Raw genomic sequence first — 57033 nt, 5'->3', positions numbered from 1 at the left:
CGCCTCCACCTTCCTGATCGAGGAGGGCCTCGACTCCGGTCCGGTGTACGGCACGGTCACCGAGACCGTCCGCCCCACCGACACCAGCGGCGACCTGCTCACCCGGCTCGCCTTCGCCGGGGCGGGGCTGCTGGCCGCGACCATGGACGGTATCGAGGACGGCACGCTGACCGCCGTACCGCAGCCCGGGGACGGGGTCTCGCTCGCGCCGAAGATCGCCGTCGAGGACGCGCACGTCGACTGGGCGGCGCCCGCGCTGCGGGTGGACCGTGTGGTACGCGGCTGCACGCCCGCGCCCGGCGCCTGGACGGTGTTCCGGGGCGAGCGGCTGAAGCTGATCCAGGTCGCCCTGGAGCCGGAGCGCGGGGACCTCGCGCCGGGGCGGCTCTCGGTCGGGAAGAACCATGTGCACGTCGGTACGGGTTCGCACGCTGTCGAGCTGCTGTGGGTGCAGGCCCAGGGCAAGAAGCCGATGCGGGCGGCGGACTGGGCGCGCGGGGTGCGGGACGCGGACGGGCAACTGCTCGGGGTGTAGCGGGGGCGGTGGCCAGATCCTGTCGGGGCCGCCGGGGAGCGTCAGGGGCCGCCGGGGACCGCCGGGGAACGCCGGGCGCGCCCGCGACGTACGCTGAGTGCACACCGTATGCACCGGTCAGGCACTGATCGACGGACACTTCCGGAGCACCTTTTCGTGAGCGACACCGCACGTCGGCCCCACAAGCCCGGCAAACCGGGCAAGCCCTACCGCCGTCCCCAGAAGGACCCGGTCCGCATCCTCGCGTTCGACGCCCTGCGGGCGGTGGACGAACGGGACGCGTACGCCAACCTCGTCCTGCCGCCGCTGCTGCGCAAGGCGCGCGAGAAGGGCGGCTTCGACGGACGGGACGCGGCACTGGCGACGGAGCTGGTCTACGGCACACTCCGCCGCCAGGGGACGTACGACGCGGTCATCGCCGCCTGTGTGGACCGGCCGCTGCGCGAGGTGGACCCGCCCGTGCTGGACGTGCTGAGCCTCGGCGCGCACCAGCTCCTCGGCACCCGCATCCCCACCCACGCGGCGGTCTCCGCGACCGTCGAGCTGGCCCGGGTGGTGCTCGGCGACGGCCGGGCCAAGTTTGTGAACGCCGTGCTGCGGAAGATCGCCCAGCACGATCTGGACGGCTGGCTGGAACAGATCGCCCCGCCCTACGACGACGACCCCGAGGACCATCTCGCCGTCGTCCACTCCCATCCGCGCTGGGTGGTCTCCGCGCTGTGGGACTCCCTCGGCGGGGGCCGCGCCGGGATCGAGGAACTCCTCGCCGCCGACAACGAGCGGCCCGAGGTGACCCTGGTCGCCCGTCCGGGCCGGGCCACCACCGGCGAGCTGCTGCGCGAGGACGCCGCCGTACCGGGCCGCTGGTCGCCGTACGCCGTGCGGCTCGCCGAGGGCGGTGAGCCCGGGGCGGTCGACGCCGTGCGGGAGGGGCGGGCCGGGGTGCAGGACGAGGGCAGCCAGTTGGTCGCCCTCGCCCTCGCCAACGCGCCGCTGGACGGACCCGACCGGACCTGGCTGGACGGCTGCGCCGGGCCCGGCGGCAAGGCCGCGCTGCTCGCCGCGGTGGCCGCGGAGCGGGGGGCGGTGCTGCTGGCCGGGGAGCGGCAGCCGCACCGGGCCGGTCTGGTGGCGCGGGCGCTGGCCGGGAACCCCGGGCCGTACCAGGTGATCACGGCCGACGGGACCCGTCCGCCGTGGCGGCCCGGCAGCTTCGACCGGGTGCTGATGGACGTCCCGTGCACCGGGCTGGGCGCGCTGCGGCGGCGGCCGGAGGCGCGGTGGCGGCGGCGGCCGGAGGATCTCGACGGGTTCGCTCCGCTTCAGCGGGGGTTGTTGCGGACGGCGCTGGAGTCCGTGCGGGTGGGGGGTGTCGTGGGGTACGCGACGTGCTCGCCGCATCTTGCCGAGACGCGCGCGGTGGTCTCCGACGTGCTGAAGCAGTTTCCCGGGGCTGAGTTGATCGATGCGCGGCCTCTGTTTGTCGGGGTGCCGGAGTTGGGGGAGGGGCCGGACGTTCAGCTGTGGCCTCATCTGCATGGGACGGATGCGATGTATCTGGCGTTGGTGCGGAGGACTGGGTGAGTGGTTCGCTGACGGTCGTGGGTGGCTGATCGCGCAGTTCCTCCCCCAGAGGGGGTACCCCCAGCGCCCCTGAGAAGGGCTGGCCCCCGCCTGCATGGTGGACGCGCGATACATGGGACGCTTGGGCCATGTCCGTTCAGATCAGTCCCAGCATTCTGTCCGCCGACTTCGCTCGGCTCGCCGATGAGGCCAAGGCCGTGGACGGGGCCGACTGGCTCCATGTCGACGTCATGGACAACCACTTCGTGCCCAACCTGACCCTCGGCGTCCCGGTCGTCGAGTCGCTCGCGAAGGCCACGGACACCCCGCTGGACCTGCATCTGATGATCGAGGACCCGGACCGCTGGGCCCCCGGGTACGTGGAGGCCGGGGCCTCCTCCGTCACCTTCCATGTCGAGGCCGCCGCCGCGCCGGTGCGGCTCGCCCGGGAGATCCGGGCCAAGGGCGCCCGCGCCGCCATGGCGCTCAAGCCCGCGACGCCCATCGAGCCGTACGAGGATCTGCTGCCCGAGCTGGACATGCTGCTCGTCATGACGGTCGAGCCGGGGTTCGGGGGGCAGGCGTTCCTGGACATCATGCTGCCGAAGATCCGTCGGACCCGGGAGCTGATCGCCAAGCACGGACTGGAACTCTGGCTCCAGGTCGACGGCGGGGTCTCGGCGGCCACCATCGAGCGGTGCGCCGAGGCGGGCGCGGACGTGTTCGTCGCCGGTTCGGCGGTCTACGGGGCGTCCGACCCGGCCGAGGCGGTCCGTGCGCTGCGTGCCCAGGCGGAGTCCGCCACCGCTGGGGCATCCTGGGCATGCACGCATCACCACGGGGCGTGACGGAACCTCCGCCGCGCCACGCCCCGGTGCCGGTGAACCACCGGCACCGGGAAAGCCGTCCACCTGGGCAGCAGCGGGTGGACCACCCGTCTGCCCGCTACCTTCAGGCCCGGTCCGGGCGCTGCCCCAGCGGGCAGACACCTGGCCAAGGGAACGTGAACGCCTCCCATCAGGGCTGATCAACTCCGCCGGATCTGCGAGGATGAACGGCGAATCCAGAATGTGAACAGCAGTGAGGAGATCGCCGTGTCGGGTATCTCGGCGGGCCGGTCAGCCACGCGGATGGGACCCGCTGAGCTGGTCCAGGCGGCGGCCATGGCCCGCCGCTTCTATCTAGAGGGAAAATCCAAGATCCAGATCGCGGAGGAGTTCGGCGTCAGCCGCTTCAAGGTGGCCCGGGTGCTGGAGACCGCTCTCGAACGGGATCTCGTGCGCATCGAGATCCGAGTCCCCGCCGAACTGGACGCCGAGCGCTCCGACGCGCTGCGCGCTCGCTACGGACTGCGGCACGCCGTGGTCGTGGAGTCACCGGCCGAGGCCGAGGAGACCCCCGACCCGGAGAACCTCGGTGAGGTCGCCGCGGATCTGCTCGCCGAACTGGTCAACGAGGGCGATGTGCTCGGGCTGGCCTGGGGCCGGTCCACGATCCACATGGCCGCGGCCCTCGACAAGCTGCCGCCGTGCACGGTGGTCCAGCTGACCGGCGTGTACGACGCCGGGACGTCCGAGCGCGGCTCGGTGGAGGCGGTGCGCCGGGCCGCCCAGGTCTCCGGGGGCGACGCCCACCCGATCTACGCGCCGATGCTGCTGCCGGACGCGGCCACCGCGGAGGCGCTGCGCCACCAGACCGGAATCGCTCGCGCGTTCGAGTACTTCGACAAGGTCACCGTGGCCTGTGTGTCCATCGGCTCCTGGGAGCCGGGCATCTCCACCGTGCACGACATGCTCACCGACGAGGAGCGCTCGCACTACGCCTCGCTCGGCGTCGCCGCCGAGATGGCCGCGCATCTCTTCGACTCCGAGGGCAAGCGGGTCGGGCGGGACCTCGGCGAGCGGTGCATCACCGTCAAGGCGGACCAGTTGCGCCGGGTGCCCGAGGTGGTCGCCATCGCGGGCGGTCAGCGCAAGGCGGCGGCGATCGACGCGGTCCTGCGTTCGGGCCTGGTCACCAGCCTGGTCACGGACACGTCCGCGGCGGACTATCTGATGACGGCCGGTCCGCCGCCGGGGTCGGCGCTGAACCGGGCCGACCCGGACGGACCCTGAGCGCGGGTCGGCACGGGGCGGCCGTGGCAGCGTGGAGCACGTGCCGGTGATCACTACGACGTGTGCAGGGCGGTGCTGAGGTGACGGAGACGGTGGTCTCGCTCGATCTCGACGGGGTCGGGGACAAGGCGGGGCTGATGGACCGCTGCGCGCGGGCCCTCGCCCTGCCCGACTGGTTCGGACGGAACTGGGACGCGCTCGCCGACAGCCTCGCCGACCACGATCTGTGGCCGGAGGAGGCCGTGGAGCGGGGCCGGGTGATCGTCGTACGGAACTGGCGGCCGTACGCCGCCGCGCGGCCCGCCGAGTGGGAGACCGCGCGGGAGGTGTTCGCGGACGCCGTGCGCGCGACGACCGGGCTGACGGTGGCGCTGGCGCTCGGCGGCAGCGTCTAGCGCTCCGCGCGGCGGCGTCCGGCGGGCTCGGCGTTCCATGCCGTCACCCGGCCCTTGGAGGAAGCTCCAAAAGGCGGGCTGACCAGCATGGATGAAACGACCGGAGCAGGTGTTCGGGGCGGCATGGGACACTGAAGTACGTGCTCATCCCCCTGGCTGTCCTGTCGGGGGGCCGCCTCTGAACGACTGGGATGTGCAGCACGTGCGTTTCCTCAATGACATCCGGCCCTCGTACGACCTGACGTACGACGATGTGTTCATGGTGCCGAGCCGCTCCTCCGTGGGCTCCCGGCAGGCCGTGGACCTCAGCTCCCCGGACGGCACGGGCACCACGATCCCGCTGGTCGTCGCCAACATGACCGCGATCGCCGGGCGGCGGATGGCCGAGACGGTGGCGCGCCGGGGCGGGCTCGTGGTGCTGCCGCAGGACATCCCGATCGACGTGGTCGCGGAGGTCGTCGGCTGGGTCAAGGGCCGCCATCATGTGCTGGACACGCCGATCGTGCTCGCCCCCCACCAGACCGTCGCAGACGCGCTCGCCCTGCTGCCCAAGCGGGCGCACAACGCCGGGGTCGTGGTCGACGACGAGCGGCGGCCCCTCGGGGTCGTCACCGACCGGGATCTGACCGGGGTCGACCGGTTCACCCAGCTCGAAGTGGTCATGTCCAAGGACCTGCTGCTGCTCGACGCGGACATCGACCCGCGCGAGGCGTTCAACCGGCTGGACGCGGCCAACCGCCGCTACGCGCCCGCCGTGGACGCCGAGGGACGGCTGGCCGGCATCCTCACCCGGACCGGCGCCCTGCGCGCCACGCTCTACACCCCGGCCGTCGACGCGGACGGCAAGCTGCGGATCGCCGCCGCCGTCGGGATCAACGGCGATGTGGCGGGCAAGGCCCAGCAGCTGCTGGACGCGGGCGTGGACACCCTCGTCATCGACACCGCGCACGGCCATCAGGAGTCGATGATCAGCGCGATCAAGCTCGTCCGGGACCTGGAGCCGCGGGTGCCGATCGTCGCCGGGAACATCGTGTCGGCGGAGGGCGTCAAGGATCTGGTCGACGCCGGGGCCGACATCATCAAGGTCGGGGTCGGGCCGGGCGCGATGTGCACCACCCGGATGATGACCGGCGTGGGGCGGCCCCAGTTCTCCGCCGTGCTGGAGTGTGCCGCCGAGGCCCGCAAGTACGGCAAGCACGTCTGGGCCGACGGCGGGGTGCGGCATCCGCGCGATGTCGCCATGGCGCTGGCCGCGGGCGCGTCCAATGTGATGATCGGCTCCTGGTTCGCCGGGACGTACGAGTCGCCGGGCGACCTCCAGCAGGACGCCGGGGGGCAGTTCTACAAGGAGTCCTTCGGGATGGCGTCCGCGCGGGCCGTCGCCAACCGCACGTCGGAGGAGTCGGCGTACGACCGGGCCCGCAAGGCGCTGTTCGAGGAGGGCATCTCCACCTCCCGGATGTTCCTGGACCCGGACCGTCCCGGCGTCGAGGACCTGATCGACTCGATCATCGCGGGCGTCCGCTCCTCCTGCACCTACGCCGGTGCGGGCTCGCTGGAGGAGTTCGCCGCGAAGGCGATCGTCGGTGTGCAGAGCGCGGCGGGCTACGCGGAGGGCAAGCCGCTGCACGCGAGCTGGAGCTGACCCGTCCCGGGGGGGCGGGAGGATCGGGGCCTTGCCGGTCCGGTACGGCGATCACCGGCCCCCCGGTCCGGTACGACGACTGTCCGCCCGGCTCCCGGTCCGGTGCGCCGGTCACCGTCCGCCCGGCTCCCGGTCCGGTGCGCCGGTCACTGTCCGCCCGGCATCCAGATCCGGCACGACGACCACCGTCCGCCCGGCCCCGGGCGCCGGTCAGCGGGTGCCCGGTGTGGGGCGCACCGACCACCGTCCGCCCGGCCGCGCACAGAGGTCACCGGGACACCGGCCACCGTCCGCCCGGCCCCGTGCAGTGGGTCGCCGGGCGTCCGGTCACCGGCGTCCGTGACCCTCTGACCAGGGCACAGGTGGGCCCGGGGCCCGGCGTGCCGTGTTCTACTTCCTCCGTGCTCAACGATCTCGACGAACGCATCCTGCACGCCCTGGCCGAGGACGCCCGGCGGTCCTTCGCGGACATCGGGCAGCTGGTCGGGCTCTCCGCGCCCGCCGTCAAACGGCGGGTGGACCGGCTGCGGGCGACCGGGGCCATCACCGGGTTCACCGTACGGGTCGACCCGTCGGCGCTCGGCTGGGAGACCGAGGGGTTCGTGGAGATCTACTGCCGGAGCAACACCTCGCCGGAGACCATCCAGCGGGGGCTTGAGCGGTACCAGGAGGTCGTGGCCGCCTCCACCGTCACCGGGGACGCCGATGCCGTCGCCCAGGTCTTCGCCTCCGACATGCGGCACTTCGAACGGGTGCTGGAGCGGATCGCGGGGGAGCCGTTCGTGGAGCGGACCAAGTCGGTGCTGGTGCTGTCGCCGCTGCTGCGGAGGTTCTCCTCGGGGGCGCCCGGGTGACGCCCCCGCCCGCCCGGTCTACTCCGCCGGTTTGCGGGCCAGGGCGTTGTTCCCTATGGAGTTGTGGACGCTGAAGCTCACCACGTCCGAGCGGTAGCGGTCGTCGGACCACTCGACCGGGCGGCCCTCGTGGGTCGTGGTGACCCGGCGGACCCGCAGCAACGGGCTGGTCCGGCGCACGCCCAGCAGCTCGGCGTCCCGGCCGCCGGCCGAGACCGCGTCGATGACATGCTCGCCGTAGGCGAAGACCAGGCCGCGCCGCTCGTGGAGGCGCTGGGTGACCGAGGGGCAGTCCGGCTCGATGGGCTCGACCGCCGGGGCGATCCAGTCGGCGTACACCGTGCGCTCCAGCAGGACCGGCTCGCCGTCCAGGGCGCGGACCCGCAGGACGTGCAGGACCGGGGTGCCCGCCGGGAGGTGGAGGCGGATCGAGTCCTCCGGGGTGGCCGGGCGGTAGCCCTGCTCCCTCACCAGGCCGGTCGCCTCGCGGCCCATCGCCCGCGCCCACTGGGCGAAGCTGCGCAGCTCGGCGAAGCTCTGGCTGCGGCGGCTGGCGAGCACCACCCGGCGCGCCCCCTGCCGCGACCCGATCAGTCCCTCGGCGGTGAGGCGCGCCACGGCCTGGCGGACCGTGCCGCGCGAGACGGCGTACTGGGCGGCGAGTTCCGTCTCGGCGGGCAGCCGGCTGCCGACGGTGTACTCCTCGCGGTCGATCGCCGCCCGCAGCGCCTCGGCGATCTCCTCGTGTCGCGCCGTCATGCCATCCCTCCGCATCGCTGGGTGTGCACAGCGTGAGCAGCCTAATCCATGGTCAGGGCGGGCCGTGGCGGGGCGGATTGTGCAGGAGACAGGGGGCTGTGGTTCGGGACGCGTTCATGTTCGCGTCATGCGGGGCGGGCGTACTGAGGCCGACTTGTTCAGACAAGTTGCCCGGTTGCGGTGCTCGGTCATGGAGGTCGTCCACGGCAGCGACCGCGACCGTGCGTACCCGTGCCACCACCCTCGCCTGGAGAGAACGTGTCCGTGTCCCCGCCGCGCTCCGCCGTCCTCGGCGGCTCCCTCGCCGTCCTCGCCGCGCTCGCCCTGAGCGCCTGCGGCGCCGCCCCCGACGACGCCTCCACCACCGCCGACGGCACATCCGCCGCGACCGCCACCTCCGCCGCCGACTTCGGCGGCCTCGACAAGCTCGTCGAAGCCGCCAAGAAGGAGGGCACCCTCAACGCCATCGCGCTGCCCCGCGACTGGGCCAACTACGGCGCCCTGATCGACGGCTTCGAGAAGAAGTACGGCATCACGATCGAGGTGGAGAACCCCGACGGCTCCAGCCAGGACGAGATCAACGCCGTCACCACCCGCCAGGGCCAGGACCGCGCTCCCGACGTCCTCGACCTCGGCTCGTCCTTCGCCATCAGCGCCGCCCAGCAGGATCTGCTCGCCCCCTACAAGGTCGAGGCGTACGACGACATCCCGGAGAGCCAGAAGGACGCCCAGGCCCGCTGGTACAACGACTACGGCGGCTATGTCTCCATCGGCTGCGACGCGCACCGCGTCAAGGTCTGCCCGACCACCTTCAAGGACCTGCTCAAGCCCGCGTACAAGGGCCAGGTCGCGCTGAACGGCAACCCCACCAAGTCCGGCTCCGCGTTCGGCGGGGTCTACGCGGCGGCCCTCGCCAACGGCGGCTCCTTCGACGACATCCAGCCCGGCCTGGACTTCTTCGCCGAGCTGAAGAAGAACGGCAACTACACCCCCGTCGAGTCCACCCCGGCCACCGTCGAGAAGGGCGAGACGCCGATCAGCATCGACTGGGACTACCTCAACGCCGGGTACGCCGACGAGTTCACGTCCAAGGGCGTCGACTGGCAGGTGGCCGTGCCCGCCGACGGCCAGTTCTCCCAGTACTACTCCCAGGCCATCAACAAGGACGCCCCGCATCCCGCCGCCGCCCGGCTGTGGCAGGAGTACCTCTACAGCGCCGAGGGCCAGAACCTGTGGCTCGCCGGATACGCCCGGCCCGCCCTGATGCCCGCCATGGAGCAGGCCGGCACCCTCGACGCCGGGGCCGCCGCCAAGCTGCCGGAGGTCTCCGGCACGCCGACCTTCCCCACCGAGGAGCAGCAGAACACGGCCAAGACCGTGCTCGCCGAGGGCTGGGCGAAGGCCGTCTCCGGATGACCGCCACGCTCACGCGGGCGGACGTGGTGCCCGCCGCTTCCCCGAAGCGGCGGCGCCGCGCCCCCGGCCGGCTCGCCGTCCTCCCGCTCCTCGTCTTCACCGCCCTCGCCTTCGGGCTGCCCGCCGTGGCGATGCTGAACGGCGCCTTCACCGTCGAGGACCCGGCGACCGGCGCCACCGCCTACAGCACCGACAACCTCACCCGGTCCCTCCAGGGCGCCTACCTCACCGCCCTGCTCGGCAGCGTCGAGCTGTCCGCGATCTCCGCCGGGCTCGGCGCGCTGATCGGGCTGCCGCTCGCCCAGGCCGTGGTGACCTCCCGCTTCCCGGCGCTGCGACAGGCCGTGCTCACCGCCTCCGGCGTGCTCGCCAACTTCGGCGGGGTCCCGCTGGCCTTCGCCTTCGTCGCCACCCTCGGCAACGCCGGTGTCCTCACCCGGCACCTCGGCCTCGGCGACCGGGGCTGGGACCTCTACAGCTTCTGGGGACTGGTCCTCGTCTATCTGTACTTCCTGATCCCGCTGATGGTCCTCACCATCACCCCGGCCCTGGACGGACTGCGTGTCCAGTGGCGCGAGGCCGCGCAGAACAACGGGGCCACCGCCGTCCAGTACTGGCGCCATGTGGCCCTGCCCGTGCTGCTGCCGTCGCTGCTCGGCGGGCTGGTCCTGCTGTTCGGCAGCGCCTTCGCCGCGTACGCCACCGCCGCCGCCATGGTGGGCAGTTCGGTGCCGCTGGTCACGCTCCAGATCGCCGACGCCATCTCCGGGAACGTGCTGGTCGGCCAGGAGAACGTGGCCCTCGCGCTGAGCCTGGACATGGTGCTGGTCGCCGGGCTCGTCATGGCCGTGTATCTGCCCCTGCAACGCCGGAGCGCCCGATGGCTGGCCTGAACCCCGTCCTGCGCCGCCACGGCTGGCGCTGGGCCGTGCTCGGTGTCGCCGGGCTCTACTTCGCCGTACCGCTCGCCGCCTCCGTGGTGTTCACCCTGGACGTGCCCGGACAGGGGCTGACGTTCGACGCGTACACCCGGATCCTGTCCACCGCCGGGTTCACCGGCAGTCTGCTGCTGTCGTTGGAGCTGGCCGCGGCGACCATCGCGATCGTGCTGCTGCTGATGGTGCCCGCCATGGTCGCCCTGCGGCTGGGCGCGCCCCGGCTGCGGCCGGTCGTCGAGATCGTCTGCTCGCTGCCGCTGGTCGTCCCGCCGATCGCCTTCGTCGCCGGGATCGGCACGGTCCTGAAGTGGGGCCCCGAGCACCTGGCCCGGACGCCCCTGTTCCAGACCTTCGTGGCCCTCCAGAACCCGGACTTCCCGTTCGTCCTGGTCCTCGCGTACGTCGTGATGGCCCTGCCGTTCGTGTACCGGGCCCTGGACGCCGGGCTGCGGGCCGTCGACGTGCCCACCCTGGTCGAGGCCGCCCGCTCCTGCGGGGCCGGCTGGCCGCAGGCGCTGCTCCACGCGGTGCTCCCCAATCTGCGCGGCGCGCTGCTGAGCGCCTCCTTCCTCACCCTCGCGCTGGTGCTCGGTGAGTTCACCGTCGCCCAGCTGCTGGGCTTCCGCCCGTTCGCGGTGTGGATCGTGAACGTCAGCGGCTCCCAGGCCCAGCTGTCCGTCGCCGTGTCCGTGCTCAGTCTGCTCGTGACCTGGCTCCTTCTGCTCGCGCTCGCCGGTGCCGGCGGACGTACCCGTACCGCATCCCGGGGATGAACCATGACCGCCACCGCCCTTGAGAAGACCGCCACCGACGCCGGCACCGTCGAATTCCGGGAGCTGCGCCGGGCGTTCGGGCCCACGCTCGCCCTCGACGGGCTCGATCTCGGTGTCCGCGCGGGGGAGTTCCTCGCGCTGCTCGGGCCGTCGGGCTGCGGCAAGACCACCGCGCTGCGGATGCTCGCCGGGTTCGAGCAGCCCGACTCCGGGGCGGTGCTGGTCGACGGCCAGGACGTCACCCGGGTCCCCGCCCATCGCCGGGACGCCGGGATGGTCTTCCAGTCGTACAGCCTCTTCCCGCATCTGAACGCGCTCGACAATGTGGCCTTCGGGCTGCGGATGCGCAAGGTGCGCGGTGCCGCGCGGCGCGAGCGGGCGGCCGAACTGCTGGAGCTGGTCGGGCTCGCCGACAAGGGCGCGCGGTTCCCGCACCAGCTCTCCGGCGGCCAGCAGCAGCGCATCGCGCTGGCCCGCGCCCTCGCCCTGCGCCCGCGTGTCCTGCTGCTGGACGAGCCGCTGTCCGCGCTGGACGCCAAGGTGCGGCTCGCGCTCCGCGAGGAGATCCGCCGGCTCCAGCAGGAGCTGGGCATCACCACCCTGTTCGTCACCCACGACCAGGAGGAGGCGCTGTCCGTCGCCGACCGGGTCGCGGTGATGCGCGCCGGGCGGCTTGAGCAGTGCGCCGCGCCCGCCGAGCTGTACGGGCGGCCCGCCACCGCGTTCGTCGCCGAGTTCGTGGGCACCATGAGCCGGGTCCCGGGGGCGCTGGTCGGGGGCGGCGGCGGGGCCTGCGTCGAGGTTCTCGGGCAGAGGCTGCCGGTCGCCGGGCCGGTGCCGGGCGGGGGAGCGGGCGGGGAGGTGGATGTGCTGGTGCGGCCGGAGGCCGTGCGGGTGACCGCCGAGCCGGACGGCACCGCGCGGGTCGTCGCCACGGCGTTCCTCGGCGCGGTCGTGCGGGCCACCGTGCGGCTGGCCGACGGCGGCGAGGTGAAGGCCGACCTGCCCGCGCACGAGGCGGCGGGACTCGGCACGGGGGCCGCGGTGACCGTCACCCTGCCGGAGCGGGAGGTGTTGGTGGCGGAACGCGTCCAGGTGTGACGTCCGGCTGTCCCCGCGCCTGGTGGCGTACGGCGAGCTGTCGCGTCCGGGTGTGACGTCCGCCTGTCCCTGCGCCTGGCGGCGTACGGCGAACTGTCGCATCAAGGTGTGACGTCCGCCTGTGCCCGTCGCCGCCCCCGGCGGCGCACCTCGTGCCGTCGACCCGATCCCCCCGTACAGGAACCCGTACAGGAAAGAGAACCCCACGTGACCCCCGCCCCCCGCCTCCCCCTCCAAGCCGTCCTGTTCGACATGGACGGCACGCTCGTCGACACCGAGCGGCTGTGGTGGGAGGTGGTGGAACAGGTCGCCGGACGCCCGCTCGCCGACCCGGACCGCGCCGAGGTGCTGGGCCGCCCCGTCGAGCACACCGCGGGCTGGCTGGCCGCCGCCTCCGGACGCTCCGAGGCCGAACTCGGCGCCGCGCTGCACCGGGGGTTCGCCGACCGCGTCCGCACCGGAGTCGTCCCCCGCCCCGGCGCCCTCGCCCTGCTCGACGCCCTCGCCCGCGACGGCGTCCCCACCGCCCTGGTCACCGCGTCCTCCCGGGAGGTCGCCGCGACCGTGCTGGCCGCGCTCGGCGCCGACCGGTTCGCCGTCGCCGTCACCGCCGACGACACCGACCGCGGCAAACCCGCCCCGGACCCCTATCTCGCCGCCTGTCACGCGCTCGGCGCGGAACCGGCCGCCTGTGTCGCCGTCGAGGACTCCCCGACCGGCGTCCGCTCCGCCGAGGCGGCCGGGTGCGCGGTCCTCGCCGTGCCCTCGCTCGCCCCGATCGCGGCGGCCCCGGGACGGACCGTCCGGGCCAGCCTGGTCGGGGTCACCACACGGGAGCTGACCGCGATGGTGGACCCACCGGCGCCGCACCCGGCGCCGCTCCGCGTGATGACCTGGAACCTCTGGCTCGGCGGCACCGAGGTGGACGACCACCGGGCCAAGCAGCTCACCGCGATCCTGGACTCCGGCGCCGATGTCGTCGGCCTCCAGGAGACCGCCGGTACGGCCACCGCCGAACTCGCGGCGGCCCTCGGCTGGCACCACCACACCGCCGGGGAGAACCTCGGCGTCCTCAGCCGCCACCCCATCACCGCCCGCCACGGCGACCCCGCCGTCGGCTTCTACGGCGCCGCCGGGGTCCGGATCGCCGTCGCCCCCGGCCACGAGGTCGACCTCTGGACCGCCCACCTCCACTCCACCCCGTACGGGCCCTACGAGGCCGCCTTCGACGGGCTGGACACCGACACGCTGATCGCCCACGAGGACGTGCGGCTCGGCCAGCTACGGCGGGCGCTGGAGCAGATCGACGAGGCCGCGACCGACGGGGTGCCCGTGGTGCTGGTCGGCGACTTCAACTGCCCCTCCCACCTGGACCGGCCCGATGTGGCCTGGCCGGTGACCCGGGCGGCGGAGGCGGCCGGGCTGCGCGACTCGTACCGGGAGGCCCACCCCGACCCGCCGGCCGCCCCCGGGCACACCTGGTCCCCGGTCCACACCTGGCACGAGGACGGCAGCGGACGCCCCGAGCCGCAGGACCGGATCGACTACGTCCTGCACCGGGGCGGTCTGCGGACCCTCGACTCCCGTACGTATGTGACCGGCGCGCCGGGGCCGTGGCCGGACGTCCGGGCGAACGCCTGGCCGTCGGACCACGCGGCGGTGGTGACGACCTTCGCCCTCACGGACAGTGGAGCAACAAGTCACATGGGGTGACCGGTCGTGGTGGGTGCGCGGGGCGCGCAATGAATCGCCGCCCCGTCCCGTCCGGACGCAATGAACCGCGCACCGGAGCGCAACGGCTTCTCCTTGTCCGGCCCGCGCGCCCCGCCTACCGTTTTATGTGGCCCGCACCTCCACCTGCCCACCCGGTGGTCCGGCGGGCCACACCCCTGTTCCCTCCCGCAAGGGCCAGGGCCGTGCCCCGAGGCCCCCCGCGCCTCCCGGGTCCCGCCGCACGACCCCCGCAAGGAGTCCCGTACGCCATGACGTCCACCGTGCCCAACGCCGTCGAGCACACCGACGCCCAGCAGCCGCCGATCACCATGTTCGGCCCGGACTTCCCCTACGCCTACGACGACTTCCTCGCCCACCCGGCGGGCCTCGGGCAGATCCCCGCGACCGAGCACGGCAGCGAGGTCGCCGTCATCGGCGGCGGACTGTCCGGCATCGTCGCCGCGTACGAGCTGATGAAGATGGGTCTCAAGCCGGTCGTGTACGAGGCCGACAAGATCGGCGGACGGCTGCGGACCGTCGGCTTCGAGGGCACCGGCACCGAGGACCTCACGGCCGAGATGGGCGCGATGCGCTTCCCGCCCTCCTCCACCGCGCTCCAGCACTACATCGACCTGGTGGGCCTCACCACCCGGCCGTTCCCCAACCCGCTCGCCGAGGCGACCCCGTCCACGGTCGTCGACCTCAAGGGCACCGCCCACTACGCCGAGACCGCCGCCGACCTCCCGCAGGTCTACCGCGATGTCGCCGACGCCTGGAACCGCTGCCTGGAGGAGGGCGCCGACTTCTCCGCCATGAACCGCGCCCTGCGCGAGCGGGACGTCCCGCGCATCCGCGAGATCTGGTCCCGGCTGGTCGAACAGCTCGACAACCAGACCTTCTACGGCTTCCTCTGCGCCTCCGACGCCTTCCGCTCCTTCCGGCACCGGGAGATCTTCGGCCAGGTCGGCTTCGGCACCGGCGGCTGGGACACCGACTTCCCCAACTCCATCCTGGAGATCCTCCGGGTCGTCTACACCGAGGCCGACGACCACCACCGGGGCATCGTCGGCGGCTCCCAGCAGCTGCCGCTGCGGCTGTGGGAACGCGCCCCGGGGAAGATCGTGCACTGGGCCCAGGGCACCTCCCTGGCCGGCCTGCACCCGGGCGGCGACCCCCGGCCCGCCGTCACCCGGCTGCACCGCACCGCCGGGAACCGGATCACCGTCACCGACGCCGACGGCGACATCCGCACCTACCGGGCCGCCGTCTTCACCGCCCAGTCCTGGATGCTGCTCTCCCAGATCGACTGCGACGACACGCTGTTCCCGATCGACCACTGGACCGCCATCGAGCGCACCCACTACATGGAGTCCAGCAAGCTGTTCGTCCCCGTCGACCGGCCGTTCTGGCTCGACAAGGACGAGGAGACCGGCCGGGACGTCATGTCGATGACCCTCACCGACCGGATGACCCGGGGCACCTACCTCCTGGACGACGGCCCCGACAAGCCGGCCGTGATCTGTCTGTCGTACACCTGGTGCGACGACAGTCTGAAGTGGCTGCCGCTGTCCGCGCACGAGCGGATGGAGGTCATGCTGAAGTCGCTCGGCGAGATCTATCCCAAGGTCGACATCCGCAAGCACATCATCGGCAACCCGGTGACCGTGTCCTGGGAGAACGAGCCCTACTTCATGGGCGCGTTCAAGGCCAATCTGCCCGGCCACTACCGCTACCAGCGGCGGCTGTTCACCCACTTCATGCAGGACCGGCTGCCCGCCGACCGGCGCGGGCTGTTCCTCGCGGGCGACGACATCTCCTGGACGGCGGGCTGGGCCGAGGGCGCCGTGCAGACCGCGCTGAACGCGGTCTGGGGCGTCATGCACCAGTTCGGCGGGGCCACCGACCCCACCAACCCCGGCCCCGGCGACCGCTACGACACGATCGAGCCGGTCGAACTCCCGGAGGACTGAGGCGAGTTCAGCGCGGCAGCGGGGTCAGCATCATCCGGCCCGCGAAGCCGACCGCCGCGTCCAGGCGGTCGGTGAACTCGGCCGCCACGTCCGGCAGTCCGCGCAGCGCCCACAGCGCCCGCGCCGCCGACCAGGTGGCGTCCCGGGCCCGCTCCAGGCTCCAGGCGCTCAGCAGATGGGTCAGCGGATCGGCCAGCTGGAGCAGATCGGGACCCGGCATCAGATCCTCACGGACCCGCTCCTCCAGCGTGGTGAGGAGATCGCCCACGCGGTCGAACTCGTCCTCCAGGTCGCCCGGGGCGCAGCCGAGCGTACGGCAGGCGTCCACGACGGCGAGCGCCAGATCGTGCCCGATGTGCGCGTTGATCCCGGCGAGCGCGAACTGCAACGGCCGTACGCCGGGATGGCGGCGGAGCTGGAACAGCGGACGCCAGCAGGCGGGCGGGCGGCGGCCCTGCTCGGCCGCGTCGACCGCCGCGAGATACCGCTCGGCGAACCGCGCGTCCAGCGTGATCGCCGCCCGGGGGTCGGGGAACCGCCCGGCGTCGATGCCCTGGTCGACCGCCTCCGTGACGGTCAGATAGACCCGGTTGAAGACGGCCACGCCGTCGCCCGGGGGCAGGGTCTTGTCCAGCAGGCGCATCCGCGCGATCACCCGGTCGACCGGGGTGTCGACAGAGGTGCCGACACGGGTGTCGACGGCCGTGCGGACGGGGCTGCCGAGGGGTGGGGGGAAGTGTTCCGAGGGCGCCATGGGGGCAGGGTCCCAGTCTTGGGCGGGCCCGGGTGCCGGGCGGACCGCCGCTTCCCCAGAACGGGGGACGCCGACGGTGCGGGGACGAGGGGGACGAGGGGGGAGCGTACGGTGGCAGGCTCACGCGCGCGGCGGCTGGCCGCCCGCCGGGCGGCACGCAGGCGGGCCGCCGCGCGGAGCGCGATGGTGGTCGCGGCGTCCGTGGTGGTGACCGTCGGCACGGTGGCCGGACTGCTCGCGGCCACCGAACAGCGGCACGGCCGGGACAAGGAGGCCCGCCCCGCCGAGGTCACCGGTACCCCGCGGGTCGCCCGGCCGACCCCGCCGCCCGTACCGTCCCGCTCCCCGGAGCCGCCCTCCACCTCCCCGGCCGCGTCCCCGTCACCGCGCCCGAGTGCCACCCGGCGGACCTCGCCGCCCCCGTCCGCGCCCGCCCCGAGCAGCCCGCCCGCCACCGGGAACCGCAGCGCACCGGCCACGCCCCGGCTCTACCGCCACCCCGACTCACAGGTCCTGGACTGGGTACGGGCCCACCCCGGCGACCCCCGGACCGCGCTCATCGAGTCCGCCATCGCCGCCCGCCCGGCAGCCGTCTGGTTCACCGACCCCGCGCCCGCCACGCTCACCGCCCGGGTCCGCGAGGTCACCTCCGGCGCCGCCGCCGAGGGCCGGGTCCCGGTGCTGGTGCCGTACGCCATCCCCGACCGGGACTGCGGCGGGCACTCCGAGGGCGGCGCGCCCGACCTCGCCGCCTACGACGCCTGGATCGACGCCTTCGCCGCCGGGCTGGGCGCGGCCGAGGTGATCGTGATCCTGGAGCCGGACTCCGTGGCGCTCTCCGACTGCCTCACGGCGGACGACCGCGCCGACCGGTTCGCCTCGCTGGCCCGCGCCGGGCGGGTCCTGAAGGCCGCCGACCCGAAGGCGCGGGTGTACTACGACGCCGGGCACTCCGGCTGGCACGACCCCGCCGCCCAGGCCGCGCTGCTGCGGCAGGCGGGCGCCGCGTCGGCCGCGTCCTCCGACGGGATCTTCAGCAATGTGTCCAACTTCCAGCGCACCGCCGACGAGATCGCCCACGACCGGCGCGTCCTGGACGCCCTCGACGGCCCCGCCGGGCTTGGCGCGGTGATCGACACCAGCCGCAACGGCAACGGGGCGCCGCCCGACGGCGCGTGGTGCGACCCGGCCGGACGCAAGCTGGGCACCGCCCCGACGCTGCGCACCGGACAGGCCCGCGTCGACGCCTACCTCTGGGTCAAGCTGCCCGGCGAGTCCGACGGCTGCCAGGGCACGCCGGGCACCTTCACCCCGTCCTACGCCTACGACTTGGCGCGCGGCGCCTGACCGTCGCCGTCGCCGTCCCCGCTGTCGTACGAGCTGGTGCCCTCGTCCAGCAGGGGTTCCTGGGTCTTGAGGTGGGCGGGGGCGAAGGCGCGCAGGGCGTGGTAGCCGGTGATGACGACCAGCGTGCCCAGCGCGATACCGCTGAGCGAGAAGGTGTCGCTGATCTTCAGGGAGACATTGCCGACGCCGATGATGATGCCCGCCGCGGCCGGGACCAGGTTCAGCGGATTGCGCAGATCGACCTTGGCGTTGATCCAGATCTGTGCGCCGAGCAGCCCGATCATGCCGTAGAGGATGACGGTGATCCCGCCGAGGACCCCGCCCGGGATCGCGGCGACGACCGCGCCGAACTTGGGGCACAGCCCGAACAGCAGGGCGAAACCGGCGGCGGCCCAGTAGGCGGCCGTGGAGTAGACCCGGGTCGCCGCCATCACCCCGATGTTCTCGGAGTACGTGGTGTTGGGCGGGCCGCCGAGCGCGGTGGACAGCATCGAGCCGACGCCGTCGGCGGAGATCGCCGTACCGAGCTTGCCGTCCAGGTTGTCGCCGGTCATCTCGCCGACCGCCTTCACATGTCCGGCGTTCTCCGCGACCAGCGCGATCACCACGGGCAGCGCGACCAGGATCGCCGACCACTCGAACGACGGGCCGTGGAACGACGGCAGCCCGATCCAGTCGGCCCGGCCCACCGCGGAGAAGTCCAGCCGCCAGTGGTCGGTGATCTGCCCGCTGCCGTCGGCGGAGTGGATCTGCCCGAAGACCCGGTCGAACAGCCAGGAGACGGCGTATCCGAAGACCAGGCCCAGGAAGATCGCGATCCGGGACCAGAAGCCGCGCAGACACACCACCGCGAGCCCGGTGAACAGCATCACCAGCAGCGCCGTCCACTGGTCCTGCGGCCAGTAGGTGCTGGCGGTGACCGGCGCCAGGTTGAAGCCGATCAGCATGACGACCGCGCCGGTCACGATCGGCGGCATCGCCGCGTGGATGATCCGCGCCCCGAACCGCTGCACGGCCAGCCCCACCAGGAACAGCGCGGCGCCGACCACGAAGACCGCGCCGGTCACCGTGGCACTGCTGCCGCCCTGCGCCCGGATCACGGCGGCGACCCCGACGAACGACAGCGAACAGCCGAGGTAGCTGGGCACCTTGCCGCGCGTGGCCAGCAGGAACACCACGGTCGCGACGCCCGACATCATGATGGCGAGATTGGGGTCGAGGCCCATCAGGACGGGCGCCACGAACGACGCCCCGAACATCGCCACCACGTGCTGGGCGCCGAGCCCGGCGGTGCGCGGCCACGAGAGCCGTTCGTCGGGCCGGACCACGGCGCCGGGGGCCGGGGTGCGTCCGTCGCCGTGCAGTTTCCAGCGGACGCCGAGATCCATGGGGTTGTCGCTTTCGTAGGGCGTGCAGGTCAGGACCATTGTCGGGGGTGGGGGGGAGTGGTTTCGGCCAGGGGCGCGAAAACTCTGTCCGGGTTGCCGGGTTGCCGGGCTCGCGGGCCCTCAAGGGCTCCCGGGCTCCCTGACGGCCGTTCAGCCCGTCGAGGTCGTCGCGCCCGCGTGCCGGGCCCACGCCGGACGCCAGGTGCCCGGCTCCCGGGCCGCCCGCCGTGGCTGGATTCCGGCCAGATGGGCGCGGAGCGGGGCGAGGGCCGGGTGCGGGTTGCCGGTGTGCCAGAGGAGGGAGTGCGGATACACCGGCATGGGGTCCACGACCCGGATCAGCCGCAGGTCGCGGCCCCCCGGGCGGAACAGCGGGGTGCGCGCGCCGAGGAAGGCGACCAGGGTGGTGGACGCCGTGACGGTGTCGATCAGCGCCTCCACACCGAAGTCGGGACCGCCGGTGTCGAGGGTCAGCCCGAAGGCGTCCGCCAGCGCCTCGTAGTAGGCCGCCCACTCGGTGCCGGGCGCGTTGCCCGGCATCCAGACGCGGTGCCCGGCGAGCTGGGCCAAGGTCACCGCGTCCGCGCCCGCGAGGACGTGCCCCGGCCCGGTGAACAGCCGCAGCGGCTCGTCCAGCACCGGCATCGCCGCGATGTCGTCCGGCAGCCGCTGCCCCGGCATGGTCACCGCGCGGAAGGTGGCGTCCAGTGTGCCGTCGCCGAGCGCGGCCACCGCTGCCTCCGCGCTGGGCAGCGTCACCACGTCCAGCGGGACGTCCGGGTGGCGGCGGTGGAAGTCGCGCAGCGCCCCGGCCAGCGACAGCCGCCGCCCGATCACATCGACCCGCAGCGCCCGTCTCCCGGGCCGGACGGCCGCCGCGGCCCGCTCCTCGGCGCTCACCAGCCCACGGGCGTGCGGCAGGAACGCCTGCCCGTCCACGGTGAGTTCGGCGCCCCGCGCGGTCCGGGCCAGCAGCCGCACCCCGAGCCCCCGCTCCAGCGCGGCGATCCGCTTGGACACGGCCTGCTGGGTGACCCCCAGGTCCACGGCGGCCAACTGGAACTGCCCGCTGTCGGCGACGGCGACGAAGGTGCGTACGGCGTTGAGATCCACGACGACAGCGTAGGAAGCGGGGGAGGGCCGAGGGGACAGCCGGGGGCGGGGACCGGGTGCGAGGACCGGGGGTGAGCGCCGGGCGCGTCCGCTACCCCTGCCGCTCGCTCACCGCCGGACTCGCCCCCGTCGCCTTCACCTCCCGCCGGTCGCCCGAGCGCAGCACCTTGGCGAACACCGCGAGACCGCTCGCGAGCACCGTCACCAGCGCGAACGACACCACCAGACTGGTCAGCTGGGCCAGCCCGCCGATCGCGCTGGGCGCGACCAGACCCGAGGTGTACGTGATGGTGGCGACACCCGCGATGGCCTGGCTGGGGTTGGGACCGCTGCGCCCGGCGGCGGCGAAGCACAGCGGTACGACCACCGCGATACCGAGCCCCATCAGGGCGAAGCCGGTCATGGCGATCGCCGGGTGACCGCCGAACACGATCAGCAGTCCGCCGAACGCGGCGAGGAACCCGCCGTTGCGGACCGTGCGGACCGCGCCGAAGCGGTCGACCACCTTGTCCCCGGCGATCCGGGCGATGGCCATGGTCAGTGTGAAGCCGGTGGTGCAGGCCGCGGCGAGCCCGGCCGAGGAACCGAGCTGGTCCTGGAGGTACACCGCCGACCAGTCCAGGCTGGCGCCCTCGGCGAACACCGCGCAGAACCCGACCGCGCCGATCAGCACCGCCGACTTCGGCGGCAGCGCGAACCGCGGCGGCGGCTCCTCGTCCTCGGCGGGCTGGAGATCCAGTACCCAGGTGCAGGCGATCAGCCCGAGCACGGTCAGCACCCCGGCCGCGATCACATGGTGCAGCCGGGCGTCCGTGCCCAGGTGCGCGGCCAGCGTGCCGCCCGCCGAACCCAGCAGCGCGCCCGCGCTCCACATGCCGTGCAGCCCGGACATGATCGAGCGGTTCATCCGGTTCTCGACCTCGACACCGAGCGCGTTCATCGCCACGTCCGACATGCCGGAGGTGGCGCCGTACACGAACAGGGCCAGGCACAGCGTGGCCAGGTTCGGGGCCAGCGACGGCAGGACCAGGGACAGCGTCCACAGCGCCAGCAGTCCGCGCAGCGCGGTCCGCGCGCCGAACCGGTGGCTGATCCGTCCCGCCAGCGGCATCGCCAGCGAGGCGCCCAGCGCCGGGAACGCCAGCGCCAGCCCCAGCTGGCCCGCGCTCACCCCGGCGTGGTCCTGGATCCACGGCACCCGGGTGGCGAACGACCCCGTCACCGACCCGTGCACCAGGAACACGGCCGCCACCGCGTACCGGGCGTGCCGTACCGCCCCCGGCCCGTAGGACGTCCCCGTCCCCGTCCCCTCGGCCATCCCACTCATCCGCGAAGCCCTCCCCGTCGTCTCTCGTCCCCGATGTCCCGGGGACGGCGTACGGCCCCCCGCCATGGCGGCTCCGAACGCCCGGCGTAAACTATCAGGGTCCCTGCCTGATAGATAGCCCATATCTCGCTGGCCGTGATCGGCACGGCCCCGCCCGTCTGGGAGGATTCCCGGCATGCCCGCATCCCCGAGCACCGCCCGGGTCATCAATGACCGGCTCGCCCTGCGTCTGCTCCAGGACGAGGGCCCGTTGACGGCGGGTCAGCTCAAACAGCTGACCGGACTGTCCCGGCCCACGGTGGCCGACCTTGTGGACCGGCTCACCGCCGCCGGACTGATCGAGGTGGTCGGCGAGGCGGGCGAACAGCGGCGCGGCCCCAACGCCCGGCTGTACGGGATCGTCGCGAGCCTCGCCCAGCTCGCCGCGCTCGATGTCCGCACCGAGGGCGTCTCCGTGGTCGTCTCCGATCTGCTGGGGGAGGTGCTCGCCGAGGCGGCGCTGCCGATCGGCGGTGAGCTGGGCACCGGACCGGCCGTGGAGCAGGCGGTGGCGCTGGTCGAGCGGACCGCCAAGGAGGCGGGCGCGGACCGGCTGCACACCGTGGGGATCGGCGCCCCCGGACTGATCGACCCGGCGACCGGGGACCTGCGGAACTCCAAGGGCCTGCCGGAATGGCACCGGCGGCTGGTGGCCGCCCTCCAGGAGCGGATGCCCGAGGCCCGGGTCACCATCGAGAACGAGACCAACCTCGCCGCGGTCGCCGAACAGCGCGAGGGCGCCGCCCGCGGCCGGGACACGTTCGTCCTGCTCTGGCTCGGCCATGGCGCCGGGGCCGCCGTCGTCCTGGACGGCACCCTGCGCCGGGGCGCCTCCGGCGGCACCGGCGAGATCGGCTTCCTGCCCGTCCCGGGCACCCCGGGGCTCCCGTCGGCGACGGACTGCGAGGGCGGTTTCCACTCCCTGGCGGGCTCGACGGCCATCGAACGCCTCGCGGCGGCGCACTCCCTCCCGGTGCCGGACCCGCTGCCGGGGGAGCTCGCGGCGGCGTCCCTGGTCCGGGCGGCGACCGGCCGGGCGGCCTCGCATCTCCCGTCCGCCGCGTTCCTCGACACTCTCGCCGACCGGCTCACCATCGGCGCGGCCTCGGTGGTGGCGGTCCTGGACCCGGGCTGTGTGGTGCTGGGCGGCGAGATCGGCGCGGCGGGCGGCCCGGACCTGGCCGCCCGCGTCGAGTCCCGGCTCCGCGGGATGTCCCCGCTGCCCACGGAGGTCCGTCCCACGGAACTCGGCGGTGAGGCGGTCCTCAGAGGCGCCCTGCTGACCGCCAGGGACCGAGCACAGGACGAGGTCTTCTCCCCGTAGGGCTTGTGGGCCCCGTAGCCCCGGACCGCGTGGCTCCATGGAGCCCGGCTGCGTGGACCCGGACCTCGTGAATCCCGTGGACTTCGGCTCCGTGGCCCTGGGCCCCGTAGCCCCGCACCCCGTGGACCCTGTGGAGCCCGGGTCCGTGGACCCGGACCTCGCGAACCTCGTGGACCTCGGCTCAGTGGACCCGGTGGGCCCCGTAGGCCCGCGCTGCGTGGACCCGGAGCCCCGTGGACCCGGAGCCCATAGACCCAGGCTCCGTAGACCCCGTAGCCCCCTGGCCCCCATAGTCCCGCAGCCGCAGCCGCAGCCGCAGCCGCAGCCGCAGCCGCAGCCGCAGCCGGTACCCCCAGCCCCGTCGCCCCCCGAGGAATACCCGGGCCGGGGCCCGCCCCCCCCGTGGACCCCGGTCTCAGCTCCCGGCCAGTTGCCTCCCCACGTACTCCAGCTTGTCCGGGTTGACGACCGCCCGTACCCCGTGGATCAGGCCGTCGTGGATCTCGAACTCGGCGACCGCGGTGATCTGGTCCCCGTCCCAGGCGACCAGGGCGGGCCCGCCGTTGACCTCGGCCATCGTGTAGCGCAGATGGGCCATGAGCTTCCGGCCGCCGCCGAGCAGGAACCGGACCACCCGGACGCGGCCCTCGACGGGCGTGCGGGCCGCGGTGACCTTGCCGCCGCCGTCGCCGTACCAGGTCACGTCCTCGGCGAGGACCTTCTCCAGCGCCGTCAGATCGCCGTCCCGGGCGGCGGTGAGGAAGGAGGCGACGAGTTCCGCGCGCCGCTCGGGCGCGGGGGCGAAGCGGGACTCCTCGTCGGCGAGATGCCCGACCGCCCGCCGGTACAGCTGACGGCAGTTCGCCTCGGTCAGGTCCAGCACCCCGGCGATCTCCCGGTGCCCGTAGCCGAACGCCTCGCGCAGCACGTACACCGCGCGCTCGGTCGGGGTGAGCCGCTCCAGCAGGACCAGCATCGCCAGGGAGACGGCGTCGCGCTGCTCGGCGGATTCGAGGGGGCCGAGGGTGCCGTCGGAGGTGACCACCGGCTCGGGCAGCCAGGTGCCGACATAGCGTTCGCGGCGGGCGCGGGCGGAGGTCAGCCGGGTCAGACAGAGGTTGGTGACGACCTTGGCCAGCCAGGCGGCCGGATGCTCGATCCGGTCCCGGTCGGCGCCGTCGTACCGCAGATAGGCGTCCTGGACGATGTCCTCGGCCTCCTCGGCGGAGCCGAGCATCCGATAGGCCAGGGAGAACATCCGGGGCCGGTGGCTCTCGAAGACTTCGACACGGGTCGCCATCCGTCCACCATGACAGAACGGCCCCCGGCGGGGTGGGCCGGGGGCCGTCGTTCGGGGGAGGGCAGGGGCCGGATTGGGGGGACCCGGCGGCGGGCAAGGGCCGTCGTCACCGCCGCCGGGCCCGATCAAGGGGGCGGGGCCCCAGGACCCCGCCGCACCCCGGAGGGGATCAGCAGGCTCCCTGGTCCTGCCAGACGCCCCACTCGCCGGTGGTCCCGGGCTCCTCGCCCTTCGTCCACCACTTCGCCTTCCAGCTCCGCCCCTTGTGGGACACCACCGTGCCGGTGCCGTACTCCGCGGTCGCGCTCCAGGCGGCCGGGGTGCAGGGGCCGGTCGGGGTCGGTGACGGAGTGCCGGTGCCGCCGCCCGGCTCGACCACGGTGGTGCCGCGGGCCAGGTCACCGGCGAGCGCGTAGGTCTTGCCGCCGAAGGTCACGGTCCAGTTGGACGGTGTGGAGACCGGCATGTAGTAGACGAAGTCCAACTGCACCGAGGCGCCGGGGGCCAGGCTCTGCCAGGCCGGGAGCTTCAGCGAGACCCGGTGGAAGTCGCCCTTCAGCCCGCCCACGTTGGAGGCGGCGGTGTGGTCGCTGCGCACCACCGTGGTGCCCCAGCCGGACTGGTCCTTGGCGTTGCCCGGCGCGGAGGTCGCGTAGTCGAACTGGAACTCCGTACCGCCCGGCAGGGTCGCCGTCGTGTTGTTGGTGATCTTCAGCTTGGGGCTGATCGGGTAGTTGGTGTCGCCCAGCGGGAACTGCCCGAACTCCACGTCCACCTTGACCGCCTCGGCGGGCAGCGCGATGTTCGACTTCTTCGCCCCGTACGGGGTGGCCGCCTTGTACTTGTCGTACATCAGCGTGATCAGCGAGTCGCCCTGCTCGTACTGGCCCTTGGCGGCGTTCCAGTCGTAGTCGCCGGCCAGCTCCCAGATCATCGTGCCGCCGAGGCCCTTGTCGAGCACGTAGTCGGCCTTGGCGCCGATGGACTGCTCGTCCTCGGTGGAGATGAACACCTTCTTCTCGGCGTTCCACAGCCAGGGCGAGACCAGCGTCGGGTCGTACTTGCGGACGTAGCTGCCGGTCAGCCTGGTGTTCGCGGGCAGCCCGAACTTCGGCAGGTAGTCGGGGACGATCCCCTTCTCCAGGTTCTTGGCGTGCCACATCGGGTTGAACCCGGCCGGGGACTCCGCCCCGTTGGTGTCCTTGTCGTGCCAGACGTTGTCGATGCCGACGGCCCCGTCACCGCACTTGGTCAGGCCGGAACCGGGCGGGCAGCTGGTCGCGGACGCCTTGCCCCACAGTCCGTCGGTCCCGCCCTGGACGTTCTTCCAGCCACGGGTGTAGGTCGGCACCCCGATGTTGATCCGCCCGGCCGGCATCGACCCGCGGAAGTAGTGGTACGCCCAGTCGGTGTTGAGATAGCCGATCCCGCCGTACTGGGACGTGGTGTAGATGCCCGAGCCCGCCAGCTCGGTGTCCTTGCCGTCGTCGTAGAGCGCCGCGTTGGGCCCGACATGCTCGTTCCAGGTCCCGTGCAGGTCGTACGACATGATGTTGACGTAGTCCAGGTACTTCTGGACCTGGAAGGTCTCCATGCCGCGCAGCAGATAGCCGGAGGAGGGCGCGGCGACGGTCAGCAGATAGTGCTTGCCGTCGGCGGCCGAGGCGCGGTCCAGCTTCTCGCGCAGGGTCTTCATCAGCGCCGCGTAGCTCTTGCCCAGCCCGGCGCGGCGGGCGTTCGCCACGGTCCAGTCGGCCGGGTTGCCCGCGTCCTTCATGGAGGTCGGGTACTCGTAGTCGATGTCGAGCCCGTTGAAGCCGTAGGTGCGCAGGAACTCCACGGCGGAGTCGGCGAAGGTGTCGATCCCGGCCTGGTTGACCGAGCCGTCGGCGTTCGTGGTCGTCTTGTAGAAGCCGCCGCTGTCGGTCCAGCCGCCCACCGAGATCAGCGTCTTGACGTCCGGGTGCTGCTTCTTGAACTTCGTCAGCAGGTTGAAGTGGCCCTTGTAGGGCAGCGCCGGGTCCAGTTCGGCGCCGGGGACCCCGGGGAAGCTCATCCCGGTGTTGGGGTTGTCCGCCCCGGCCGCGCCGATGCTGATCTTGTTCGCGGCGTCGACGCCCGCGAACGCGTAGTTGATGTGGGTGATCTTGTCCCACGGGATGTCGCTGGCGAGGTAGGCGGGCCTGCCGTCCTTGCCGGTGCGCCAGTTGGCGAAGTAGCCGATGATCCGGCGCTGGTGGTCCGCGCCGAGCTTCTCGCGGCCCTCGGTGTCGTAGACCGAGCAGTAGGGGACCTCGACGCCGGGGGTGCGGTACAGCCCGTCGGGGCGACAGGACTCCTGGTCGGCGGCGTGCGAGACGGTGGCCGGGAGTCCGGCGAGCAGCAGTCCCGCGATCGCCCCGGCGGCGGCGAGCAGGGCCGGTCTCGCACGGCGGGGGGACGGGATGCGTGAGGGGGAAGGCACAGTCGGTTCCTCTCCACGGAAGTTGCGAGGACAGTAAAGAGGACTAGACCAGTGCGTCAATAGGTATGGACCAATTGCAACGACCGCTGGTCGCGGGGGAGTTCGGCCGCCCCGCTGTGCGCCCGATGGGCGGGAAGCCGGAGAAACCTGTGCGGGGGCGGGCACCGCGCGTGGACGCAGGGTCCCCCGGGCGCCGCCCCCGGACCACCCCGCCGCGCCCCCTTGAGCCGGCCTTGAGCCCCGCTTCAGGCTCCCTTCAGGTACCTCTCGGTCACCGCCCCGCCACTGTGTGTGAGCCGACCTGTGCGGCAGTCCTCGCGTCGGCCTGTGAGTCAGCCCACAAACGCCCACCCGTATGCATGTCCCGGCGGCGTGGCACACTGGCTGCGTAACAACAGCAGCGCACTCCGGGGTCGGTGAAAGTCCGAACCGGCGGTTACAGTCCGCGACCCGGTCGCCTCCAGCGACCGGTTGACCAGGTGAAACTCCTGGACCGACGGTTAAAGTCCGGATGGGAGGCAGTGCGCGGCGGGCGAGCTTTCCCAGTGCGCCGCCGTCATGGTCCGTCCGTGGTTCCCACGGGCCGTCCCAGGCGTCGCCACCGGTGTTCTCGCGCGCAGAGTCTGTCGTCCGCGACAGCCCCCGGAGTCCGTGCCCGAAGAGGCAGGAGGACCCGGGAAGTGTTCACCGGAATCGTCGAAGAGCTGGGCGAGGTCACCGCCGTCGAGAACCTCGGCGACGCCTGTCGCTTCCGGCTCCGCGGCCCCGTCGTCACCGAGGGCGCGCGCCACGGTGACTCCATCGCCGTCAACGGCGTCTGCCTCACCGTCGTCGAGCACGAGGGCGACGAGTTCACCGCCGACGTCATGGCCGAGACCCTCAAGCGCTCCAGCCTCGGCGCCCTCGCCGTCGGCTCCCGGGTCAACCTCGAACGGCCCACCGCCGTCGGCGCCCGCCTCGGCGGCCATATCGTCCAGGGCCATGTCGACGGCACCGGCACGGTCCTCGACCGCGCCCCCTCCGAGCACTGGGAGATCGTGACGATCTCGCTCCCCGCCGAGCTGTCCCGGTACGTGGTCGAGAAGGGCTCCATCACCGTCGACGGCATCAGCCTCACCGTGGTGGACGCGGGCGCCGAGCACTTCACCGTCAGCCTCATCCCCACCACCCTCGCGCTCACCACCCTCGGCGTGAAGCGCCCCGGCGACCCCGTCAACCTGGAGGTCGACGTGATCGCCAAGTACGTCGAGCGACTGCTCGGCGCGGGCCCCACCGGCACCGCGGGCCCCACCGGCACCGCGGGCGCCACCGGCACCGCGGGCGCCACCGGCACCGCGGGCGCCACCGGCACCGCGGGCGCCACCGGCACCGCGGGCGCCACCGGCACCGCGGGCGCCACCGGCACCGCGGGCCCCACAGGCACCGCGGGCGCCACCGGCACCGCAGGCATCACTGGCACCACCAGCACCACCACCAGCACCACCGACCTCACCGGCGCCCCCGCCGCCCCGGACCCGGGGGAGCCCCGGTGACCGCCCTGGACTCGCTGAACTCCGAGGCGTTCGAGCTGTTCGGCCAGCACATCATCTGGTCGGACATGATCGGCAACCTCCTGGGCCTGGCCGCCCTCGCCCTCGGCTGGCGGCGCTCGGTGTGGACCTGGCCGGTCCAGTTCCTGGCCGGTCTGATCCTCTTCGGCGCCTTCTACGGCCATCTCACCGGCAGCGCGGGCAAACAGGTCGTCGTCATGGCCGTCGCCCTCTTCGGCTGGTGGCAGTGGCGGCGCAGACGCCGCGACGGTCTCGCCGGGGACGGCCGGATCACGGTCCGGTTCGCCACCTGGCGCGAACGCGCCGCCATGCTCGCCGCCGCCGCCCTCGGCACGGTCGGCACCGCCCTCCTCTTCACCGCCCACCCCAGCCTCTCCTGGGACCCCTGGCCGGATGCCTACATCTTCATCGGCACGATCGTCGCCATGTACGCCCAGGCGCGCGGCATGGTCGAGTTCTGGTTCGCCTGGCTCCTGGTCGACCTGGTCGGCGTCCCCCTCAACTTCGCCAACGGCTACGCCTTCTCCGGCTTCGTCTACGTCATCTACGGCGCACTCGTCCTGTGGGGCATGCGCGACTGGTGGCTGCGCACCCGCAACGACGCGCGGTCCCTCCTGGAAGGAGCGCACGCATGACCCTGGCACCCGTCCTGCACCCGACCGACGGCTTCGAGCACCTCGCCCTCGACCCGGTGGAACAGGCCGTCGCCGACATCGCGGCCGGCCGCCCCGTCGTGGTCGTCGACGACGAGGACCGCGAGAACGAGGGCGATCTGGTGATCGCCGCCGAGAAGGCCACCCCCGAGATCGTCGCCTTCATGATGAGCGAGTGCCGGGGGCTGATCTGCGCCCCCATGGAGGCCGACGAACTGGACCGGCTGCGGCTGCCGCAGATGGTCGAGGACAACACCGAGTCGATGCGGACCGCGTTCACCGTCAGCGTCGACGCCTCCGCGGCCCACGGCGTGACCACCGGCATCTCCGCCGCCGACCGCGCCACCACGCTCCGCCTCCTGGCGAGCGGCACCGCCGCACCCGGCGACCTGGTCCGCCCCGGCCACATCTTCCCGCTGCGCGCCCGCCCCGGCGGCGTCCTGGCCCGCGACGGGCACACCGAGGCCGCCGTCGACCTCGCCCGGCTCGCCGGACTGCGCCCGGCCGGTGCCATCGTGGAGATCGCCGGGGAGGACGGCCGGATGCTCCGGCTGCCCGAGCTGATCCCGTTCGCCCGCAAGCACGGGCTGACGATCATCTCCATCGAGGACCTGATCGCCTACCGCCGGGCCACCGAGCCCACCGTCCGCCGCGAGGCCGAGACCCTGCTGCCCACCGCCCACGGCACCTTCACCGCGTACGGATACCGCTCGCTCACCGACGGCGTGGAGCATGTGGCCCTGGTCCACGGCGACCTCGGCGACGGCGAGGACGTCCTCGTCCGGGTGCACAGCGAATGCCTCACCGGGGACGTCTTCCACTCCCTGCGCTGCGACTGCGGCCCCCAACTGCGCACGGCCATGGAACGCATCCAGTCCGAGGGCCGGGGCGTGGTCGTCTACCTCCGGGGCCACGAGGGCCGCGGCATCGGCCTGCTGTCCAAGCTGCGCGCCTACGAACTCCAGGAGCACGGCCGCGACACCCTCGACGCCAACCTGGAGCTGGGCCTGCCCGCCGACGCCCGGGACTACGCGGCGGGCGCCCGCATCCTCACCGACCTGGGCGTGCGCAGCCTGCGGCTGATGACCAACAACCCCGACAAGACCGACGCCCTCGTCCGGCACGGACTGTCCGTCCACGGCCGGGAGCCGATGCCCGTCACCGCGGGCGAGTACAACCTCACCTATCTGCGGACCAAACGGGACCGCATGGGCCACGACCTGCCCTGGCTGGACACCTCCGCCGACCCGGCGGCCACCTGCGGCAACCAGTAGCGACGACCGAGACACACCCCCCCCGAGGAGAGAAGCGAACGTGAGCGGCAAGGGCGCACCGGAACTGTCCGTACGCGATGTGGGCGACCTGCGGGTCGGCGTGATCGCCGCGCAGTGGCACGAGAAAGTGATGGACGGACTGGTCGACGGCGCCCTGCGCGCCCTGCACGACCTGGGCATCAGCGAGCCCACCGTGCTCCGGGTCCCCGGCAGCTGGGAACTCCCGGTGGTCGCCAGGGCCCTCGCGGGCCGCGGCTACGACGCGGTCGTCGCCCTCGGTGTCGTCATCCGCGGCGGCACCCCGCACTTCGAGTACGTCTGCCAGGGCGTCACCGCCGGACTCACCCAGGTCGGCGTGGACACCGGTGTCCCCATCGGCTTCGGCGTCCTCACCTGCGACACCGAGGACCAGGCCCTGGACCGCGCCGGGCTGCCCGGCTCCCGCGAGGACAAGGGCCACGAGGCGGTGACCGCCGCCGTCGCCACCGCGGCCACCCTGCGCTCACTATCCGAACCATGGCGTTAGCCCGGTGGGCGGGACGCGTACAGTGGGCGCCACCATGTCCAAGAAGACGTTCGAGGAGCTGTTCACCGAGCTCCAGCACAAGGCAGCCCACGGCGACCCCGCCACCTCCCGTACCGCCGAACTCGTCGGCAAGGGCGTCCATACCATCGGCAAGAAGGTCGTCGAGGAGGCCGCCGAGGTCTGGATGGCCGCCGAGTACGAGAGCACCGAGGCGACGGCCGAGGAGATCTCCCAGCTGCTGTACCACGTCCAGGTGATGATGGTCGCCCGGGGCATCTCCCTCGACGACGTGTACGCCCACCTGTAAGCCCGCAGTCCCTTTCCCTCCCTCTTCCCTCCCTCACGCAAAGGAAGCCGACCTCATGCTGCGCATCGCCGTCCCCAACAAGGGTTCCCTTTCCGGCCCTGCGGCGGACATGCTGCATGAGGCCGGCTACCGCCAGCGCCGTGAGTCCAAGGAACTGCGGATCGTCGACCCGGTCAACGAGGTCGAGTTCTTCTACCTCCGCCCCCGCGACATCGCGATCTACGTCTCCTCCGGCCGCCTCGACATCGGCGTCACCGGCCGTGATCTGCTGGTCGACTCCGGCGCGGGCGCCGAGGAGATCCTCCCGCTGGGCTTCGCCCGCTCCACCTTCCGCTACGCCGGGAAGCCCGGTGTGGCCGGTGGCGTGGCCGACCTGGACGGCAAGACGGTCGCCACCTCCTACGAGGGCATCGTCGCCAAGCACCTCGCCGACAGCGGCGTCGACGCCTCCGTCGTCCACCTCGACGGAGCCGTCGAGACCGCCATCGAACTCGGCGTCGCCGAGGTCATCGCGGACGTCGTGGAGACCGGCACCTCGCTGCGCAACGCCGGTCTTGAGGTGTTCGGCGAGCCCATCATGCAGTCCGAGGCCATCGTCATCCGCCGCACCGGCGCCGACGCCGCGGAACCCAAGGTCCAGCAGTTCCTGCGCCGCCTCCAGGGCGTCCTGGTCGCCCGGACCTACGTGATGATGGACTACGACATCCGCGCCGAGCACCTCGAAGAGGCCGTCGCCATCACCCCCGGTCTTGAGGGCCCCACCATCTCCCCGCTGCACAACGAGGGCTGGGTCGCGGTCCGCGCGATGGTCCCCTCCAGCGACGCCCAGCGGCTGATGGACGACCTCTACGACATCGGCGCCCGCGCCATCCTGACCACCGCCATCCACGCCTGCCGCCTCTGAGGCCCGAGAGGTACCGAACCGATGCCGGACCACCCGCCCGCGCTGCCCGTCACCTTCCGCCCCACCCGCACCCGTGCCGTCCTGCTGACCGCCGCCACCGCGATCTTCGCCGTGGTGACGGTGATGGCGCTGCTGCTGGACCGGCTCAGCACCGCCGAGCGGATCAGCTTCGTCTTCACCGCGCTGCTGCTCTCCACGGTGGTGCTGGTCCTGGCCCGGCCGAAGGTGGTCGCCGACGAGAGCGGGGTCACGGTCGTCAACTTCGCGAGCAGCCGCCGTCTGGAATGGGCCGAAATCATAAGGGTCAACCTCCGGGTCGGTGACCCCTGGGTCTTCCTCGACCTCAGCGACGGCACCAGCCTCGCCGTGATCGGAATCCAGCCCGGCATCGCGAAGCAGCAGGCCATCGCCCACGCCCGCGCCCTGCGCGCGCTGGTCGAGGCCCGCTCCGGCCACCCGGCCGACCAGAAGCACGGCTGACGGGGGCGCGTCCACCCTGCCGCGGGCGCGGGTGTCGTGATTAATCTGGTGCCGGAGGCGTTTCGCTGCGCCTCCGCCCCCGCGCCCGCCCCCCCCCGGCGCACGGGGGCTCCAGCTACCCGAGGAGTGACTCCCTCCAGCGATGGACGGATCGTCCTGTAGTACCTGCGCCGCCCCCTGCCGACATCGTGTCGACTCCGAGGCGGCGGCCTCATGACCCTCCCCCTTCTGCTGCTCGCGGCGGCGTTCGTGCTGATCCTCGCCAACGGGTTCTTCGTCGCCGCCGAGTTCGGCCTCGTCACCGTCGAGCGCCCCGACGCCGAACAGGCCGCCGCCGCGGGCGACCGCCGCGCCGCCACCGTCGTCGCCTCCCTCAAGGAGCTGTCCTTCCAGCTCTCCGGCACCCAACTCGGCATCACCCTCACCTCCCTGGTCGTCGGCATGCTCGCCGAACCGGCCCTCGCCCAGCTCCTGGACGGCCCCCTGCTCGCCACCGGACTGCCCGGCGGCGCGGTCCCCGGAGTGGCGGTCGTCGTCGGCATGTTGCTCGCCTCCGCCGTGCAGATGGTGGTCGGCGAACTGGTGCCGAAGAACTGGGCGGTGTCCCGTCCGCTGGAGGTCGCCCGGTTCGTGGCCGGTCCCCAGCATCTGTTCGCCCGGGTCTTCCGGCCGGTGATCGCCGCCCTCAACGCGGTCGCCAACCGGCTGGTCCGCGCCCTCGGCTTCGAACCCGCCGAGGAGCTGGCGTCCGCCCGCACCCCCGGCGAGCTGGTCTCCCTCGCCCGGCACTCCGCACGCGCGGGCGCCCTGGAACAGGACACCGCGGACCTGTTCGTACGGACCCTGTCGCTCGGCGAGCTGACCGCGCAGCACGTCATGACGCCCCGGGTGAAGGTCGCCGCGCTCCAGGAGTCGGCGACCGCCGAGGACGTCGTCAACCTGGTCCGCGCCACCGGGCTGTCCCGGTTCCCGGTCTACCGGGAGCGGATCGACGAAGTCGTCGGCATGGCCCACCTCAAGGACGCCCTCGCGGTCCCGGTCCAGGAGCGGCTGCGCACCCCGGTCGAGCGGATCGCCCGGCCCGCGCTGCTGGTCCCCGAGACCCTGCCCGTGCAGCCGCTGCTGGCCCGGCTCCGCACGGAGCAGCCGATCGCGGTGGTCGTCGACGAGTACGGCGGCACCGCCGGGGTGGTCACCCTGGAGGACATCGTCGAGGAACTCGTCGGCGAGGTCCGGGACGAGCACGACGGGCAGGATCTGCCCGAGCTGTGCCCGGCCCCGCCCGAGGACGGCCGCCCCGCCTGGGACGCCGACGGCAGCTGCCGGGTCGACACCCTGCGCCGGATCGGCCTGGACGCCCCGGACGGGCCCTACGAGACGGTCGCGGGCCTGGTCGCCGATCTGCTGGGGCGGATCCCGGCCGTCGGCGACCGTGCCGAGCTGCCCGGCTGGAAGCTCGCCGTCCGCCGGGTCGGGCACTACCGGGCCGAACGGGTCCGCCTGGTCAAGGCCGCGCCGGTGCTGGAGGGCGCCCGATGAGCGTGCTGCAACTCCTCTTCGCCGCGCTGCTGGTGCTGGCCAACGGCTTCTTCGTCGGCGCCGAGTTCGCCCTGGTCTCGGTCCGCCGCAGCCAGATCGAACCCCTCGGCACCGCCCGCGCCCGCCAGGTGCTGTACGGGCTGGAACATCTGCCGCGGATGATGGCGGCGGCCCAGTTCGGCATCACCGTCTGCTCGCTGACGCTGGGCGCGGTCGCCGAACCCACGGTGGCCCATCTCCTGGAGCCGCTCTTCGCCTGGATGCGGCTGCCCCACGCGATGATCCACCCCCTGGGCTATGTCATCGCGCTCGCGGTGGTGGTCTTCTTCCATCTGGTGATCGGCGAGATGGTCCCGAAGAACCTGGCGATGGCCGCCCCCGAGACGGCCGCGCTGTGGCTGAGCCCGGGACTGGTCGCCTTCGCCCGGCTGTGCGGGCCGGTCACCGCCGGGCTCGGAGCCTGCGCCGAGGCGGTGCTGCGGCTGTTCCGGGTCGAGCCGAAGGACGAGGTCGAGGCCGTCTTCACCAGCGAACAGCTCAACCGCCTGGTGGAGGACTCCGGACAGGCCGGACTGCTCGGCCCCGAGGAGCAGGAGCGTCTTGAGGACGCCCTGGAGCTGGGCTCGCGCCCGGTGACGGACGTCCTGCTCGCCCGTGACTCGCTGGTCACCGTCGACCCGTCGGTCACCCCGGCCCGGGTCGTCGCCCTCACCGCGCGCACCGGCTACTCCCGGTTCCCGGTGGCGGCGGAGTCCGGCGCCTTCATGGGCTACCTCCATGTCAAGGACGTCCTCGACCTGGAGGACGTCTCCCGCGCGGTCCCGCAGCAGATCTGGCGCCCCATGACGACCCTGCGCCCGGACCTCCCGCTGGACGACGCCCTCACCGTGATGCGCCGGGCGGCCAGCCATCTCGCCCAGGTCGCGGACGCCTCCGGCCGGGTCCTCGGTGTGGTGACCCTGGAGGATGTGCTGGAACTCCTGGTGGGGGAGGTGACGGACCCGGCCCACCGGGCGCCCCGGCTCCCCGAGCAGGTGCTCGCGACGTAGGAGCGTGTGCCCGCGGGACCGTCACATCGCCGACGGGTCCTGCGGGCCCCTGCCCGACAGCACCTCGCCGTACGCCTGCATCAGATCGGGCAGTCGCAGGGTCGCCAGGTCGTCCCGGGAGAGCGCGCCCGGATAGCCGGAGAGCCGCAGATCGCGGTACGCGCAGCTCTTCTCGTACAGCGTGCGCAGGAACCGGCCGTTGCCCAGCTCGTCGATCCAGCCCTGGTCCACCACGTGCCCGGCGATCGAGCGCAGCTCGTCCAGCGCCTCCTCGTCCCAGACGTCCCCGTTCTCCGCGGCGAGGACCTCGCCGATGGAGGTGAGTTCGAGGGGGCGGTAGGAGGGGAAGTCGACGCGGGTGGTGAAGCGGGAGGAGAGGCCGGGGTTGGCGGCGAGCAGCCGGTCCATGCCCTCCGGGTATCCGGCGAGGATCACCACCAGATGGTCCCGGTTGTCCTCGGCCCGCTTCAGCAGCACCTGGAGCGCCTCGTCGCCGTAGGCGTCCCCCTTGCCGTAGCCCGAGTTGGACAGTGAGTACGCCTCGTCCACGAAGAGGACCCCGCCGAGCGCGGAGTCGATCAGCTCATTGGCCTTGACGGCGGTCTGGCCGAGGTACTCGCCGACCAGGTCGGCGCGCTGGGCCTCCACCAGATGGTCACCGCCGAGCAGCCCGAGGGCGTAGAAGACCCGGCCGAGGATACGGGCGACGGTGGTCTTGCCGGTGCCGGAGGGGCCGGAGAAGACGAAGTGACGTTTGGGCGGCTGCACCGGCAGCCCCTGCCCGGCCCGCAACCGGGCCATGTTCAGCTGTGCTGACAGGGCTTTGACCTGCCGTTTCACCGGTTCGAGACCGACCATGCGCTCCAGTTCGGCGAGCGCCTCCTCCAGTAACGCGGCATCGGTCGGCCCGGCGGGCAGCGACTGCTCGGGCCCGGTCGTCTTGGCCCGGACGGCCGGGTCGGGGCCGGTGGGCAGCGGTCCGGTGGGCAGGGGGCCGGTCGGCAGCGGTCCGGTGGGCAGGGGCCCGGTGGGCGACGGGCCGACCGGACCTCCGGGGAGGCCGGGGCCGCCGAGTCCCGGCTCGGTCAGCTTCAGACCGCGGTCCTCGGTGCCGAACAGCGGGTCGAGCCCGTCCGGTCCGTCGAAACCGTCGGGTCCGACGCCGGTGAGGGTGAGCGCGGCGAGTCCGTCGGCGTCGTCGTAGCCGTCGCTCTCGGCGATGGCGGCGAGCCGGGCCGAGGTGTCCATGAAGGCGGGGTCGACCCGGTGCACGGCCCGGTACAGGGGGAGCGCGGCGGCGCTGCGGCCGGTGCCCTCGTGCGCCCGCGCCAGCCAGTAGCGCAACTCCTTGCGCTGCGGCTGTTCGCTGCGGCAGCGCATCAGGGCGCCGGACAGCATCGGTTCGGCCTGGCCGTACATCTCCAGCCGGACCCGGGCCATGCCGCCGAACAGCCCGGCCTCGATGCCGAGCAGTGGATCACCGAGCAGCGGGTCGGTGTGCCGCACCAGTTGCTCCCAGTCCTTGACGAGATAGGAGCGGCAGGCGTGCAGAAAGCGGACCTGGGTGTCGGTGTCGACCGGTGGGAGCCCGGCGAGCGCCCGGTCCAGCTCGGGGACGTGCCGTCCGTCGAGCCAGTGGGAGGCGTGCGCGAGCAGCAGATCGCGCGGGCTCTCCAGCACCGGCTGCACCCACCAGCCCAGCCAGTACCAGGAGTTGAGCGAGCGGCGATGGCGGGCGCGCTGCTCGCCGAAGCGGTCGCGGTGGCGGAACATGCGCAGCAGCGCGGTCGTGGTGTCGACCCGGAGCGCGTGCAGTCCCAGCCAGCCGTCCGCCATGCCGGGGTCGATCCTGACCGCGGTCCGGAACTCCTCCTCGGCCTGCGGATAGGCGCCCATCGTGTAGGCGTCCACGCCTCTGAGCCAGGCCAGATCGGCCGGGGCCTCGGGACCGCCCTGCGTGCCGAAGTCCATCAACGTCCCCCCACCAACCGTGCCCCCGTCGGTCTCCCACCGGACCCTCGCCCGGTGGCCGTCGGCCCGCCAACCGCTGGACCGCGGACCGGAGTTGCCAGGTGTGCGACGCGGATGTCCACCGGTCGCACCGAGGGCATGGTACCCGCGGCGGCCGGGCCTGCCGAAGGGTGCCGTATCCGCCGTTCGACGAGGTGGGCGTGGACCGGGCGCACCGGATCTGGTGACCGTGGGTGAGCGGGGCACGGCCCTGGGCAGCCGCGAGGGCGGTGCGGAAGGGGCCCGGAGACGGGGAGAAAAGGGGAGAGAAGAGCAGCAGAGCGGGCAGAACGAAGCCCCCGATCACGGGGGAACAACCGGGGGCTTCGCGTCCTGCGGCGGCCTCGACGGGCCGCACATTGAGAACGTAAGTCCTGTACGGCCCTTGGGTCAAGCCGAGTTGATGCACTGACGCAAGTTCAAACGCAAGGGTCTTCACAAGTTCAGCACAATGACGTGGGGTCGTCGCTCTCGGTGACGATCTGGTCCGGACCTGCGCTTCTCAGAGGTCCCGGCAGCACCGCATACCCCTGCGAAACCTGCCGTACCAGCAGCCGCGCGTGGGGGCGCGAGGGGTCCTCGGCGAAATGCCGTCGTTCCGCGGCGACCCAGCCCGCCCAGAACTCCCGCTGCTCCGCCCCGTCCCGGGCCCGCCCCCGCGCCCACGCCTGATCGGGCGGTACGTCCATCCACAGCAGCGCCGCCAGATACGGGCGCAGCGCACGCCGGCCCGCGCCGACGCCCTCGACCAGCACCACGGGCGCGGCGGGCAGATCGCGCGGGGCGCCGAAGGCGCGGGCGTTCCAGTCGTAGGGGGCGTAGCGGGCGGTGGTGCCCCGGGACAGCGGGGCGATCACCTGGTCCAGGAGGCGGCCGGTCCAGGCGAAGAGTTCGGCGTGGGAGGCGATGTCGTCCAGGTGCAGGACGGGGGCGCCGCCGAGGGCCGCCGCCAGCCGTCCGGCGAAGGTGGTCTTGCCCGAGCCCGCGTGTCCGTCGACCGCGACCAGCCGGACCGGACCGCAGGACGGCGGCAGCGCGGCGAGCCGTCCGGCGAGGGCGGACAGCGGGCGGGGCGCGGGGGTGTGCGGTTCCGGCATCCGTCCATCATCGCTGGTCCGCGCGGGGCGGGAGAGCGCCGGGCCGTCCCGGTCATATCAGTGGACTGAACCAATATTGGTCGCCGCCGCACGGTCACGGATGCTGGCCGGACCCGGCCCCCGGCGGTCATAGTGGCCCCACGCGGCCGACCCGGCCGTGTGCCGTCCACGGACTTCCGGGGGTCATCCGCCCATGCGCAGCGCCGAACAGCCGTCCCGCAGAATCGTTCTTGCCGCGACCGTCGCCGCCGCCGTCGCCGCGGGTGGCGCCGGGTCCGCCTCCGCCGCCCCCGCGGACGGCGCCGGACGCCCCGGCCGTCCCCCGGCCCGCCCGGTCGACAACCGCGCCTGGACCTCGTACGGCGACTGGCGGTCGGGGGCGGTGCGGGGAGCGCGGGCGGTGCCGGGCAAGCGTCCCGGGCTGGTGATCGGCGCTGCGGACGGTACGGCCGAGTACCCCGACCCGCACACCGGGACCACGGCGACCTGGGAGTACGCCACCTGGACCGGCCCGGAGCACCGGCTCGCCGTGCCCGCCACCGAGGTCATCGCCTCCTGGAACGCCCGCACCCCCGCCGGGACCTGGCTCCAGATCGAACTGTCCGGCACCTACACGGACGGCACGGCCACGCCCTGGTACGTGATGGGCCGCTGGGCGTCGGGCGACGGGGATCTGCGGCGTACCTCGGTGGACGACCAGAGCGACGGCCGCAGCAGCGTCTGGACCGACACCTTCGCCATCGACGACCCGGCGTCCGGGCTGCGGCTGGCGGCCTGCCGACTGCGGCTGACCCTCTACCGCAGGCCCGGCACCCGGCTCACCCCGACCGTCTGGCGGGCCGGCGTGATGGGCTCCGACGTCCCCGACCGCTTCACCGTCCCGGCCTCCGCGCCCGCGCTCGCCGCCGAACTGACCGTGCCGCGCTACTCCCAGGAGATCCACAAGGGCCAGTACCCGGAGTACGACAACGGCGGCGAGGCGTGGTGCAGCCCCACCTCCTCGCAGATGATCATCGAATACTGGGGCGGGCGGCTCACCGAGGAGCAGCTCTCCTGGGTCGACCCCGCCTTCGCGGACCCGCAGGTGTGCCACGCGGCCCGGTACACCTACGACCACCAGTACGCGGGCTGCGGCAACTGGCCGTTCAACGCCGCCTACGCGGCCACCTTCGACGGCCTCCAGGGCGTGGTGACCCGGCTGGCCTCGCTCACCGAGGTGGAGACCCTCATCAAGGCGGGCATTCCGGTCATAACGTCCCAGTCGTTCCTGGCGTCCGAGCTGACCGGCGCCGGATACGGCACCTCCGGGCATCTGATGACGGTCATCGGCTTCACCGCCGACGGCGATGTGATCGCCAACGACCCGGCGTCCCCCAGCAACGCGGAGGTCCGGCGCGTCTACCGGCGCCGCGAGTGGGAGAACATCTGGCTCCGCACCAAGCGCTACGACGCGAACGGCAAGGTCAGAAGCGGTACGGGCGGGGTCTGCTACCTCTACTTCCCGGCCCGCCTCGGCGCCCGCCAGCGCAAGGCGCTCGCCGCGGTGGGGGTCTGCTGACCCGGCGGACCTGAGGACGGCCCCGTCCGGCTGTGACCATCCGGCTGTGACCAACCTCTCCGCGGCGAAAGCCGCCGAAGGTGGCAAAGTGAACGGATCGGCGCATCACGCCGGGCGGGGGAGCCCACATCCGTACGACCAGAGCGAGACCCGTATGACCGCGCACTCCGCCGTCCCCGCGCACTCCGCCGTCCCCGCGCACTCCGCTGCCCCCGCCCGCACCGGGCACCGCGCCCGCACCGGCGGTCCCAAGAACGACGGTCCCGAACTGGTCGAGCAGGTCGTCGGCTGGACCCTCGTGGTGGTGGTCGCCATGCTGATCGCCCAGCTCGGCCTGGTCTGAACCGGTCCCCTCGGCCCGCGCGGTGATCTTCCCGGCGGGCCGACCTGGCATACTGCTCACCCCCCGCCGTCCGGATGAGACCAGGGTCGAATGTGAGTACCAGTCAACGGCGTGACGCCGCCTCCCGCCCCCGGGCCCGCGGCACCGAGCGCTCGCTGGCCCGCCGTGCCGAACTCATCGACATCGGGCGGAAGTTGTTCGCGGACACCTCCTACGACACGCTGTCGATGGACGACATCGCCCGGCAGGCCCAGGTCGCCAAGGGGCTGATCTACTACTACTTCCAGTCCAAGCGCGGCTACTACCTGGCCATCGTCGAGGACGCGGTGTCCGACCTCGTCACCTTCGCCGCCGGAGGTCTGGACCTCGACCCGGTGGACCGGGTCCACCGCACCATCGACGGCTATCTGCGCTACGCCGAGCACCACCAGGCCGCGTACCGGACCATCGTCAGCGGTGGCGTCGGCTTCGACACCGAGGTGCAGGCCATCCGGGACGGGGTGCGGGAGGTGATCGTCGACACCATCGCCGAGGGCGCCTACGGCACCCGGGAGATCGCACCGGTCGCCCGGGTGGCGCTGCTCAGCTGGATCTGCGGGGTCGAGGGCGCCTGCCTCGACTGGATCGCCCGGCCGGTCCTGGACCGCGAGACGATGTGCCGGCTACTGGTCAAGACGCTGGGCGCGACGTTGCGGGCGGTGGAGGAGATGGAGCCGGGGCTGCGCGCCCCGGCCCCGGCCCGCCGCCCGGGGGTTCCGGCGCCGCGCGAGGGCTGAGCGGGGCTGAGGGGGGGGCTTGCAGGGGCGGGTTCTCGGGGTCGTCCCCGGAACGCGGAGAGACCCGGGTCGGAGATCCGCCGATCCCCGACCCGGGCCCCGCGCGGTTCCCGTCAAGCGGTGGTTCCGGTCCAGCCGTGGTGCCGGTCCAGCGGTGGTGCCCGTCAAGCGGTGGGTGGTTCCGGTCCAGCGGTGGTTGCGATCAGCGGATGGACTTGATCAGCGGATGGACTTGATCAGCTCACCGTTGGCCGTGTCGCCGCTCAGCTCCCAGAAGAAGGTGCCGCCCAGGTCCTGGCGGTCCTTGTACCGCATCTTGGTGCCGATGGTCCCCGGGGTGTCGTAGCTCCACCAGTTGTCCCCGCACTTGGCGTACGCGGTGCCGCCCACGGTGCCGGTCGCCGGGCAGGTGTTCTTGAGGACCTTGTAGTCCTCGAACCCGGCCTCATAGGTGCCGGTCGCCGGTCCGGTCGCCGTGCCGCCGGGCGCCGCCTGGGTGACCCCGGTCCAGCCACGGCCGTAGAAGCCGATGCCGAGCAGCAGCTTGGACGACGGGATGCCGAGGCTCTTGAGCTTGGCGATGGTCGCCGCGGAGTTGAAGTCGGCGTTCGGGATGCCCGGGTAGGCGGTCAGCGGCGAGTGCGGGGCCGTCGGACCGGCCGCGGCCCAGGCGCCGAAGAAGTCGTACGTCATCGGCAGGTACCAGTCGACGTACCGGGCCGCGCCCGCGTAGTTCGCGGCGTCGATCTTGCCGCCGGGGCTCGCGTCGGCCGTGATGGCGGCGGTGACCAGCTGGCGCTTGCCGAACTCGGCGCGCAGCGCCTTCATGAGCGCGGGGAAGGACTCCCGGCCACTGGTGTCGCAGGTCGCGCCGCAGGCGTTCGGGTACTCCCAGTCGATGTCGATGCCGTCGAAGACGTGCTTCCACTTCGAGTTCTCGACCACGTCGTAGCAGGACTCGGCGAACGCCGCCGGGTCCTGGGCGGCCTCGCCGAACCCGCCCGACCAGGACCAGCCGCCGAACGAGTAGAGCACCTTGATGTGCGGGTACTTCCTCTTCAGTTCGAGGAGCTGGTTGAAGGTGCCCTTCACCTCCTGGTCCGCGGTGTCCGCGACACCGTCCACCGACTCGGCGGCGGTGTAGGCCCGTTCGGTCGCCGCGTAGCTGTCGCCGATCGTGCACTTGCCGTCGACCACGTTGCCGAAGGCGTAGTTGATGTGGGTCAGCTTCTTCGCCGAGCCCGAGGTGTCGATGTTCTTGACCAGGTAGTTGCGGCCGTACGTGCCCCACTCGGTGTAGTAGCCGATCACCTTGTCGGAGCCGCGGTGGGCGGCCGACTGCGCGGCGGCGGCCTCGGGCTTCGCGGCGGCACTGGTCGCGCCGGCCAGCAGCCCGGCACCGAGCACGGTCGTACACACCGTTGCCACGAGCGCCCGGAATCTGGCGCGGGGTCGGTGGAGTGAACGCATCAAGAGTCTCCTGGGGAGGGAAAGAGCGCGGGCCGACGATGGGCATGAACGCGTAGATGCGGCGATGAACCCGCACCTTAGGAGGACTAGACCAGTCGGGTCAATGGTTCGGACCAATTCCGGCCATCGGTGGTCCGGACCGGACCATTCGGCCGCGTGATGCCCGCGTCCGACCAGGCGTACTCACCGCGCGCAGCCGCTGGTCAGGTGCCTGGCGGGTACGGTCGCACCGCCGGCTTCCCGGTGGGCGCCAGGCGCTCCCCACGGCGGTTCAGGTCCCGCGCGTGGTCACCGTCCGCCGCCCAGCGGGTCCCGATCCGCGCTGAACTGCCCCGGCCGCACCACCGGCGCCGCCAGCCGGACCCACTCCGGATCGTGCCGCCCCGGCAGCGTCCGCCCCTGATGCGCCCAGGCGAGCAGCAGCGCCTGATAGATGGGCGCGTCCTCGGGCAGCGGAGGCGGGAGCGGCATGGCGTACGGGTGGGGCGGGACCGGTACGGCGTCGGGAGTGCCGTAGCCGCTCTGCTGGACCGGTACGGCGTCAGAAGTGCCGTAGTGGCTCTGCTGAACCGATTCTTCGGATGGTGGTCCGGTGACCGGCCGATCGATGACCGGTCGCTGCGTGGGGGGCAGTGCGACGGGCACCGGTACGAAGATCTGCCCCGGCCGCCGTTCCGTCGTCCCGTGTCTGGGGGTCATACCCGGGCAACGCGCCCGTCCGGGGGCAGGTCACCGATGGCCGGATGCGATCGTCAGTTCGTCAACGCCTCCTTTACCGTCCGCCGCCGCCCGCCTCTGGCCACCGCACGACAACTGACGTACCGTCAGCGCCGACCCGTCCCCGGGGAGGGCAACCGTGGCCGACGACCGTCCCGTACCGCTCGACGAGTACCCCGTGCACCAGGTCCCGCTGTCGATGAAGCATGTGGCGACCGGAGACCGCAACGCCTACGACCGCTGCATCTTCCAGGTGTTCGACCACGACGGCGAGGCCCTGCTCATCCTCGGCCTCGGTGTCTACCCCAACCTCGGTGTCATCGACGCGTACGCCACGCTGCGCCTGGGCGACACCCTGTACGCCGTGCGCGCCAGCGACGCCCTGGGAGACGACCGGATGCGCCTCGCCGTCGGCCCGCTCACCCTCGACGTCGAACAGCCCCTGCACCGGCTGCGGCTGCGCTGTTCCGACGGGCTCCTCTCCTTCGACCTGATGTGGACCGCCGACTTCCCCCCGCTCTGGGAGCCGCACCACGTCCAGCGGCGCGGAGCCCGGCTCACCCTCGAAGGACGGCGGTTCGTCCAGGCGGGCCGGGCCACCGGGACGGTCCGGGCGGGCGACCGGGAGCTGGCCGTCACGCCGGGCGGCTGGACCGGGACGCGGGACCGCAGTTGGGGGGTGCGGCCGATGCCGGGGGAGGAGGGCGGGCGGCTGGCCGCCGAGCACCCCACCGAGGGCTTCCACTGGATCTGGTGCCCGGTCCGCTTCGACGACCGGTTCCTGATGGTGATCGTCCAGGAGGACGCCGACGGCCACCGCACGCTGGGCGACGCCACCCTGGTCCGGCCCGGCGTCCGCGACCGCCAACTCGGCTGGCCGTACCCCGAGATCACCTACCGCCCCGGCACCCGCCACCCCGAACGCGCCCGTGTGCTGCTCGGCGACCCGCGCGCACCGCTGGAGCTGGAGGCCGAGATCCTCACCTCCTCCCCGCTCGCGATCGGCGCCGGGTACCCGCCCGCCGACGACTGGCAGCACGGCACCTGGCAGGGTCCCGGCTGGACCGACCACCGCACCTACGACCTCGCCGATCCCACCGCCCACGCCCGCGCCGCGTACGGCGTCACCGACCACGCGGCGCGGTTCCGGCTGGACGGCCGCACGGGGCACGGGATCTTCGAGCACGGCAGCTTCGGCCGCCATGACCCCAGCGGGTTCATGGACTTCGGCTCGGTCGCGCCTTGAGGGGCGTGCCTGGGGTGGTGTTTTGGGGCGGTGCCTTAAGAGGCGTGCCTTGAGGGCGGTGCCTTGAGCCGTGGCTTGAGGGCCGTGCCCTAAGAAGCGTGTCCTGAGAGCCGTGCCTTGAGAGGCGTGTCCTGAGAGCCGCTCCCTGAGACCGCTCCGCTCCCTGAGAGAGGGGATCTTCATGGGTACCGCACCCCGCCCCCGTACCAGCACCCGCGACCTTGGTGAGATCGCACGGCGGCTCACCGGCTGGCTGGACGCCCGGCTGCCCGGCGCCCGCGCGGTCGACGTGTCCGCGCCCGCGGCCAACGGCATGTCCAGCGAGACCCTGCTGTTCACCGTCGACCACCCTGACCCGCCCGTGCGCGCCTGCGCGCTGCGGCTCGCCGCCGACCCGACGGCGTACACGGTCTTCCCGGTGTACGACATGGCCCGCCAGTACCGCACACTGCGGCTGGTCGCCCAGCACAGCGACGTACCCGTGCCGCGCCCGCTGTGGCTGGAGGAGGACCCCGAACCCCTCGGCGCGCCCTTCTTCGTGATGGAGCGCGTCACCGGCCAGGTCCCGCCCGACGTCATGCCGTACACCTACCCGGGCAACTGGCTGTACGCGGCGACCGACGGCCAGCGGGAGGAACTGGAGGCCGCGACCGTCGGAGTGCTGGCCCGGCTGCACGACCAGGTGCCGTACGAGGAGACGGGCTTCCTGGCGCTGCCCGGACCCGGGGACGCCCTGCGCCGCCATGTCGCCGCCCAACGCGCCTACTACACCTGGGTGGTGGCCGGACTCGCCCGCTCACCGCTGATCGAGGCCGCCTTCGACCGACTGGCCGACCTGTGGCCCGAGGACCCCGGCCCACCCGTGCTCAGCTGGGGCGACGCCCGCATCGGCAACATCGTGTACGACGGGTTCCGCCCCGCCGCCGTACTGGACTGGGAGATGGCGGCACCCGCCCCGCGCGAGGTCGACCTCGGCTGGACCATCTACCTGCACCGCTTCTTCCAGGACCTGACGACCGCGTCCGGACAGCCCGGCCTCCCGGACCTCCTGCGCCGCGACCGGGTGGAGCGCCGCTACGCCCGACTCACCGGCCACACCCCGCGCGCCATGGACTTCTACCTCCTGTACGCCTGTCTGCGGCACGCGATCGTGATGCTGCGCGTGGCCTACCGGCAGGCGTACTTCGGGGAGGTGGCCGTTCCCGCGGACCCCGACACGCTGATCCTGCACCACGGCACCCTGCGGGCCATGGTGGAGGGCGGCTACGGGGGCTGAACGGCCGCGCGGGGCCTCAGGCGGCGTGGCGGCGCATCACGGGGACGCGCATCGGGCGCGAGCCCGGACCGCCCACGTGGGAGAAGGGCTGGGTCCGCCAGTCCAGACCCTGAGGGAGCGTCAGCAGCAGCGCGGTGCCCTGCTCCTGGGGCTCGGTGGAGCCGTCGGTCTGGTCGGTCTCATCGGTGGAGCGGGCGTCGGCGGCGCGGCGGCCGGTCCCGGCGCAGACCGTGAGACCGAACGGGTTCCACGGCGAGACACACAGCGCGTGCTCCGGGAGGAACTCCTCGTCCGCCAGCAGGGCGATGGGCTGCGCGCAGTCCGGGCAGATCACCCGGTACATCTCGAAGGTGTCGTACGTGTCGAGGTCGTCGGCGTCGAGAGCGTCGGTATCGACGCCCTCCGGCGCGAGTTCCAGGACCGGCTGAGGTCGCTTGGATGCGGTGCGACCAGGGCGCTTAAGACTCTGCATTGGGTTCTCCCCCTCGGGCTGGGCCGTGAAGGCGCTGCGGCCTCGACCACAGCAAGCACTTCCCGTCCGCTCTTCGGGGTAATCACGAGAGCATCACGAAGCGTCCTCAAGCCTTGTGGCGTTCGTCACATGCCGCCCGCAGATGCCCGATGCCGTGAAAACGACGGCCGGACGACCCCCGGGTGGCCCGGGAGCCACGCCCGCGCACATCACGAACGGGGTATGACCTGTGCCTCTGAGCTATCCGTGGAGATCACGGGCACTGTAGGTTCTTGCGCCATGGAGGAGCTGGACCGTCATATCGTGCAGCTGCTCGTCAAGGACGGGCGGATGAGCTACACAGACCTGGGCAAGGCCACGGGCCTTTCCACGTCGGCCGTGCACCAGCGGGTGCGCCGGCTCGAACAGCGTGGCGTCATCCGCGGCTACGCCGCCGTGGTCGACCCCGAGGCCGTCGGACTGCCCATGACGGCGTTCATCTCGGTGAAACCGTTCGACCCCAGCGCCCCCGACGACATCGCCGACCGGCTCGCCGGGGTCCCCGAGATCGAGGCCTGCCACAGCGTGGCGGGGGACGAGAACTACATCCTCAAGGTACGGGTGGCCACCCCGCACGAACTGGAGGAACTCCTCGCGCGGCTGCGCTCGCTGGCGGGGGTGTCGACGCGTACGACGGTGGTTCTGTCGACGCCGTATGAGGCTCGGCCGCCGAAGATCTGACCTGGGGGCGCCGCCATCTGGGGCGCGGGGCGTCACTGGACGCTTTGGGCCGGGGGCGGTCATCGGGCCCTCTGAGCCGTTGGTGGTCGCGTGGTCTCTCCCTGGACTTGCGGGCGGGGTCGGTGGTGCGGTGGCCCACGGGTCGAGTCGTCTGGCTCCCCGGGCTTGCGGGCGGGGTCGTCTGGCTGCCTGGACTTGCATGCGGGGTCGTCTGGCCCCCGGCTTGCGGGCAGGGTGGTGGTCCGGTGGCCCACGGGTCGAGTCGTCTGGCTCCCTGGACTTGCGGGCAGGGTCGGTGGTCCGCCGGCCCACGGGCCGAGCCGTCTGGCTCCCCGACTCGCCGACCGAGTCGTCTGCCCCCGACCCGCCCGCACACCCACCTGGCCCCTGACCCGCGCGTCGTCCCGGGCCCCAGCGGCGTCGCCCGTCCCGTGGCACGAGAAACTGTCCGGCATGAGTGCACGCACGGTCCTACTCCGCCGCGGCGAGGTCCACAGCCCCGCCGACCCCTTCGCCACCGCGATGGTCGTCGAGCACGGCGCCATCGCCTGGGTCGGCTCCGAAGGCGCCGCCGACGCCTTCGCGGACGGCGTGGACGAGGTGATCGACCTCGACGGCGCCCTGGTCACCCCGGCGTTCACCGACGCCCATGTCCACACCACGGCCACCGGTCTCGCCCTCACCGGCCTCGACCTGACCGGCGCGCCCACACTGGACGCGGCCCTGGCGCTCGTCCGCGAGTTCGCCGCCGCGCGACCCGGCGACCGAGTGCTGCTCGGGCACGGATGGGACGCCGCGCGCTGGCCGGACGGGCGTCCGCCGACCCGGGCCGAACTGGACGCGGCGACCGGCGGGCGCCCGCTGTACCTCAGCCGGATCGACGTGCACTCGGCGGTGGTCACCACCGCGCTGCTGGACCTGGTCGCCGGGGACGTACCGCGCGAGGACGCCCCGCTGACCGCCGACCACCACCACACCGTGCGCGCCGCCGCGCTCGCCGCCGTGACCCCGGCGCAGCGCACCGAGGCGCAGCGCGCCGCGCTGGCGCATGCTGCCTCCCTAGGCGTCGGCTCGCTGCACGAGTGCGGCGGGCCGGACATCTCCGGCGAGGACGACTTCACGGGGCTGCTCCGGCTGGCCGCCGAGGAGCCCGGTCCGCGCGTGGTCGGCTACTGGGCCGAGCAGGATGTCGACAAGGCCCGCGCGCTGGGCGCGCACGGCGCCGCCGGGGACCTCTTCGTGGACGGCGCCCTCGGGTCGCACACCGCCTGTCTGCACGCCCCCTACGCCGACGCCCCGCACACCGGGATCGCCTACCTGGACGCCGGGGCGGTGGCCGCACATGTCGCCGCCTGCACCGAGGCCGGACTCCAGGCGGGCTTCCACGCGATCGGCGACGCCGCCGTCAGCGCCGTGGTCGAGGGCGTTCGCGCCGCCGCCGAGAAGGTCGGACTCGCCCGGGTGCGGGCCGCCCGGCACCGCGTCGAACACGCCGAACTGCTCACCGCGGACACCATCGCCGCCTTCGCCGACCTGGGCCTGACCGCCTCCGTGCAGCCCGCCTTCGACGCCTTGTGGGGCGGCGAGGACGGCATGTACGCCCGCCGCCTCGGCGCCGGACGCGCCCGCGCCCTCAACCCCTTCGCCGCCCTGCTGCGCGCCGGTGTCCCGCTCGCCCTCGGCTCCGACAGCCCGGTGACCCCCGTCGACCCCTGGGGCACGGTCCGCGCCGCCGCCTTCCACCGCACGCCGGAGCACCGCATCTCCGTACGCGCCGCCTTCACGGCGCACACCCGGGGCGGCTGGCGGGCGATCGGCCGCGACGACGCCGGGACGCTGGTGCCGGGCGCGCCCGCCGACTACGCCGTCTGGCGCACCGGCGACCTGATCGTGCAGGCCCCCGACGACCGGGTCGCCCGCTGGTCCACCGACCCCCGCTCCGGCACCCCCGGGCTGCCCGATCTGACCCCCGGCACCGAACTGCCGGTCTGTCTGCGCACCGTGATCGGCGGACGGACGGTGTTCGTACGGCCGGGCGAGTGATCTCCCGGGGCGGCGCGGCGGCGCTCCCCGCCCGCCGTCCCGTCGCGCGACCTGCGTGTCCCTTGGGCCCGGCGCCGGAATCGGTACGGACCCGCAGGTCGCGACCGGTGTTGACATCCGGCTCCCCGGGGCCGGTAGGTTCGGCCGAGTCCACCACCGGACGCCCGACCGGGGAACGTCCGCGCACTCGTCGCCGCGCCACTGGGTCAGGGACGGTGCACCGGCCGGGGCACCGACCACGGGAGCCAGGCTCAGTGCGGCGCCACGGCGAGGGAACGTTCCGGCCGGTCGGCAGGTGTGACCCGGATGGGGCCCTGGGCGCTCAGTAGACAACGGCTTTCGGTCGATCCGCAGCCAGCGGGTCCCAGGTCGGCCCGAAGGGCGCCGGGCCCCCATCCGCAGCTTGCGCGGTGATCCGGAGTAGGGCGCCGCACATGTGCGGGCTCGGCGGTCGGTGCTCTCGTGGCCGGTGCGTATGTCCGGTTCCTCGGGTCCGGCGCACAGGTGCGGTCCCCGTGTCCGGTACGGGTCCGGGGCGCCTCCGGTGCGTCTGCGGTGCTTGTGTCCGGGTCTTGTCGATTCGCGCCGGGCATACCAACGTGCTGTCACGTCATCGCAGGCCGGGCCCACTATGGTGGACGCCTGCGGACGGACTCGAAGGGGCAGCAGTGAACGACGGTGACGGGGTACCGGTCACACCGGTCAGGAGCGGGCGTTTCGGTCCGCTCGGCACGGCCCTGGTGATCATCCCGACCTTCAACGAGGCGGAGAACGTCAAGTCCATCGTCCGCCGGGTGCGCGAGGCGGTCCCCGAGGCGCACGTCCTGGTGGCCGACGACAACAGTCCCGACGGCACGGGCAAGCTCGCCGACGAACTGGCCGTCGACGACGACCGGGTCCACGTACTGCACCGCAAAGGCAAGGAAGGGCTCGGCGCCGCCTATCTCGCCGGGTTCCGCTGGGGTCTGGAGCGGGACTTCGGCGTCCTGATCGAGATGGACGCGGACGGCTCCCACCAGCCCGAGGAACTGCCCCGTCTGCTCACCGCCCTCAAGGGCGCCGACCTGGTGCTCGGCTCGCGCTGGGTGCCCGGCGGGCGGGTGGTGAACTGGCCGCGCACCCGTGAGCTGATCTCGCGCGGCGGCAGCCTCTACTCCCGGGTCCTGCTGGACGTCCCGATCCGCGATGTCACCGGCGGCTACCGCGCCTTCCGCCGGGAGACGCTGGAGGGGCTCGGCCTCGCCGACGTGGCCTCGCAGGGCTACTGCTTCCAGGTCGACCTGGCCCGCCGCGCCGTCAAGGCCGGCTACCACGTGGTCGAGGTCCCCATCACCTTCGTGGAACGCGAGCTGGGCGATTCCAAGATGAGCCGGGACATTCTGGTCGAGGCGCTGTGGCGGGTCACCACGTGGGGGGTGGGGGAGCGGGCCGGGAAGATCATCGGACGCCAGGACCGGCCGTCATCACCGCCTCCGCCATCGCAGGGACCCGAGGGACCCGAGGGGTCTGAGGGGCCCGAGAAGTCCTGAGACCGTCGCCGGGTCCCGTGGTGCCGGTCGACGGGTTCTGATCGTCTGGTGCCTTCCACTTGCCGGTCCTGATCATCCGATCCCGAGCTGACCGGTCCTGATCGTCCGATCTTGGGTTGACGGGTTCTGGTCGTCTGACCCGTGGTGTCCGTTCCTGGCCGTACGGTGTTGCGCTGACCGTTCCTGGTCGCCTGGTCCGTGGTGTCCGTTCCTGGTCGTGTGGTGCTGGGCTGACCGGTGCTGGTCATCTGGTCTGTGGCGTCCGCTCCTGTTCATGCGGTGCTGAGCCGACCGTTCCTGATCATCCGATCCGTGTCCCCCGCTTCTGGTCGTCCCCGCGCACAGGCTCCGCTGACATCGGGCTTATCCCGCACTGAGCCGGGCCCAGGCACACTGGAGTCATGACGACTGGCGCACCGACCCCTCCGACCCCCGCCCGGCCGCGGCGCTCCCGGCTGCGCACCTTCCTGCCGCTGGGCATCGCCGCCTGGGTGGTGCTGGAGATCTGGCTGCTGACCGTGGTCGCGAGCAGCGCGGGCGGGTTCACCGTCTTCCTCGTCCTGCTGGCCGGGATCGTGGCCGGCGCGGTGGTCATCCGGCTGGCCGGCCGACGCGCCTTCCAGACGCTCAACGAGGCGATGCAGCGTGGCACCGCGCCCACCGGCGGCGGGGGCAACGGGCTGCTGATGCTCGGCGGTCTGCTGCTGATGATCCCCGGTCTGATCTCGGACGCGTTCGGGCTGCTGCTGCTGATCCCGGCGGTGCAGAAGGTTGTCAGCCGGTACGCGGAGCGCACCTTCGAGCGGCGGCTGCGCAAGGCCGCTCCCGGCAGTCTCGGCGACGCCTTCCAGCAGACCCGCATTCACCGCCCCGACGGCAAGGTCGTGCAGGGTGAGGTCATCCGGGACGACCCCGCGGACACCTCCACGGACAGCACCGGGCATCCGCGCCCGCCGCTGAACCGCTGACCGGCACTCGCGCCGGGGCCCGCCTCATTGCGCCGCTCATTGAGCAGGCCCCACGCGCGCGGGCGCATACGGACACGACCGCGGGCGCCGTACGGATGGTGCGTACGGCGCCCGCGGTCGTGTGTGTAATCCGGTCGTCCGGCCTCCCGCTAGGCGGACTTCCTGCTGTCCCGGGGGTGGATCGCGATATTCATCGCCCCCGAGCGCAGCACGGCCAGCCGCTCCTCAAGGACCTCTTCGAGTTCCTCGCGGGTACGCCGCTCCATCAGCATGTCCCAGTGTGTACGCGCGGGCTTGGCCTTCTTCTCCTCCGGGCCGTCGCCGTCCACCAGGAGTGCCTGCGCACCGCAGACCTTGCACTCCCACTCCGGCGGGATCTCCGCCTCGACCGAGAAGGGCATCTCGAATCGATGCCCCTTCTCGCATGCGTACTCCACGGCCTGGCGCGGGGCCAGGTCGATACCGCGGTCCGTCTCGTAGCTGGTCACCACGAGGCGCGTGCCGCGAAGAGCTCGCTCACTCATGAATCGTGCCTCCCGGGCTTGTCGCCCACAGGACAGGGTGTCGCTGTCGTCGTCATCCGGTCAACGTCCGGTCGGCGGTAAAGATTCCCGTTCCGTGTCACGTTCCGGGTTCCTGCGTCGCCGTCGTAGCCGCAGCCTTGCTGACCAATGTCGTACCCACCGGCGCCCGGTTTGTCACATGTGCTAGGAGATGTCACCCAGCGTTTTGTCATCTTTGACGCGCAGTAACGGTACGCCTGGCAGGCCAAACGCGTACACTACAGCCCTTTCGCCCCGAGTGCTAAATCCGTTCGGGGACGGGATTGCCCGCGTCCGCGATCGCCCGCCGCACCGGCACCCGCGCCAGCAGCGCGAAGCCCAGGACGAAGAACGCCACCAGGGAGATGATGGCGTCCCGGTAGCTGCCGGTCAGCTGGTAGGTCAGACCGAACAGCAGAGGCCCCAGCCAGCTCATTCCCCGGTCGCTCAGCTCGTACGCGGAGAAGTACTCGGCTTCCTTGCCCGGCGGCACCAGATGCGAGAACAGGGAGCGGGACAGGGCCTGGCTGCCGCCGAGGACCAGTCCGATGGCCGCGGCGAGCGCGAAGAACCACACCGGCTCCTCGGCCGGGAGGAAGTAACCCGCCGCGAGGGTCACCGTCCAGGCGATCAGCGAGCCGAGGATGGTGCGCTTGGCGCCGTAACGGTCGGCGAGCCGCCCCAGCGCCAGGGCGCCCGCCACCGCCAGCACCTGCACCAGGAGCACCGCCACGATCAGCGTGGACTGCGCGAGGCCCAGTTCCTCGGAGCCGTAGACCGACGCCTGGGTGATCACCGTCTGGATGCCGTCGTTGTAGACGAGATAGGCGAGCAGGAAGGCCAGGGTGAGGGGATGGCGGCGCATGTGCCGGACCGTCGCCGCCAGCTGCCGCAGGCCGCTCCGCGCGGGAGCCTCCCCGGCCGGGAGCCGCCGGTCGCGCAGCCGTCGCAGCGGCACCAGCGCGAAGGCGCCCCACCACAGCCCCGCCGAGGCCAGACAGATCCGTACCGCGGTGGACTCGGTGAGGCCGAAGTCGTCATGGCGCAGATAGAGCACCAGATTGAGGACCAGGACCAGCGCCCCGGAGGCGTAGCCGAGGGCCCAGCCACGCGAGGAGACGGCGTCGCGCTCCTCGGGACGGGCGATCTGCGGCAGATAGGAGTTGTAGAGCATCATCGCGACGGACTGCGCGGCGTTGGCGGTGATCAGCAGCAGCCCGCCGAGCAGATAGCGGTCGCCGTCGAGGAAGAACATCGCCGCCGTGGCGCCGGCCCCCACATACGCGGCGATCCCCAGAAGCCGCTTCTTGTGCCCCGTACGGTCGGCGAGGGAGCCGACCAGCGGCATCAGCAGCACCGCCACGATCACCGACAGGGACACCGAGTAGGCGAAGAACGAGCCCGCGCGGACCGGGATTCCCAGCGGGTGCACGAACCCGTCCGCGTCCGCGGCCTCCTCCGCCACCGACGTCAGGTACGGCCCCAGGAACACGGTGAGCACACTGGTCGAGTAGACCGAGCACGCCCAGTCGTACATGTACCAGCCGCGCTGTTCGCGCTGTCGCTCGGCCTCGTCGGCCGGCTGGTCGCGCGCGGTCTCGATCCCCACCCGTGGCCTCGCCTCTCCCGTGCTCCGCGGTGACCGCCGTGCCCGGCGGGGGCCGTCAGGCCCAGACGCCCCGGTCCTCCAGGACCGCGCGCAGCGTGTCGATGTGATCGGTCATGATGCCATCGACGCCCAGGTCCAGGAGGCGGTGCATACGATCCGGGTCGTTGATCGTCCACACATGTACCTGAAGCCTGCGCGCGTGGGCGGTCCGCACGAAGCGCCGGTCGACCACCGGGATGCCCGACTGCGACTCCGGGACCTGCGCGGCGACGGCCGAGGAGCGCGGCGCCAGGGGCACGCCCCAGGAGCGCAGCCGCAGCCCGAGCACGCCCCGGGTGCCGTACGAGGTGGCCAGGCGCGGGCCCGCGAGCCGCTGGGCGCGGACCACCCGGGCCTCGGAGAAGGAGCCGACGCACACCCGGTCCCAGCAGTCGGCCCGCTCCAGCAGTTCCAGCAGCGGGCGCAGGGCGGGCTCCGCCTTCACGTCCACGTTCCAGCGGACCCCGGGGAACGTCTCCAGCAGTTCCTCGAACAGCGGGACGGGCTCCTTGCCGCCGACCCGCGCCTGCCGTACGTCGTCCCAGGGCAGGTCCGCGATCCGGCCCGCGCCGTCGGTGACCCGGTCCAGGGTGGCGTCGTGGAAGGCGACCAGACGGCCGTCCCGGGTGAGATGGACGTCGGTCTCGATGTACCGGTAGCCGCGCTCCACCGCGCGCCGGAACTGCGCCACGGTGTTCTCCAGCCCGTCCGCCGCGCCGCCCCGGTGGGCGAACGGGATCGGGCCGGGGTGGTCGAGATACGGATGACGGGTCGTGGTGCTCACCGTCGCAGTATCGCCCGCCCTGGTGACCCCTCGGCAACGACCGCGCTGCCCGTCGGTGCCGCGGGGACGGCGAACATCCGCAGGAAAAGCTGGGCGAGCGGGCCGATCGACACCGCGTAGAGCAGGGTGCCGACGCCGATGGTGCCGCCGAGCACGAAGCCGGTGGCGACCACCGCGACCTCCACCGCGGTCCGCATGAGCCGGATCGAGCGCCCGGTGCGGTGGTGCAGCCCGGTCATCAGCCCGTCGCGCGGACCCGCGCCGAACCGGGCGGCGATGTAGAGGCCGGTCGCGGCCCCGTTCAGCACGATCCCGGCCAGCATCAGGGGTATCCGCGCGCCGAGCGCGTGGACGGCGGGGAGCAGGGCCAGGGTGGCGTCCAGGGCGAGGCCGACGACCACGACATTGGAGACGGTTCCGAGGCCGGGGCGCTGGCGCAGCGGAATCCACAGCAGCAGGACCAGTGCCCCGACGGCGATCGAGACGACGCCGATGGACGCGCCGGTCAGCTCGGCGAGGCCCTGGTGCAGCACGTTCCAGGGTTCGAGGCCGAGACCGGCCTCCACGAGGAGCGCGGAGCTGGCGCCGTAGAGGGCGAGGCCCGCGTAGAGCTGGAGCAGGCGACGGGCGGGGTCGCGGAGGGGGCGGTGGCGGGCACTAGGGGGGCGGGGCTCTGGAGGGGGCCCGGCTGATGGTCCGTGTCGTGGTCCGGTCGGCTCGGACTCAGGTCCCGACAGAGACCGGGCCGGCGGTCCGGTCGGAGACCCGGTTGGCGGCCCGGACGGCGGTATGGACAACGGATTCCCCCCTGGTGTGGTGGTTGTGGACTGCCTCATGACACTGTGTGGCTTGGAGAGAAACGTCAACCATGGCCAATTCGAGGAAGGTGGACTGGTCGACATGCCGCAGTGGACCTCCGCGGTGGGGCCGGCGCAGCTGGCCCGGCTGCTCCATTCCCAGCAGGACCGCCCCGCGGGCCCCGGCAGCCGCCGCCCGCCCGCCTATCGGGCGCTCGCCGACGGCGTCCGGCTGCTGGTGCTGGAGGGCCGGGTCCCGGTGGCCGCCCGGCTGCCCGCCGAGCGGGAACTGGCGCTCGCCCTGTCGGTGAGCCGTACGACGGTCGCGGCGGCCTATGAGGCGCTGCGTACCGAGGGGTTCCTGGAGTCCCGCCGGGGCGCGGGCAGCTGGACCTCCGTACCGGCGGGCAATCCGTTGCCCGCGCGGGGCCTGGAACCCCTCCCGCCGGAGGCCCTGGGCTCGATGATCGATCTGGGGTGCGCGGCGCTGCCCGCCCCGGAGCCATGGCTCACCCGGGCCGTCCAGGGGGCCCTGGAGGACCTTCCGCCGTACGCGCACACCCACGGCGACTATCCGGCCGGGCTGCCCGCGCTGCGGGCGATGATCGCCGAGCGGTACTCCGCGCGGGGCATCCCGACCATGCCCGAGCAGATCATGGTGACCACCGGCGCGATGGGCGCCATCGACGCCATCTGCCATCTCTTCGCCGGGCGCGGGGAGCGGATCGCGGTCGAGTCGCCGTCGTACGCCAACATCCTCCAGCTGATGCGGGAGGGGGGCGCGCGGCTGGTTCCCGTCGCGATGGCCGAGGGGCTCTCCGGGTGGGACATGGACCGCTGGCGCCAGGTGCTGCGCGAGGCGGCGCCCCGGCTGGCCTATGTGGTGGCCGACTTCCACAATCCGACCGGGGCGCTGGCCGGTGACGACCAGCGGCGGCGGCTGGTGGAGGCCGCGCGGTCGGCGGGGACGGTCCTGGTGGCCGACGAGACGATGAGCGAGCTGTGGCTCGACGACGACGTGGTCATGCCGCGTCCGGTGTGCGGCTTCGACCCGGCGGGCTCGACCGTGATCACGGTGGGCTCGGCCAGCAAGGCGTTCTGGGCGGGCATGCGGATCGGATGGGTGCGGGCAGCGCCGGACATCATCCGCAGCCTGGTCGCCGCTCGGGCCTACGCGGATCTAGGGACCCCCGTGGTGGAGCAGCTCGCGGTGAACTGGCTGTTCAACACGGGTGGCTGGGAACAGGCCGTCGCCCTGCGCCGCGCCCAGGCCCGGGAGAACCGGGACGCGCTGGTCGCGGCGGTACGGCGGGAACTGCCCGGCTGGCACTTCGAGGTCCCCCAGGGCGGTCTCACGCTCTGGGTCCGCGCGGGGGGCCTGTCCGGGTCGCGGCTCGCGGAGGTGGGCGAGCGGGTCGGCGTCCGTGTCCCGTCCGGCCCGCGCTTCGGGGTCGACGGCGCGTTCGAAGGGTTCGTACGGCTGCCGTTCACGGTGAGCGGCGCGGTGGCGGACGAGGCGGCGACGCGGCTGGCGGCGGCGGCGCGGCTGGTGGAGAGCGGGGGAGTGGGGACCGGGGAGTCGCCCCGGACGTTCGTGGCGTAGCCGGGGGTGGGGGTGTGTGGTGTGCGGGGTGCGCGGGGCGGGGGCCGCGCGGGCGGGCGTTTCGGGGGCGGGTCCTGAGCGGGCGAGCCTTTGGGGGGCGTTCCGAGGGAGGGTCCTCAGGAGCCTCGTAGCGGCTTGTGGCGAAGGCGCCTCCTGGGGCGCGCGTCCGCTGGGGCGGCTCCTGGACGGGCGTCCGGCGGAGGCGGCTCCTAGTTGTATTGCCCTGGGAGGTTGTGGACGGGTGACGCAGGTCTCGGCTGAGGGATCTTGAACAGGTGAGGGCCTTCCGGGTTCGGTGTGGATTGCGACGTCTACACCAA

General features: G+C 72.8%; 49 protein-coding genes, 1 pseudogene and 1 riboswitch (1 of these 51 only partly in view). Of the genes and pseudogenes, 34 read left to right on the top strand and 16 right to left on the bottom strand.

The window, feature by feature from the left end:
- From fmt to AB0D49_RS09660, 7 genes are all read left to right on the top strand, one after another.
- On the top strand, positions 1-535 hold the 3' portion of the coding sequence (fmt, locus tag AB0D49_RS09690; RefSeq protein WP_362753587.1) for a methionyl-tRNA formyltransferase. It extends 398 nt beyond the left edge of the window; only the last 535 of its 933 coding nucleotides appear in the window; its start codon lies beyond the left edge, outside the window; the stop codon is at positions 533-535.
- A 156-nt stretch (positions 536-691) separates the two neighbouring features.
- Positions 692-2119, top strand: a complete 1428-nt coding sequence (locus AB0D49_RS09685; protein ID WP_362753584.1) for a transcription antitermination factor NusB — start codon at positions 692-694, stop codon at positions 2117-2119.
- 128 nt (positions 2120-2247) lie between these two features.
- Positions 2248-2946 carry a ribulose-phosphate 3-epimerase gene (gene rpe, locus AB0D49_RS09680; protein WP_362753581.1) on the top strand — a complete coding sequence of 233 codons (699 nt, stop codon included), beginning with the start codon at positions 2248-2250 and terminating at the stop codon, positions 2944-2946.
- Positions 2947-3168: 222 nt separating this feature from the next.
- Positions 3169-4212, top strand: coding sequence for a sugar-binding domain-containing protein (locus AB0D49_RS09675; protein WP_362753578.1), 1044 nt, complete (start codon positions 3169-3171; stop codon positions 4210-4212).
- Between the two features lie 80 nt (positions 4213-4292).
- Positions 4293-4607: a barstar family protein gene (locus AB0D49_RS09670; RefSeq protein WP_362753575.1), complete on the top strand. Its 315-nt coding sequence runs from the start codon at positions 4293-4295 to the stop codon at positions 4605-4607.
- A 202-nt stretch (positions 4608-4809) separates the two neighbouring features.
- Complete coding sequence (locus AB0D49_RS09665; RefSeq protein WP_362754556.1) at positions 4810-6252, top strand: GuaB1 family IMP dehydrogenase-related protein; 1443 nt, start codon at positions 4810-4812, stop codon at positions 6250-6252.
- A gap of 401 nt (positions 6253-6653) precedes the next feature.
- Positions 6654-7106 carry an Lrp/AsnC family transcriptional regulator gene (locus AB0D49_RS09660; RefSeq protein ID WP_362753572.1) on the top strand — a complete coding sequence of 151 codons (453 nt, stop codon included), beginning with the start codon at positions 6654-6656 and terminating at the stop codon, positions 7104-7106.
- An 18-nt stretch (positions 7107-7124) separates the two neighbouring features.
- Here AB0D49_RS09660 and AB0D49_RS09655 read toward each other — a convergent pair whose 3' ends face one another.
- Entirely contained in the window at positions 7125-7865 is a 741-nt protein-coding gene (locus AB0D49_RS09655; protein WP_362753569.1) for a GntR family transcriptional regulator, read from the bottom strand.
- 258 nt (positions 7866-8123) lie between these two features.
- Between AB0D49_RS09655 and AB0D49_RS09650 the strand changes: the two genes are divergently transcribed.
- From AB0D49_RS09650 to AB0D49_RS09625, 6 genes are all read left to right on the top strand, one after another.
- Positions 8124-9281, top strand: a complete 1158-nt coding sequence (locus AB0D49_RS09650) for an extracellular solute-binding protein (protein WP_362753566.1) — start codon at positions 8124-8126, stop codon at positions 9279-9281.
- Complete coding sequence (locus tag AB0D49_RS09645) at positions 9278-10174, top strand: ABC transporter permease subunit (protein WP_362753563.1); 897 nt, start codon at positions 9278-9280, stop codon at positions 10172-10174. Before AB0D49_RS09650 ends, AB0D49_RS09645 begins: the two co-directional genes overlap by 4 nt.
- Positions 10162-10992: an ABC transporter permease subunit gene (locus tag AB0D49_RS09640; protein WP_362753560.1), complete on the top strand. Its 831-nt coding sequence runs from the start codon at positions 10162-10164 to the stop codon at positions 10990-10992. Before AB0D49_RS09645 ends, AB0D49_RS09640 begins: the two co-directional genes overlap by 13 nt.
- A gap of 3 nt (positions 10993-10995) precedes the next feature.
- Positions 10996-12093 carry an ABC transporter ATP-binding protein gene (locus AB0D49_RS09635; RefSeq protein ID WP_362753557.1) on the top strand — a complete coding sequence of 366 codons (1098 nt, stop codon included), beginning with the start codon at positions 10996-10998 and terminating at the stop codon, positions 12091-12093.
- Between the two features lie 207 nt (positions 12094-12300).
- Positions 12301-13806: an HAD-IA family hydrolase gene (locus AB0D49_RS09630; RefSeq protein ID WP_362753554.1), complete on the top strand. Its 1506-nt coding sequence runs from the start codon at positions 12301-12303 to the stop codon at positions 13804-13806.
- A 269-nt stretch (positions 13807-14075) separates the two neighbouring features.
- Positions 14076-15776, top strand: coding sequence for an NAD(P)/FAD-dependent oxidoreductase (locus AB0D49_RS09625; RefSeq protein ID WP_362753551.1), 1701 nt, complete (start codon positions 14076-14078; stop codon positions 15774-15776).
- Between the two features lie 7 nt (positions 15777-15783).
- Here the strand turns inward: AB0D49_RS09625 and AB0D49_RS09620 are convergent, their stop codons facing one another.
- Positions 15784-16530 (bottom strand): DUF5995 family protein, encoded by a 747-nt coding sequence (locus tag AB0D49_RS09620; protein WP_362753548.1) that lies wholly within the window; start codon positions 16528-16530, stop codon positions 15784-15786.
- Positions 16531-16713: 183 nt separating this feature from the next.
- On the opposite strand from AB0D49_RS09620, the gene AB0D49_RS09615 reads away from it, so the two are divergent.
- Positions 16714-17877, top strand: coding sequence for a glycoside hydrolase family 6 protein (locus AB0D49_RS09615; RefSeq protein WP_362754553.1), 1164 nt, complete (start codon positions 16714-16716; stop codon positions 17875-17877).
- Here the strand turns inward: AB0D49_RS09615 and AB0D49_RS09610 are convergent.
- From AB0D49_RS09610 to AB0D49_RS09600, 3 genes are all read right to left on the bottom strand, one after another.
- The gene (locus AB0D49_RS09610) at positions 17853-19265 is read right to left on the bottom strand and encodes a solute carrier family 23 protein (protein WP_362753546.1); all 1413 of its coding nucleotides are present in this window, start codon (positions 19263-19265) and stop codon (positions 17853-17855) included. The genes AB0D49_RS09615 and AB0D49_RS09610 overlap by 25 nt on opposite strands.
- A 150-nt stretch (positions 19266-19415) precedes the next feature.
- A complete protein-coding gene (locus AB0D49_RS09605) occupies positions 19416-20378 on the bottom strand; it encodes a LysR family transcriptional regulator (RefSeq protein WP_362753543.1) in 963 nt (320 codons plus the stop codon).
- A 91-nt stretch (positions 20379-20469) separates the two neighbouring features.
- The gene (locus AB0D49_RS09600) at positions 20470-21696 is read right to left on the bottom strand and encodes an MFS transporter (RefSeq protein ID WP_362754550.1); all 1227 of its coding nucleotides are present in this window, start codon (positions 21694-21696) and stop codon (positions 20470-20472) included.
- A 184-nt stretch (positions 21697-21880) separates the two neighbouring features.
- On the opposite strand from AB0D49_RS09600, the gene AB0D49_RS09595 reads away from it, so the two are divergent.
- Entirely contained in the window at positions 21881-23068 is a 1188-nt protein-coding gene (locus AB0D49_RS09595; protein WP_362753540.1) for an ROK family transcriptional regulator, read from the top strand.
- Positions 23069-23483: 415 nt separating this feature from the next.
- Here AB0D49_RS09595 and AB0D49_RS09590 read toward each other — a convergent pair whose 3' ends face one another.
- Together AB0D49_RS09590 and AB0D49_RS09585 are read right to left on the bottom strand one after the other, a co-directional pair.
- The gene (locus AB0D49_RS09590; RefSeq protein ID WP_362753537.1) at positions 23484-24368 is read right to left on the bottom strand and encodes an RNA polymerase sigma-70 factor; all 885 of its coding nucleotides are present in this window, start codon (positions 24366-24368) and stop codon (positions 23484-23486) included.
- A 169-nt stretch (positions 24369-24537) separates the two neighbouring features.
- Positions 24538-26814 carry a glycosyl hydrolase family 18 protein gene (locus tag AB0D49_RS09585; protein ID WP_362754547.1) on the bottom strand — a complete coding sequence of 759 codons (2277 nt, stop codon included), beginning with the start codon at positions 26812-26814 and terminating at the stop codon, positions 24538-24540.
- Positions 26815-27230: 416 nt separating this feature from the next.
- A riboswitch (FMN riboswitch) is annotated at positions 27231-27361 on the top strand.
- Between the two features lie 151 nt (positions 27362-27512).
- On the opposite strand from AB0D49_RS09585, the pseudogene AB0D49_RS09580 reads away from it, so the two are divergent.
- The 9 genes and pseudogenes from AB0D49_RS09580 to AB0D49_RS09540 all read left to right on the top strand — a co-directional run.
- A pseudogene (locus AB0D49_RS09580) lies at positions 27513-28100 on the top strand (riboflavin synthase); the annotation flags it as partial.
- 269 nt (positions 28101-28369) lie between these two features.
- A complete protein-coding gene (locus AB0D49_RS09575; protein ID WP_362754543.1) occupies positions 28370-29017 on the top strand; it encodes a nicotinamide mononucleotide transporter family protein in 648 nt (215 codons plus the stop codon).
- On the top strand, positions 29014-30309 hold the full coding sequence (locus AB0D49_RS09570; RefSeq protein ID WP_362753534.1) for a bifunctional 3,4-dihydroxy-2-butanone-4-phosphate synthase/GTP cyclohydrolase II: 1296 nt from the start codon (positions 29014-29016) through the stop codon (positions 30307-30309). The genes AB0D49_RS09575 and AB0D49_RS09570 overlap by 4 nt, the downstream gene beginning before the upstream one ends.
- Positions 30310-30349: 40 nt before the next feature.
- On the top strand, positions 30350-30835 hold the full coding sequence (gene ribH / locus AB0D49_RS09565) for a 6,7-dimethyl-8-ribityllumazine synthase (protein ID WP_362753532.1): 486 nt from the start codon (positions 30350-30352) through the stop codon (positions 30833-30835).
- A gap of 34 nt (positions 30836-30869) precedes the next feature.
- On the top strand, positions 30870-31142 hold the full coding sequence (locus tag AB0D49_RS09560) for a phosphoribosyl-ATP diphosphatase (protein ID WP_362753529.1): 273 nt from the start codon (positions 30870-30872) through the stop codon (positions 31140-31142).
- A gap of 55 nt (positions 31143-31197) precedes the next feature.
- Positions 31198-32046, top strand: a complete 849-nt coding sequence (gene hisG, locus AB0D49_RS09555; protein WP_362753526.1) for an ATP phosphoribosyltransferase — start codon at positions 31198-31200, stop codon at positions 32044-32046.
- A 21-nt stretch (positions 32047-32067) separates the two neighbouring features.
- On the top strand, positions 32068-32526 hold the full coding sequence (locus AB0D49_RS09550) for a PH domain-containing protein (protein ID WP_362753523.1): 459 nt from the start codon (positions 32068-32070) through the stop codon (positions 32524-32526).
- A gap of 213 nt (positions 32527-32739) precedes the next feature.
- On the top strand, positions 32740-34065 hold the full coding sequence (locus tag AB0D49_RS09545; protein ID WP_362753520.1) for a hemolysin family protein: 1326 nt from the start codon (positions 32740-32742) through the stop codon (positions 34063-34065).
- Positions 34062-35114, top strand: coding sequence for a hemolysin family protein (locus AB0D49_RS09540; protein WP_362753517.1), 1053 nt, complete (start codon positions 34062-34064; stop codon positions 35112-35114). Before AB0D49_RS09545 ends, AB0D49_RS09540 begins: the two co-directional genes overlap by 4 nt.
- A 21-nt stretch (positions 35115-35135) precedes the next feature.
- On the opposite strand, the gene AB0D49_RS09535 is transcribed toward AB0D49_RS09540, so the two are convergent.
- Together AB0D49_RS09535 and AB0D49_RS09530 are read right to left on the bottom strand one after the other, a co-directional pair.
- On the bottom strand, positions 35136-37085 hold the full coding sequence (locus AB0D49_RS09535; protein WP_362753514.1) for an AAA family ATPase: 1950 nt from the start codon (positions 37083-37085) through the stop codon (positions 35136-35138).
- Positions 37086-37567: 482 nt separating this feature from the next.
- A complete protein-coding gene (locus tag AB0D49_RS09530; RefSeq protein WP_362753511.1) occupies positions 37568-38221 on the bottom strand; it encodes a hypothetical protein in 654 nt (217 codons plus the stop codon).
- 193 nt (positions 38222-38414) lie between these two features.
- On the opposite strand from AB0D49_RS09530, the gene AB0D49_RS09525 reads away from it, so the two are divergent.
- The 3 genes from AB0D49_RS09525 to AB0D49_RS09515 all read left to right on the top strand — a co-directional run bounded on the left by AB0D49_RS09525 (position 38415) and on the right by AB0D49_RS09515 (position 40898).
- Positions 38415-39779, top strand: coding sequence for a peptidase C39 family protein (locus AB0D49_RS09525; RefSeq protein ID WP_362753508.1), 1365 nt, complete (start codon positions 38415-38417; stop codon positions 39777-39779).
- A gap of 46 nt (positions 39780-39825) precedes the next feature.
- Positions 39826-40122 carry an SCO1431 family membrane protein gene (locus AB0D49_RS09520; protein WP_362753505.1) on the top strand — a complete coding sequence of 99 codons (297 nt, stop codon included), beginning with the start codon at positions 39826-39828 and terminating at the stop codon, positions 40120-40122.
- A 74-nt stretch (positions 40123-40196) separates the two neighbouring features.
- A complete protein-coding gene (locus tag AB0D49_RS09515) occupies positions 40197-40898 on the top strand; it encodes a TetR/AcrR family transcriptional regulator (RefSeq protein ID WP_362753502.1) in 702 nt (233 codons plus the stop codon).
- 219 nt (positions 40899-41117) lie between these two features.
- On the opposite strand, the gene AB0D49_RS09510 is transcribed toward AB0D49_RS09515, so the two are convergent.
- Positions 41118-42368 (bottom strand): glycoside hydrolase family 18 protein, encoded by a 1251-nt coding sequence (locus AB0D49_RS09510; RefSeq protein WP_362753499.1) that lies wholly within the window; start codon positions 42366-42368, stop codon positions 41118-41120.
- A gap of 288 nt (positions 42369-42656) precedes the next feature.
- The gene (locus AB0D49_RS09505; protein ID WP_362753496.1) at positions 42657-43013 is read right to left on the bottom strand and encodes a hypothetical protein; all 357 of its coding nucleotides are present in this window, start codon (positions 43011-43013) and stop codon (positions 42657-42659) included.
- A gap of 211 nt (positions 43014-43224) precedes the next feature.
- On the opposite strand from AB0D49_RS09505, the gene AB0D49_RS09500 reads away from it, so the two are divergent.
- Positions 43225-44331, top strand: coding sequence for a hypothetical protein (locus AB0D49_RS09500; protein ID WP_362753494.1), 1107 nt, complete (start codon positions 43225-43227; stop codon positions 44329-44331).
- 181 nt (positions 44332-44512) lie between these two features.
- Positions 44513-45607 carry a phosphotransferase family protein gene (locus AB0D49_RS09495; RefSeq protein WP_362753491.1) on the top strand — a complete coding sequence of 365 codons (1095 nt, stop codon included), beginning with the start codon at positions 44513-44515 and terminating at the stop codon, positions 45605-45607.
- Positions 45608-45623: 16 nt separating this feature from the next.
- Here AB0D49_RS09495 and AB0D49_RS09490 read toward each other — a convergent pair whose 3' ends face one another.
- Positions 45624-46079, bottom strand: coding sequence for a hypothetical protein (locus tag AB0D49_RS09490; protein ID WP_362753488.1), 456 nt, complete (start codon positions 46077-46079; stop codon positions 45624-45626).
- A gap of 279 nt (positions 46080-46358) precedes the next feature.
- Here AB0D49_RS09490 and AB0D49_RS09485 point away from each other — a divergent pair, with 279 nt between their 5' ends.
- The 4 genes from AB0D49_RS09485 to fxsA all read left to right on the top strand — a co-directional run bounded on the left by AB0D49_RS09485 (position 46359) and on the right by fxsA (position 51339).
- A complete protein-coding gene (locus AB0D49_RS09485) occupies positions 46359-46799 on the top strand; it encodes an Lrp/AsnC family transcriptional regulator (RefSeq protein WP_355733233.1) in 441 nt (146 codons plus the stop codon).
- A 453-nt stretch (positions 46800-47252) separates the two neighbouring features.
- Positions 47253-48842 carry an amidohydrolase gene (locus tag AB0D49_RS09480; RefSeq protein ID WP_362753484.1) on the top strand — a complete coding sequence of 530 codons (1590 nt, stop codon included), beginning with the start codon at positions 47253-47255 and terminating at the stop codon, positions 48840-48842.
- Positions 48843-49510: 668 nt separating this feature from the next.
- On the top strand, positions 49511-50371 hold the full coding sequence (locus AB0D49_RS09475; RefSeq protein WP_362753481.1) for a polyprenol monophosphomannose synthase: 861 nt from the start codon (positions 49511-49513) through the stop codon (positions 50369-50371).
- Positions 50372-50772: 401 nt separating this feature from the next.
- Positions 50773-51339, top strand: coding sequence for an FxsA family membrane protein (gene fxsA, locus AB0D49_RS09470; RefSeq protein ID WP_362753478.1), 567 nt, complete (start codon positions 50773-50775; stop codon positions 51337-51339).
- Between the two features lie 149 nt (positions 51340-51488).
- Here fxsA and AB0D49_RS09465 read toward each other — a convergent pair whose 3' ends face one another.
- From AB0D49_RS09465 to AB0D49_RS09450, 4 genes are all read right to left on the bottom strand, one after another.
- Positions 51489-51863 (bottom strand): RNA polymerase-binding protein RbpA, encoded by a 375-nt coding sequence (locus AB0D49_RS09465; RefSeq protein ID WP_010046329.1) that lies wholly within the window; start codon positions 51861-51863, stop codon positions 51489-51491.
- A 280-nt stretch (positions 51864-52143) separates the two neighbouring features.
- The gene (locus AB0D49_RS09460) at positions 52144-53490 is read right to left on the bottom strand and encodes an MFS transporter (protein ID WP_362753475.1); all 1347 of its coding nucleotides are present in this window, start codon (positions 53488-53490) and stop codon (positions 52144-52146) included.
- A 55-nt stretch (positions 53491-53545) separates the two neighbouring features.
- A complete protein-coding gene (locus AB0D49_RS09455) occupies positions 53546-54313 on the bottom strand; it encodes a glycerophosphodiester phosphodiesterase (protein WP_362753472.1) in 768 nt (255 codons plus the stop codon).
- A complete protein-coding gene (locus AB0D49_RS09450; protein ID WP_362754540.1) occupies positions 54310-54933 on the bottom strand; it encodes a hypothetical protein in 624 nt (207 codons plus the stop codon). The genes AB0D49_RS09455 and AB0D49_RS09450 overlap by 4 nt, the downstream gene beginning before the upstream one ends.
- A gap of 280 nt (positions 54934-55213) precedes the next feature.
- On the opposite strand from AB0D49_RS09450, the gene AB0D49_RS09445 reads away from it, so the two are divergent.
- On the top strand, positions 55214-56713 hold the full coding sequence (locus AB0D49_RS09445) for a PLP-dependent aminotransferase family protein (RefSeq protein ID WP_362753469.1): 1500 nt from the start codon (positions 55214-55216) through the stop codon (positions 56711-56713).
- Positions 56714-57033: the final 320 nt, after the last annotated feature.

This window comes from Streptomyces sp. NPDC048290 (assembly GCF_040652095.1).
In the GTDB taxonomy this organism is placed as follows: domain Bacteria; phylum Actinomycetota; class Actinomycetes; order Streptomycetales; family Streptomycetaceae; genus Streptomyces.
The sequence above is the reverse complement of the archived record's forward strand: the minus strand, read 5'-3'. Positions and strand labels throughout refer to the sequence as shown.

Bases quoted from the DNA above. Each gene is read 5' to 3' on its own strand.
- AB0D49_RS09600 (WP_362754550.1), bottom strand. From the start codon at position 21,696: ATGGCCGAGGGGACGGGGACGGGGACGTCCTACGGGCCGGGGGCGGTA.
- AB0D49_RS09595 (WP_362753540.1), top strand. From the start codon at position 21,881: ATGCCCGCATCCCCGAGCACCGCCCGGGTCATCAATGACCGGCTCGCC.
- AB0D49_RS09640 (WP_362753560.1), top strand. From the start codon at position 10,162: ATGGCTGGCCTGAACCCCGTCCTGCGCCGCCACGGCTGGCGCTGGGCC.
- AB0D49_RS09610 (WP_362753546.1), bottom strand. From the start codon at position 19,265: ATGGATCTCGGCGTCCGCTGGAAACTGCACGGCGACGGACGCACCCCG.
- AB0D49_RS09525 (WP_362753508.1), top strand. From the start codon at position 38,415: ATGCGCAGCGCCGAACAGCCGTCCCGCAGAATCGTTCTTGCCGCGACC.
- AB0D49_RS09615 (WP_362754553.1), top strand. From the start codon at position 16,714: ATGGTGGTCGCGGCGTCCGTGGTGGTGACCGTCGGCACGGTGGCCGGA.
- AB0D49_RS09590 (WP_362753537.1), bottom strand. From the start codon at position 24,368: ATGGCGACCCGTGTCGAAGTCTTCGAGAGCCACCGGCCCCGGATGTTC.
- AB0D49_RS09515 (WP_362753502.1), top strand. From the start codon at position 40,197: ATGAGACCAGGGTCGAATGTGAGTACCAGTCAACGGCGTGACGCCGCC.
- AB0D49_RS09535 (WP_362753514.1), bottom strand. From the start codon at position 37,085: ATGGACTTCGGCACGCAGGGCGGTCCCGAGGCCCCGGCCGATCTGGCC.
- fxsA (WP_362753478.1), top strand. From the start codon at position 50,773: ATGACGACTGGCGCACCGACCCCTCCGACCCCCGCCCGGCCGCGGCGC.
- AB0D49_RS09655 (WP_362753569.1), bottom strand. From the start codon at position 7,865: ATGACGGCGCGACACGAGGAGATCGCCGAGGCGCTGCGGGCGGCGATC.
- AB0D49_RS09620 (WP_362753548.1), bottom strand. From the start codon at position 16,530: ATGGCGCCCTCGGAACACTTCCCCCCACCCCTCGGCAGCCCCGTCCGC.
- AB0D49_RS09495 (WP_362753491.1), top strand. From the start codon at position 44,513: ATGGGTACCGCACCCCGCCCCCGTACCAGCACCCGCGACCTTGGTGAG.
- AB0D49_RS09510 (WP_362753499.1), bottom strand. From the start codon at position 42,368: ATGCGTTCACTCCACCGACCCCGCGCCAGATTCCGGGCGCTCGTGGCA.
- AB0D49_RS09480 (WP_362753484.1), top strand. From the start codon at position 47,253: ATGAGTGCACGCACGGTCCTACTCCGCCGCGGCGAGGTCCACAGCCCC.
- AB0D49_RS09540 (WP_362753517.1), top strand. From the start codon at position 34,062: ATGAGCGTGCTGCAACTCCTCTTCGCCGCGCTGCTGGTGCTGGCCAAC.
- AB0D49_RS09530 (WP_362753511.1), bottom strand. From the start codon at position 38,221: ATGCCGGAACCGCACACCCCCGCGCCCCGCCCGCTGTCCGCCCTCGCC.
- rpe (WP_362753581.1), top strand. From the start codon at position 2,248: ATGTCCGTTCAGATCAGTCCCAGCATTCTGTCCGCCGACTTCGCTCGG.
- AB0D49_RS09465 (WP_010046329.1), bottom strand. From the start codon at position 51,863: ATGAGTGAGCGAGCTCTTCGCGGCACGCGCCTCGTGGTGACCAGCTAC.
- AB0D49_RS09625 (WP_362753551.1), top strand. From the start codon at position 14,076: ATGACGTCCACCGTGCCCAACGCCGTCGAGCACACCGACGCCCAGCAG.
- AB0D49_RS09560 (WP_362753529.1), top strand. From the start codon at position 30,870: ATGTCCAAGAAGACGTTCGAGGAGCTGTTCACCGAGCTCCAGCACAAG.
- AB0D49_RS09545 (WP_362753520.1), top strand. From the start codon at position 32,740: ATGACCCTCCCCCTTCTGCTGCTCGCGGCGGCGTTCGTGCTGATCCTC.
- AB0D49_RS09645 (WP_362753563.1), top strand. From the start codon at position 9,278: ATGACCGCCACGCTCACGCGGGCGGACGTGGTGCCCGCCGCTTCCCCG.
- AB0D49_RS09490 (WP_362753488.1), bottom strand. From the start codon at position 46,079: ATGCAGAGTCTTAAGCGCCCTGGTCGCACCGCATCCAAGCGACCTCAG.
- AB0D49_RS09550 (WP_362753523.1), top strand. From the start codon at position 32,068: ATGCCGGACCACCCGCCCGCGCTGCCCGTCACCTTCCGCCCCACCCGC.
- AB0D49_RS09445 (WP_362753469.1), top strand. From the start codon at position 55,214: ATGCCGCAGTGGACCTCCGCGGTGGGGCCGGCGCAGCTGGCCCGGCTG.
- AB0D49_RS09485 (WP_355733233.1), top strand. From the start codon at position 46,359: ATGGAGGAGCTGGACCGTCATATCGTGCAGCTGCTCGTCAAGGACGGG.
- AB0D49_RS09635 (WP_362753557.1), top strand. From the start codon at position 10,996: ATGACCGCCACCGCCCTTGAGAAGACCGCCACCGACGCCGGCACCGTC.
- hisG (WP_362753526.1), top strand. From the start codon at position 31,198: ATGCTGCGCATCGCCGTCCCCAACAAGGGTTCCCTTTCCGGCCCTGCG.
- AB0D49_RS09570 (WP_362753534.1), top strand. From the start codon at position 29,014: ATGACCCTGGCACCCGTCCTGCACCCGACCGACGGCTTCGAGCACCTC.